Source organism: Streptomyces sp. NPDC003032, from assembly GCF_053591415.1.
On sequence record NZ_JBSFTT010000003.1, the window covers coordinates 238,841 to 294,316 of the forward strand.

A 55,476-nucleotide genomic window follows, 5' to 3' on the forward strand; every position below is an offset into this window, starting at 1 on the left:
GCCGATCTTCTCCACCCGGCCGTGCGCGAGGAGGAACACCTCGTCCGCCTGGCTCCCGAACGAGGTCAGGATCTCGCCCGCGGCGAACTCCCGCTGCTGGCAGCGCCGCGCCAGCTCGCTGAGCACTTCCTGGTCCTCGAAGTCCCGCAGCACCGGCAGCTCGCCTAGCTCCGCCGGGATGACCTGCACCTGGTCGCCCGTCTTCACGAACGTCACCCGGCCGTCACCGACCGAGTAGCTCAGCCTTCGGTTCACCCGGTATGTTCCGCCTTGCACCTGCACCCAGGGCAGCATCCGCAGCAGCCAGCGCGAGCTGATCTCCTGCATCTGCGGTGCCGACTTGGTGGTGGTGGCCAGATTCCGGGCGGCCGATGTGCCGAGGCTCTGCTGCGGCTTCTCCGACTCTGCGCGGACCTCTTCGCCTACCGACATTGCGTGTGCCCCTCCCGAGTACCTGCGGTCATCTGCAGATGCCAGCCTTCCAGCACGGACCGTGGCCGCGCCATTACACGAACGAGCGGGAATGGATCACGCCCAGGCTGGGCAGGGGGCGCATTTCCACCCGTTCGGCCCAACCGATTCACCCGTCCGCAGGAGGCCGGGAACCGCAAGATCGCGGTTTCCGTTGAACTGTTCGTGGGGCATCCACCGCCCGCACCCTTCGCTTCAACGGCAGGAGACAGCAATGGCAGGCTTCCTGGATCGCGCCAAAGAGCAGGCGCAGCGGGGCCTCACTCAGGGCAAGCAGAAGATCGACGAGGTCCAGGAGAAGCGCGCGGGTGACGCCCTCCTGAAAAAGCTCGGCGCCGCGTATTACGCGGAGCGCCGTGGCACCGGTTCCCCGCAGGCCACCCAGCAGGCTCTGGAGGCCCTGGAATCCCACATCGCGGCGCATGGCGACAGCTTCCTGCACGGTAGCTGACCGGATCGGCTCGCACGGTGCCCGAACAGGCCTCGGATCGATTCCGAACAGCTGGTCCGGGCACCGGAGTTCCGGTACAAGCAGGGCGTACGAGGCGGTCCGCGACCGGCGGCCGTCGCGCCCCGCAAAGGAGGCGGTCATGGCCCCACCCATGTCCGCGGGACGCTTCTTGGACGCCCTGCGAGACGAAGGCGTGACCGTGGTCGAAGTCGGCGAATGGGAGCAGCACAACCGCAACCACAAGGGCCCCTGGGGCCCCGTGCACGGCGTGATGATCCACCACACCGTGACGTCGGGCAGCGAGCACACGGTGGAGATCTGCCGCGACGGGCACGCGTCGCTGCCCGGACCGCTCTGTCACGGCGTGATCACCAAGGACGGCCGCGTCCACCTCGTCGGCTACGGCCGTGCGAACCACGCCGGCCTGGGCGACGACGACGTGCTGCGCGCGGTCATCGCCGAGAAGCGCCTGCCGCCGGACAACGAGGCGAACACCGACGGCAACCGCCACTTCTACGGCTTCGAGTGCGAGAACCTCGGTGACGGCGAGGATCCCTGGCCCGACGCCCAGCTGGACGCCATCGAGAGGGTCTCGGCCGCTATCTGCCGCGTCCATGGCTGGACGGAGCGTTCGGTGATCGGCCACCTGGAGTGGCAGCCGGGCAAGGTGGACCCGCGCGGCTTCACCATGGCCCAGATGCGGGAGCGCATCGAGGAGCGCCTCAAGTAGCCCCCGGGGGAGGCCGACGCAAGGCTCCCCCGCCGAACCGCCCCCTGTCGGACAGCGTGCCTCAGGGGACAATGGCGGGGTGCACCACACCCCGCCCACCGGTCTGCGACCCTGGCTCCCGTCGCCGTTGCAGCGCGTAGAGGACGACCGTTTCGGCCGCCACGGCGTGCGGCTGCTGCTCAAGCGGGACGACCTGATCCATCCGGACCTGCCGGGCAACAAGTACCGCAAGCTCGCCTTGAACCTCCGGGCCGCGGCCGATGTGGGCCACGACACGCTGCTCACCTTCGGCGGCGCCTACTCCAACCATCTGCGCGCCACGGCGGCCGCGGGCCGCCTCCTCGGCTTCGCCACGGTCGGCGTCGTGCGCGGCGACGAACTCGCCGGGCGCCCTCTCAATCCGTCTCTGACCCGGTGCACGGCGGACGGCATGCGCCTGCACTTCGTCGACAGATCGACGTACCGCGCGAAGAGCGAGCCCGGGACGCTGGCCGCGATCCTGCGAGAGGCGGGCGCGCGGTCCGCGTACGTGATTCCGGAGGGCGGCAGCAACGCGCTCGCCGTACAGGGCTGTACGGCCCTCGGTGAGGAGCTGCGCGAGCACACGGACGTGGCGGCCGTGGCCTGCGGCACCGGCGGCACGCTCGCGGGGCTGGCCGCCGGACTCGGCCCGGACCGGCGGGCCCTTGGCATACCGGTCCTCAGGGGGGGCTTCCTGGGTGCCGACATACGGGCCCTGCAACGAGAGACGTTCGGCGAGCCGACCGCCAACTGGCACCTGGACGACCGCTTCCACTGCGGCGGCTACGCCCGCACGCCTCCCGAGCTGCTCGCCTTCGCCGAGGACTTCGAGCGCCGCCACGGACAGGAGACCGGCCTCTCCGTAGAGCATCTCTACGTCGCCAAACTGCTCTACGCCCTGACCGCCCTCTCCGAAGAGGGCGCCTTCCGGCCCGGCACCCGCCTCACCGCGGTGATCACCGGCACCGGCGAGAGCCCGGCTCACTCCTCGACCTCCCGGTAGGCGGCCGCCTCCTCCAGGTCCAGCTTCCGCAGCAGCGTCCGCATCATCTCGTCGTCGATGCGCCGCTCGTCCCGCATCTTCACGAACACCTCGCGCTCCGCGGCGATGGCCTCGCGCGCCAGTCGGCGGTAGGTGCCGTCCGCCGACTCCCCCGTCACGGGGTTGGGCTGGCCGAGCCGTTCCCACACGGAGTTGCGGCGCCGCTCCAGGACGGTGCGCAGACGGTCCTGGAGGGGCTGTGGAAGGCAGTTGCGCTCGTCCCGCATGAGTTCCTCCACCCGGGCGTCCGCGGCCTGCGAGGCGGCGTTCTGCGCCTGCGCCTCGGCGAGAGTCTGCGCCTGCGCGTCGCGGCCCGGCAGTTTCAGGACACGGATCAGCCACGGCAGCGAGAGCCCCTGCACGACGAGCGTGCCGATGACCGTGGTGAAGGTCAGAAACAAGACAAGGTTGCGCGCGGGGAAGGGCTCCCCGTCCTCCATGACGAGCGGGATCGAGAAGGCGATGGCCAGCGAGACCACTCCCCGCATCCCGGCCCAGCTGACGATCAGCGGTCTGCGCCAGTCCATGTCGTCCTCGCGTTCCCTGATGCGCGTCGACACGGCACGCGGCAGGTAGGTGGCCGGGTAGGACCACAGGAACCGCACCACGACCACGAAGACGAAGACGCCGATCGCGTACGAGACCGCCTGTCCGACGCTGTACTCGCCGAGCCCCTTGAGCACGATGGGCAGTTGCAGCCCGATGAGCGCGAAGACCGCCGACTCCAGGATGAACGCGACGACCCTCCACACCGCGGCCTCCTGCAGCCGCGTCTCGAAGTCCACCTGCCAGGAGCGGTGCCCCAGGTAGAGGGCGACGACCACCACGGCGAGCACTCCGGAGGCGTGCACCTGCTCCGCGGCGGCGTACGCGACGAAGGGGATGAGCAGCGACAGGGTGTTCTGCAGCATCGCCTCCTTGAGATGCGTGCGCAGCCAGTGGATCGGCACCATCAGGAGCAGCCCGACGCCGACCCCGCCGACCGCGGCCATCAGGAACTCCCGCACGCCGCCCGACCAGCTGGCGCCCTCTCCGACGGCCGCCGCGAGGGCCACCTTGTAGGCGGTGATCGCGGTCGCGTCGTTCACCAGGGACTCGCCCTGGAGGATCGTCGTGATCCGCGAGGGCAGCCCCACCCTGCGCGCGATGGCGGTCGCCGCGACCGCGTCCGGGGGTGCGATCACGGCGCCGAGCACCAGGGCGGCGGTCAGCGGCAGGTCGGGGATCAGCAGATAGGTGAGCCAGCCGACGGCGAGCGTGGCGAACAGGACGTAGCCGACGGAGAGCAGCGCGACGGGTCTGATGTTGGCCCGCAGGTCCAGATAGGAGCTCTCCAGGGCGGCCGTGTGCAGCAGCGGGGGCAGGATGAGCGGCAGCACGATGTGCGGATCGAGGTGGTAGTCCGGCACTCCGGGGACGTACGAGGCGATGAGCCCCACCCCGACGAGGAGCAGCGGCGCCGGTACGGAGGTCCTGCGCGCCGCCCCCGCCACCACGGCGCTCGCCGCGATCAGTGCCACCAGGGGCAGTACGTCCATCGGCAGACCCCTCCGCCTTCCGTGTTCCCGTCGTAACCTGGCAATCATGAACGAGTGCCCGCACGTCGCAGCGCTGCCGCACCCCGAGGTGGCCCCGCTGAGCGACACGTGCCTTGAGTGCCTGGCGGCCGGCAGCCACCCGGTCCAGCTGCGGCTGTGTCTGGAGTGCGGTCATGTGGGCTGCTGCGACTCCTCGCCGTTCCAGCACGCGACGGCGCACTTCAAGGAGACCTCACACGCAGTGATGAGGACCTTCGAGCCGGGAGAGAGCTGGCGCTGGTGCTTCGTGGACGGTTCGATCGTCTGACGCCTGGGTACGTCAACCCGACGCCTGTTCTTTCCAATTGGGCCTGCCGGACCCCTAGCCACTGTGCGTACCCATATGCTTACTATGAGTGACAGCAACGGGGCGGGGTCCACGGGACACAGAGCTGGGGAGCGCGGTAGCGTCACCGCAGAACTACGTGGTGCGTTACCCGTGTGACGCAGTCCGGACCGCCGCTGGACGGCGGCTCCGGAGCCCCGAAAGTGCTTGTACCACCTTGGAGGTGAGGGTGTCCCAGATCGCAGGCGAGCCCGGGAATCAGGACTTCGTGGAGGTCCGCCTTCCGGCTGCGGGTGCCTACCTGTCGGTGCTGCGGACGGCGACGGCCGGCCTCGCGGCGCGTTTGGACTTCACTCTCGACGAGATCGAGGACCTCCGCATCGCGGTCGACGAGGCCTGCGCGATCCTGCTCCAGCAGGCCGTGCCGGGCTCCGTGCTCAGCTGCGTCTTCCGGCTCGTCGACGACTCGTTGGAGGTGACGGTCTCGGCGCCCACGACCGACGGCCGGGCCCCGGAGCGGGACACCTTCGCCTGGACTGTGCTGTCGGCCCTCGCGGGCCAGGTGGACTCCGCCGTCGCCGAGGACAACACCGTCTCGATCAGCCTCTACAAAAAGCGCGGCGCGGGACCCGGGCCGGCGTGAGGAACGGGGACGGGCCGGTGCGGGACGAAGAGCGCGGCACACAGGGTCTGCCCGCCGACGGCAGGGAGGGGGTGCGCCGTATGGCCACCGGGATCCCCGAACAGCAGGCCAAACCTCACCCGGAGGACCCGGGACACCCGGGTCCGCCGACGGTGGCCGATGTGTCGGAGCAGGCAGAGCCGACCGCCAAGGACGAGCTCAAGCAGCTCTCCGGCCGGGGCGGCGGGCGACGGGCGGGAAACATGAGCGAGCACGAGCACAGCCGGCACGATCCACAGAACCGCAGCGGCGCACGCGCGATGTTCATCGAGCTGCGCGGCCTGCCGGACGGCAGTCCGGAGTACGCGGAGCTGCGCAATCAGCTGGTCCGCATGCACCTGCCGCTCGTCGAGCACCTGGCCCGCCGCTTCCGCAACCGCGGCGAGCCCCTGGACGACCTCACCCAGGTCGCCACCATCGGCCTGATCAAGTCGGTGGACCGCTTCGACCCGGAGCGCGGGGTGGAGTTCTCCACGTACGCGACGCCGACGGTCGTCGGTGAGATCAAGCGGCACTTCCGCGACAAGGGGTGGGCGGTCCGCGTCCCGCGCCGCCTCCAGGAGCTGCGTCTCGCACTGACGACGGCCACGGCCGAGCTGTCCCAGCTGCACGGCCGCTCCCCCACGGTGCACGAGCTCGCCGAGAAACTGGCGATCTCCGAAGAGGAGGTCCTTGAGGGCCTGGAGTCGGCCAACGCCTACTCCACGCTGTCCCTGGACGTCCCCGACACGGACGACGAGTCCCCAGCCGTCGCGGACACCCTGGGCGCCGAGGACGAGGCCCTGGAGGGCGTGGAGTACCGCGAGTCCCTCAAGCCGCTCCTGGAGGACCTGCCTCCGCGCGAGAAGCGCATCCTGCTCCTGCGCTTCTTCGGGAACATGACCCAGTCGCAGATCGCGCAGGAGGTCGGCATCTCGCAGATGCACGTGTCGCGCCTGCTCGCCCGCACGCTGGCACAGCTGCGGGAGAAGCTCCTCGTCGAGGAGTAGTCGCTACTTCTGGTCCTGTACGTTGCCGGGGCCCCGGATGCCGAGGGCCTCGGTCGTCGCCGGATTGACCAGGAGCACCAGCGACGCGACCGCCACGATCGCCAGAGCGATACCGGCCGGGATCGCCGCGCTGTCGGCCTGCAGCAGCTGCCAGGCCACCGGCAGCGCCATGACCTGTGTGATGATCGCGGGCCCTCGGCTCCACGGGCGCAGCTTCATCAGCCCGCGCGCGGCGAGCAGCGGCAGCAGCGCGAGGACGATCAGGGTGATGCCGCCGGTCTCGGCCTGCCGGGGGTTGTCGGGCGAGCCCGCGAGGCCCATCACGAGCATGTAGACACCCCCGGCGAGCAGGGCGAGGCCCTCCAGCGCGGACAGGGCAGCGGCGGCGGTCAGCCGGGCGGGACGCCGGCCCGACGCGGGCGGCTCCGGGGCTTCGGGGGTGGTTTTCCGCTCAGTGCTCACTCCAGCAGGGTAGCTCTGCGTACGCGCGCCCAGGCACGTCGGCCCGGGCCGCCCCGGCACCTCGGTCTAGGCCAGGTAAAGGCCGCTAGGTAGTCTGCTGGGCATGCGTGCACTTCTCGTGGTCAACCCGGCGGCAACCACCACCAGTGCGCGTACGCGTGACGTCCTGGTCCACGCGCTGGCGAGCGAGATGAAGCTCGAGGCGGTCACCACGGAGTACCGCGGGCACGCCAGGGATCTGGGCCGGCAGGCCGCGGAGAGCAAGGACATCGAGCTGGTCGTCGCCCTCGGCGGCGACGGCACCGTCAACGAGGTCGTCAACGGCCTGCTGCACCACGGCCCCGATCCGGACCGCCTCCCTCGGCTCGCCGTAGTCCCCGGCGGCTCCACCAACGTCTTCGCGCGCGCCCTGGGGCTGCCGAACGACGCCGTGGAGGCCACGGGCGCCCTGCTCGACGCCCTGCGTGAGGGCAGCGAGCGCACCGTGGGCCTGGGCATCGCGGGAGGCACTCCGGGTTCGGAGGACGAGGCGATCCCCTCGCGGTGGTTCACGTTCTGCGCCGGACTCGGCTTCGACGGCGGCGTGGTCGGCAGGGTCGAACAGCAGCGCGAGCTCGGCAGGCGCTCGACGCACGCCCTTTACGTGCGCCAGGTGCTCCGCCAGTTCCTGGACGAGCCCCACCGGCGGCGCGGAATGATCACGGTGGAGCGGCCCGGCGAGGACCCGGTGACGGACCTGGTGATGTCAATAGTCTGCAACACCTCGCCCTACTCCTACCTGGGCAATCGCCCTCTGTACGCATCCCCGCGGGCCTCCTTCGACACGGGCCTGGACGTGCTCGGTCTGAAGAAGCTCTCGACGGCCGCGGTGGCCCGGTACGGCACACAGCTCCTGACGTCGACACCGGAGCGCGGACCGCACGGTAAGCACGCGGTCACGCTCCACGACCTGACGGACTTCACCTTGCAATCGAAGGTCCCCCTCCCCCTGCAGATGGACGGTGACCACCTGGGACTGCGGACGAGCGTGACGTTCACAGGCGTTCGCCGTGCACTGCGTGTGATTGTGTGAGTGGAAGGGCCCAAAGTCCTTTCACTCGAACGTTTAGGCCAGGGTCCACCCCATGGAAGTACGGCTGTGACCCAGCCGACACTGAGGAATCAAAAAAAACTTTCCTGAAGGGGTTGTATCCGCAGCCGAGGTTTGCGAATCTCTACATGGCGATCGGGACGGCCCGCAACATCGGCCCCACAGAGAGCCAGAACCCCTCCTCCACCACAGGTCCACACCAGGCGACTGGGCGTCGGCCCTTCCCGTGCGGGGGGATTCGTGAAAGCGTTCACATTCACAAGCAACCCGCATGTAATACCAAGGAGAGGTAGCAGCCATGGACTGGCGTCACAACGCCGTTTGCCGCGAGGAAGACCCCGAGCTCTTCTTCCCCATCGGCAACACCGGTCCTGCGCTGCTGCAGATCGAGGAAGCCAAGGCCGTCTGCCGCCGTTGCCCCGTCATGGAGCAGTGCCTGCAGTGGGCGCTCGAGTCCGGCCAGGACTCCGGCGTCTGGGGTGGCCTCAGCGAGGACGAGCGTCGCGCAATGAAGCGCCGCGCCGCTCGCAACCGTGCACGCCAGGCCAGCGCCTGACGCCCACGCCCCCTACGAGCCTGAGCTTGGCGGCGCGTACAGCGAGTACGCATCTCCCGCCCCCGAGCCGCAGCCGCGCAGTACCCCCGATGCGCAACGCAACGTGAGCAGTGAGCCCCGGACCATATCGGTCCGGGGCTCACTGCTGTGCTCCGCGCTTCTGCTTGTCGTCTACTTGTCGCCGCTGACCGGGATGTCGAGGCGCACCTGCGTGCCGCGCTCGGGGGCGGGGACCATGTCGAAGGCGCCGCCCAGCTCCCCCTCGACCAGGGTGCGCACGATCTGCAGCCCGAGGTTGCCGGAGCGGTGCGGGTCGAAGCCGTCGGGCAGGCCGATGCCGTCGTCCTGGACGGTGATCAGCAGCCGCGCGTCCTTGCTCGTACCGCCGCGCACCGCGGAGACCTCGACCGTGCCGGTGTCCCCTTCGCGGAAGCCGTGCTCCAGTGCGTTCTGCAGGATCTCCGTGAGAACCATGGAGAGGGGCGTCGCCACCTCCGCGTCGAGGATGCCGAAGCGTCCGGTGCGCCGGCCGGTGACCTTGCCGGGCGAGATCTCGGCGACCATCGCGAGCACCCGGTCGGCGATCTCGTCGAACTCCACGCGCTCGTCGAGGTTCTGCGAGAGCGTCTCGTGGACGATGGCGATGGAGCCGACGCGGCGCACGGCCTCCTCCAGTGCCTCCCGGCCCGTGGCGGAGTCGATGCGGCGTGCCTGCAGGCGCAGGAGCGCGGCGACCGTCTGGAGGTTGTTCTTCACCCGGTGGTGGATCTCCCGGATGGTCGCGTCCTTGGTGATCAATTCCCGCTCGCGACGACGGAGTTCGGTGACATCACGAAGGAGTACGAGAGAACCGATGCGGGGTCCCTTCGGTTTGAGCGGGATCGCGCGCAACTGGATCACTCCGTCACCGCCCTCGATCTCGAACTCGCGCGGAGCCCAGCCGCTGGCGACCTTGGCCAGGGCCTCGTCCACCGGGCCGCGGGACGGGGCGAGTTCGGCCGTGGCCCTGCCCAGGTGGTGGCCGACCAGGTCGGCGGCGAGGCCGAGACGGTGGTACGCGGAGAGCGCGTTCGGCGACGCGTACTGGACGATGCCATCGGCGTCGAGCCTCAGCAGACCGTCGCCCACGCGCGGGGAGGCGTCCATGTCGACCTGCTGCCCCGGGAAGGGGAAGGAGCCGGCGGCGATCATCTGCGCGAGGTCGGACGCCGACTGGAGATACGTCAGCTCCAGCCGCGAAGGTGTGCGCACTGTCAGCAGGTTGGTGTTGCGGGCGATCACTCCCAGGACGCGCCCTTCCCTGCGTACGGGAATGGACTCGACGCGCACCGGAACCTCCTCGCGCCACTCCGGATCGCCCTCGCGCACGATGCGGCCCTCGTCCAGGGCGGCGTCCAGGAGAGGACGGCGCCCGCGCGGGACGAGGTGGCCGACCATGTCGTCCTGGTAGGAGGTGGGGCCGGTGTTGGGCCGCATCTGTGCCACGGAGACGTATCGGGTCCCGTCGCGCGTGGGGACCCACAGCACGAGGTCGGCGAAGGAGAGGTCGGAGAGCAGCTGCCACTCCGAGACCAGCAGATGCAGCCACTCGAGGTCGGAGTCACCGAGGGCGGTGTGCTGGCGTACGAGGTCGTTCATGGAGGGCACGTGTGCGAGCGTACCTGCCGCGTCCGGCGGCTCCGCTCGGAGATTTCCGGCGGGGCGACGCTCCGGCGCGTATCGATGGGGCCCGGAGGCGAATCCCGACGAGCCGCGGCGCCAGGGCGGGACCCTCAACCCACCCACGGCACCGCAGCCCTTCAGGTGCATCGGCGGTCGGAATGTGCGGTACCGACCGGCCGATCGGGAGGATCCGGCGCGGTCAGGGCAGAGAGCGCCAGGTCCTCGGTCCGCTCTCCTGTGCGGGAAGAGCGGAGGCTTTACCCACGCATTGTGGACTAGACCATTCTCTCATGTCTATGCGTCGGCAGATCTTTGTTACGGCCGGGTCGCCATGGTCCGTCTCTCCGGCCGTCAGGCTCCATTCTGCCCGCCGGCGCCCTGTGGCCACGCCAGCATGGCCAGATCGGCGACCGCTTCCAGGTCCTCCCTGGTGGCTCCGTCCCTGGCCTGCTGGGACATGCCCTGGAAGACCGCCGCCGTGTAGCGGGCCAGGGCCGCGGGGTCGGTGCTCGCGGGCAGCTCCCCCGTCGCGACGGCCGCGCGGATGCGGGACTCGATGCCCGCGATGTTGGTGTTGCGCCGCTCCCGCAGTCCTTCCTCCACCTCCGGCGTCGTGCAGTTGGTGGCCGCACTGATGACCAGGCAGCCCGGAGGATGGGCCGGATCGGTGAACTCGGCCGCGGCTTCGCGGAGCAGCCGCGTGACGGCGCCCCGCGCGGTGGGCTCCTCGTCGAAGGCGCGCCCGCTGAAGGCGCCGTGCGTGACCCCGTACCGCACGACGACCTCGTCGAAGAGCGTCCGCTTGTCGCCGAACGCGGCATAGAGGCTGGGCGCCCCGATCCCCATGACGCGTGTCAGGTCGGAGACGGATGTCCCCTCGTACCCGTGCTCCCAGAAGGTGCGGATCGCCTGCTCCAGCGCCGTCTCGCGGTCGAAGGAGCGGGGGCGTCCACGCTGTTTCGTCGCCATGGGATGAATTGTATAGCGGGCACTAGAAAATCGGTCCGGGGTCGGGTACGGTTTTTTCTGTAGCGACCACTAGAGAAAGAGGGGGCGTCCGGCATGGGTGCATCCGAGAACGGTCCGGGCAGGCTCGCGGGGAAGACGGCTCTGGTCACAGGCGGGAGCCGAGGCATCGGGCGGGGAATCGCCGAGCGGCTCGGGCGGGACGGGGCGCGGGTCGCCGTGCACTACGGCAGCAATGAGACGGCCGCGAAGGAGACGGTGACCGCGATCGAGGCGGCGGGCGGGTCCGCCTTCGCGATAGGCGCGGAGCTGGGCGTGCCCGGTGACGCCGAGGCGCTCTGGGCGGAGTTCGACCGGCACGCGGACGGGCTGGACGTGCTGGTGAACAACGCGGGCATCGGGCTGTACAGCCGGGTGGGAGAAGTGCGGGAGGCGGATTACGACCGAGTGTTCGCCGTCAATGCCAAGGCGCCGTTCTTCATCATCCAGAAGGGGCTCAGCCGGCTGCGCGACGGCGGCCGGATCATCAACATCTCCTCGGGCGTCACCCGGATCGCCTTCCCGATCACCATCGCCTACTCCATGACGAAGGGCGCGGTGAACGTCATGACCCACACGCTGGCCCAGGAGCTGGGCCCGCGCGGGATCACGGTCAACGCGGTGGCGCCGGGAATCATCGAGACGGAGATGATGGACGGCGCGCCCGAGGAACAGCGGGCGGAGATGGCCGGGTACTCCACCTTCAATCGCATAGGACAGCCCGCCGACGTGGCGGACATCGTCTCCTTCGTCGCGTCGGACGACGGGCGGTGGATCACGGGCCAGTACATCGACGCGACGGGAGGCTCGGCGCTGGGCCTCTGACGGTTACCGCTGCCTGATGGACTGGCCGGCTCGCCTCAGCGGGTCTCGGGTCTCGGTCACCTTGGCGAGAGCTCTGGGCGCGTCCGGGGTCCTGGCCGCGGGCGATCGTGACCTCGCGGCGAGGAGCGGATCTCCAGCAGGCGCGGCCCCTAGGTGGGCGGCTGGGGACTGCGGCCCACCGAGCGGGGGAAGCAGGCGTGGGACGTGCCGCTCGGCGGGGGCGGAGCTGCCGCTCCACGGCGCGGGCGGTGCCCAGCAGGCCGGGGCCACAGCTGCGCGGCTGGGGACTGCGGCCCACCGGGCGCCGCCAGCAGACGTGGTGGGTGCCGCTCGGCGGGTGGCGACTGCGGGGCTGTGGGGCCTCGGCTGCAGGACGGTCGGCGCCGGCTTGCAGGACGGTCGGCGCGGGATGCACGACGGTCGGCGCGGGCTTGCAGGACGGTCGGCGCGGGATGCACGACGGGCGGCGCGGGATGCAGGACGTCGGCGGTGGCCGCAGGACGGTCGGGGTCAGTTGTAGCGCGGTGGGCGGGATGGGCGGGGAGGCGGCAGCATGGAGGGTGGAGTAGGGGTGGCTTGGGTGCGGGGCTCTGCTAGATTGGTCTATACCACAGTCTTCTTGAGTTCCCTCTCCAGATCGGCAGGCCCAGCGTGGAAGTTGTCATCGTCCCGGACGCCACGGCAGGCGGCGAGCTCATCGCGGAGGCCATGGCCGCCCTGGTGCGCCGTAAGCCTGACGCCCTGCTCGGTGTCGCCACCGGCTCCACCCCGCTGCCCATCTACGAGGCGCTGGCCGCCAAGGTGGCCGCCGGTGCCGTGGATGCCTCGCGGGCGCGGATCTGCCAGCTCGACGAGTACGTCGGGCTGCCGGTCGGGCACCCGGAGTCGTACCGTTCCGTCGTGCTGCGCGAGGTCGTGGAGCCGCTCGGGTTGAGCGAGGCGTCGTTCATGGGCCCGGACGGCAGCGCCGAGGACGTGCAGGCCGCTTGCGTGGCGTACGACAAGGCGCTTGCCGAGGCGGGCGGGGTCGATCTCCAGTTGCTCGGGATCGGGACCGACGGGCACATCGGGTTCAACGAGCCCTGCTCGTCGCTCGCTTCGCGTACGCGCATCAAGACGCTCACCGAGCAGACACGGGTGGACAACGCGCGCTTCTTCGACGGGGACATCGAGCAGGTCCCCCACCACGTCATCACCCAGGGGATCGGGACGATCCTGGAGGCGCGGCACCTCGTGCTGCTCGCCACCGGTGAGGGCAAGGCGGACGCGGTGGCCGCGACGGTGGAGGGGCCGGTCGCCTCGGTCGTTCCCGCCTCCGCGCTGCAGCTGCACCCGCACGCCACGGTCGTCGTCGACGAGGCCGCCGCGTCCAAGCTGAAGCTCGCCGACTACTTCCGGCACACCTACGCCAACAAGCCCGAATGGCAGGGACTGTAGGAGTAGCGGAGTCGCGGAGTCGCGGAGTCGCGGAGCGACGAGTACGCGGAAGGGGCGCCCCGGCTGGGGCGCCCCTTCGTTGTCGTCCAAGGGATCACGCTCCGGTGATGACCTCCGCCGCCGCTTCGCCGCAGACCCTTGCCGCGCCGCGCGTCGCGATGTGGAGGGCGCCGGTCGGGGGTGACTGGGGGACGCCCATCTCCACCACCACGGTGTCCGGGCGGGAGGCCAGGAGGGTGCGTACGGCCGAGGACATCCACGCGTGGCGGTGGGCGTCGCGGACCACCGCGACGATGCGGCGCTCCCCCGCCGCCGCGAGGGCGTCCGCGCCCGCCGTGTCGCCGGAGAAGCTGCCCGACGCCGTGCCGGGAAGGCGGCGTTCGAGGTCGGCGGTGACGCCCCACGGGGTCTCGTCGCCGACCGCGATGTTCGGGAGCGGGGTGAAGGTGGCGACGTAGGGCGCCTCGGTGACCGGGGCCGCGTACATCTCGCCACGCGTGACCGTCAGCGCGCGGCGGGCCGCGACCAGGCCGATTCCGGTGTCGGGCGCGCCCCCCGAACGCTCGGCCGCGCCCGACACCGAAGTCCAGCCGGCCAGCGCCCGTACGCGGTCGGCCGCGTCGGCAAGGCGCTCCTCGGACAGTTCGCCCGAGCGCACCGCCGAGACGAAGGCGTCCCGGAGACGCAGGACGGTGCCCTCGTCCGAGGGGCCGCCGCCCACGCAGATCGCGTCGGCGCCCGCCGCGATGGCGAGGACGCAGCCGCGCTCGAAGCCGTACCGGCCGGCGATGGCCTGCATGTCCATGCCGTCGGTGACGATCAGGCCGTCGTAGCCGAATTCCCCGCGGAGGAGGTCGGTGAGGATGCGGCGGGAGACCGTCCCCGGGTACTCCGGGTCCAGGGCGGGGGCCAGGATGTGGGCGCTCATCACGGCCCGCGTGCCGGCGGCGATCGCGGCGCGGAACGGCGCGAGGTCGCGGGAGTTCAGCACGTCCCGGTCGACGTCGATGACCGGCACGGAGTGGTGCGAGTCGACCGCGGTGTCCCCGTGCCCCGGGAAGTGCTTGGTGGAGGCGGCGACGCCGGAGGACTGCAGGCCCTCGACGTACGCGGCGGTGTGCCGGGCCACCAGCAGCGGGTCCGCGCCGAAGGAACGTACGCCGATGACGGGGTTGTCGGGATTGGCGTTGACGTCGGCGGACGGCGCCCAGTTGAAGTTGATGCCGCAGGCGGCGAGGCGGCGGCCGAGGTCGGCGGCCACGTCGCGGGTCAGCGCCGTGTCGTCGACGGCGCCCAGCGCGTGGTTGCCCGGGTAGGAGGAGCCGGTACGCACCTCCAGACGGGTGACGTCGCCGCTCTCCTCGTCGATGGCGACCAGGAGGTCCTCGCGCTCGGCCCGCAGCTGGGCGGTGAGGGCGGCGACCTGCTCGGCGGTCCTGACGTTGCGGCCGAAGAGGCCGACGGAGGCGAGGCCCTCGCCGATCCTGCGGCGAAGCCAGTCCGGCGCGGTGGTGCCGTCGAAGCCGGGCTGGAGCACGGCCAGAGCGTTACGGGTGAGCGTGTCACCGGCGGATGTCGCGTCACCGACAGGCGTCCTGCCGCCGGCAGGGGTCGTGCCACCGGCGGGCGTCGCGTCACCGGCGGGCGTCGTGAGTGTCGTCATCAGGCGTTATCCCTTCACTGCGCCGTCGGCCAGGCCGCTGACGGCCCTGCGCTGCAGGAAGACGAAGAGGATCAGGATCGGGAGGGCGAAGAGCGAGGCCGCTGCCATCGTGGCGCCCCAGTCGTCGCCGAAGGCGGTCTGGAAGCTGGAGAGCCATATCGGCAGGGTCTTGGCATCCGCTTCCTTGTTGAGCACGAGGGCCAGCGGGAACTCGTTCCAGGCGGTGATGAAGCCGAAGAGCGAGGTCGACATCAGGCCCGGCGCGAGCAGCGGCAGGATCACCCGGCGGAAGGCCTGCATGCGCGTACAGCCGTCGACCATGGCGGACTCCTCCAGCTCCTTGGGCACGGCGGCGACGAAGCCGCGCAGCGTGAGGAGGGTGAAGGGCAGGATCATCACCATGTAGAAGAGGGTGAGCGGGATCAGGCTGTTCAGCATGTCGGCGTCGCGCACGATGATGTAGATGGCGATGACCATGACTTCCCAGGGCGCCATCTGCGCCAGCATGAAGCCGATGATGAAGCCGCGCCGCCCCTTGAAGCGCATCCGCGCGAGGGCGAACGCCGCGGTCACGCCGATGATGAGCGAGAAGACGACCGCGCAGACCGTGACGGTGATCGAGTTGCCGACCATGGTCCAGAAGTGGTCGACGTCCATGGCCGTCTTGAAGTGTTCCAGCGTGGCGTCGGTCGGGAACCAGACCGGGTCCTCGCTGATGATGTCGCCGGTCGGCTTGAAGGCCGTGGCGAACATCCAGTAGACGGGGAAGACGAAGATGAGGAAGAGAACGACGGCGGTCAGGTTGGGCCAGATCCGGCCCAGCGGCGAGCGCTTCACAGCTCGTCCTCCCCTTGCTTGAGCACGATCCGCAGGTAGTACGAGGTGATGGCCAGCAGGATGACGATGGTGAGCAGCGCGATCGCCGCGCCCATGCCGAAGTGCTGGTTGCCCATGCCCTCGATGTAGGCGTAGACGGGCAGGATCTCGGTGAGCCGGTCCGGGCCGCCCTCGTTGAGGGTGAAGACCTGCACGAACGCCTTGAAGACCCAGATGATCTCCAGGAACGTCGTGGCGTAGAGGAAGGGCCGCAGATACGGCATGGTGACCGAGGTGAACTGCTTCCAGGCGCCGGCGCCGTCCAGGGAGGCTGCCTCGTACAGCTCCTTGGGGATGGTCGTCGTGGCGGCGTAGAGGTTGATCGCCACGAAGGGGATCGACTGCCAGACGATCAGGAGCAGGACCACGAAGAAGGTGGAGTACTGCGTGCTGAGCCAGTCGTGGTCGGCCATCGACTCGAAGCCGAGCTTGGCGAGCACCCAGTTGACGACGCCGAAGCGCTGCGCGAACAGCCACTGGTAGACGGTGGTCGAGGCGACGACGGGCATCGCCCAGGCCAGGACGAGACCGACCATGAGCAGCGTGCGCATCTTCCGGCCGAGCCGCGCGAGCAGCAGGCCGACCAGCAGGCCGAGAATCATGATCAGTACGACGTTGGCGGCGGTGAAGACGACCGAGCGTCCTGTGACCCGCCAGAAGTCCTCGCCGGTGAGGACCTCCTTGTAGTTGTCGAACCCGTTCCACTCCGTGAGGTGCAGAATGAACTGCCTCATGTTGAGGTTCTGGAACGACAGCATCCCGTTGCTGACCAGCGGCCAGCCGAGCAGCAGCAGGGTGGCGACGATCGCGGGGGCGAGGAGCAGATAGGGCGCCAGGCCGGCGAGACGTTTTGGGCCCTTGCGCGGGCCACGTGGTCGTGGTCCGCCGTCCGGTGTCTGCACCTCCGTCGGGCCGGAGGGCGGCCGTTCGGTCTTCTGCACGGTCATGCTCGCCATCTCTTTCGTGGGCATCGCGGTACGCAGAGGCGTGGTCGGCGCGGAACGCAGAGGTGAGCCGGGGGCGGCGAGGGCGTGTCACCCGCCGCCCCCGGCAAGAGGGGCGTCCTTACTGCTTCTGCGACAGGCGCTTGTTCAGTTCGCCCTCGACCTGCTTCGCGGCGTCGGCGGGCGACTTACCGTTGAGCACCGCGGTCATGTAGTTCTTGATCGGGTTCGGCGGGTTCTCGACCGCGCCCCACTCCGGGATCAGCGGGGTGATGCCGCCGCCGGGGGTGGCCGGGGTCATGGCCTTGGCGGCCGGGTTGCCCGCGAGGGCGGACTCGAGAGACTCCTTGTTCGGGATGACGCCGCCTTCCTTGGCGAACTGACCCTCGAACTTGTCGGACAGCGCGATCTTCAGGAACTCCTTGGCGAGCTCCTGCTTCTTGCTGGTCGCGGCGATGGCGAGGTTGGAGCCGCCGAGGAAGACACCCTCGGGCTTGTCCGCCGTGGCGCCCGGGATCGTGAAGTAGCCGATGTCCTTCGCGATCTTCTTGTCCGTCTTGATCGCGAGGTCCGCCTCCCACGGCATGCCGATGAACGTGGCGGTCTTGCCCTTGCCGAAGACCTCGCCCTGCTGCGGCGTGGCCTCGTCCTTGTTCTTGGGGGCCTTGGAGAGCTTCTGGAACTCCTGGTAGGTCTTCATGGCCTTGGTGACCTTGGGGTCGCCGAGGTTGGAGACGTACTTGTCGCCGTCCTTCTTGACCAGCTCGGCGCCCTCGCCGATGGTCAGGCCGACGAAGTGGTACCAGAACTGGCCCGGCATGTAGAGCGGCTCGGCGTCGGTCTTCTCGCCGATCTGCTTGAGGTCCTTGAGGAACTCGGCGCGTGTCTTCGGGGTGTCCTTGAGGCCGGCCTCGGCCCAGATCTTCTTGTTGTAGACCACGACGCGGTTGAGGACGAACCACGGGGCGGCGTACTGCTTGCCGTCGATCACCGAGGCCTTGTTCATCGACTCGGTCCAGTCGGCGCCGAGCGTCTCCTTGAGGTCGCCGAGTTCGGCGAGGCCGCCCGTCTTGGCGTACGCGGCGGTCTGGGTGTTGCCGATCTCGAAGACGTCCGGCGGGTTCTCCTCGGAGAGGGCCGTGGTCAGCTTCTGCTGGATGCCGTTCCACTGCTGGACTTCGAACTTCAGCTTCGCGCCGGTCTTCTTCTCGAAGGCCGCCGTGACGTCCTTCTGCCACGTGTCCGGCGTCGAGCCGTCCATCGCCCAGAGCGTCAGCGTCTCGCCCTTGAAGCCGTCGGCTCCGCCGGACTTCTTGTCCCCGTCGTCACTGCCGCAAGCCGCGACCGAGACCAACATGCCCGCGACACCAATGGCCGCTATGAGCTTGCGCTTCACGTCACCCTCCTCAAGGGATGCCAGTCAACCCCCCACCCGCAGCGACCGAATGGACCGAGATCTGCCCGTGGGACTGGAACCTGGTCTTTAATGGTGTAGACCAGTACCGGGAGCTTGGCCTAGACCTATAGGGGTGTCAAGGGTGTATAAGAAGGGCTGTCGCGTCCGTTATCGGACCGACACCTGAGCGGACAAGGCCTTCCCCCAAGCTCTCGACTTCGCTCGACCAGGGGGCGCCCCCATGCCCCGTACCGTGCCACGATGTGAGCCGCGACAGACGGAGGAGCCGGTGACGGCAGCAGCACAGGAGCCGGGAAGGCTGACTATGGGCACCGAAGCGGGCAGGACCGGGACCGATGCGGGCGCGCCTTCGGAGGGCCCGAGCGTCGGCCGCACCGCGCGCGTGCCCAAGTACTACCGCCTGAAGCGGCACTTGCTCGACATGACGGAGACGCTGCCGCCCGGCACCCCCGTCCCCCCTGAGCGCACGCTCGCCGCCGAGTTCGACACCTCGCGTACGACGGTCCGCCAGGCCCTCCAGGAGCTGGTCGTCGAGGGGCGCCTGGAGCGGATCCAGGGCAAGGGCACCTTCGTCGCCAAGCCGAAGGTGTCGCAGGCCCTCCAACTCACCTCCTACACCGAGGACATGCGGGCCCAGGGCCTCGAACCCACCTCGCAGCTTCTGGACATCGGCTACATCACCGCCGACGACACCCTCGCCGGGCTGCTCGACATCGGCGCGGGCAGCCGGGTCCTGCGCATCGAGCGCCTGCGCCTTGCCAACGGCGAGGCGATGGCCATCGAGACCACGCACCTGTCGGCCAAGCGCTTCCCCGCCCTGCGCCGCTCCCTGGTGAAGTACACCTCGCTCTACACCGCGCTCGCCGAGGTGTACGACGTACATCTCGCCGAGGCCGAGGAGACCATCGAGACCTCGCTGGCCACCCCGCGCGAGGCGGGCCTGCTCGGCACCGACGTCGGCCTGCCGATGCTGCTGCTGTCCCGGCACTCGCTGGACGGCACGGGACGGCCGGTGGAGTGGGTGCGCTCGGTCTACCGGGGCGACCGCTACAAGTTCGTGGCCCGCCTGAAGAGACCCACCGACTGAGCGCGGCACGGACACACCGACCACGCGGTCTGGCGCGGATCACCTCGCTGCTCTACGTTCCTCCCGTCATCGCATGATGAACGGGAGGACGACCCGGTGCGCAGAGCAGATCCCCGATCCATCGCCGTCTGGACCCTCGTCGCGCTGGTCGGCGCCACGGGCTGGACCGTACTGGCGCTCGCGCGCGACGAGGAGGTGTCGGCCGCCTGGATGGTGGCGGCGGCCCTCGGCTCGTACGCCGTCGCGTACCGCTTCTACTCCAAGTTCATCGCGTACAAGGTCCTGAAGGTCGACGCGACCCGGGCGACGCCCGCCGAGCGGCTCGACAACGGCATCGACTTCCACCCGACCGACCGCCGCGTCCTGCTCGGCCACCACTTCGCCGCCATCGCCGGCGCGGGACCGCTGGTGGGGCCGGTCCTCGCCGCGCAGATGGGGTATCTGCCCGGCACGATCTGGATCATCGTCGGCGTGATCTTCGCGGGTGCCGCACAGGACATGGTCGTGCTCTTCTTCTCGACGCGGCGGGACGGCAAGTCGCTCGGGCAGATGGCACGGGACGAGATCGGGCCGTTCGGCGGGGCCGCCGCGCTGCTCGCCGCGTTCGCCATCATGATCATCCTGCTCGGGGTGCTCGCCCTGGTCATCGTCAACGCGCTCGCCGAGTCGCCATGGGGCACCTTCTCCATCGCGATGACCATCCCGATCGCCCTGCTGATGGGCTTCTACCTGCGGGTCCTGCGCCCGGGGCGGGTCAGCGAGGTCTCCCTCATCGGTGTCGCGCTGCTCCTTGTCGCGCTCGTCGCCGGGCGCTGGGTCGCCGAGTCCTCGCTCGCGGACACCTTCACGCTCGCGCCCTCGACGCTGGTCGTCTGGCTGGTCGCGTACGGCTTCATCGCCTCGATCCTGCCGGTGTGGATGCTGCTCGCGCCGCGCGACTACCTGTCGACGTTCATGAAGATCGGGACCATCCTGCTGCTCGCGCTCGGTGTCGTCATCGCCCTGCCGACGCTGAGGATGGACCCGGTGACCGACTTCGCCTCGCGCGGCGACGGGCCGGTCTTCGCGGGCTCGCTCTTCCCCTTCGTCTTCATCACCATCGCGTGCGGTGCCCTGTCCGGCTTCCACGCGCTGATCTCCTCGGGCACGACGCCGAAGATGATCCGGAAGGAGACGCAGGTCCGGATGATCGGGTACGGCTCCATGCTGATGGAGTCGGCCGTCGCCGTCATGGCGCTCGTCGCGGCGTCGATCATCGACCCCGGGCTGTACTTCGCGATGAACGCGCCGGCGGGCGTCGTCGGCGACACCGTGCAGGAGGCGTCGAAGGCCGTCGCGGGCTTCGGGTACTCCATCTCCCCCGCCGACCTGGCGCAGGCCGCCAAGAACGTGGAGGAGTCCTCGCTGCTCTCGCGCACGGGCGGCGCCCCCACGCTCGCGGTCGGCGTCTCCGAGATCTTCTCGAAGGTCACGGGCGGCTCGATGCGGGCCTTCTGGTACCACTTCGCGATCATGTTCGAGGCGCTGTTCATCCTGACCGCGCTCGACGCGGGCACGCGCGTGGGCCGCTTCATGCTCCAGGACATGCTCGGGAACGTCTACAAGCCCTTCAAGAATGTCAGTTGGAAGCCGGGCCTCGTGCTGACCAGCGCGGCCGTCACCGGCCTCTGGGGCTACTTCCTCTGGGTGGGCGTGCACGAGCCGCTCGGCGGCATCAACCAGCTCTTCCCGATCTTCGGCATCGCCAACCAGCTCCTCGCCGCCGTCGCCCTCACCGTCTGCACGACGCTGCTCGTGAAGTCCGGACGCCTCAAGTGGGCCTGGGTGACCGGAATCCCGCTCGCCTGGGACGCCACGGTGACACTGACGGCGAGCTGGCAGAAGGTGTTCTCCGGCGATCCCCGGGTGGGCTTCTTCACCCAGCGCTCGATCTACCAGGACGCCATCGACGACGGCAAGGTCCTGCCGCCCGCCAAGACCATGGACGACATGCACACCGTCGTCACCAACTCCACGGTGGACGGCGTCCTCTCGGCCGCCCTCGCCCTGCTCGTCGTCATCGTGATCCTCGACGCGGCACGGGTGTGCGTGAGACACGTGCGCAACCCCGCCGCCACCGAACTGCGCGAAGCGCCCTACGTGGAATCGAAGTTGACGGTATGACCATGGTGTTGCGCGGGCTGCGCTGGATGCGCTGGTACGTCCGCGAGCTGACCGACGAGTCGGCGTACGAGCGGTATGTGGCGCACGTACGCAAGGACCATCCGGCCGCGCCGGTGCCCAGCCGCCGCGCGTTCGAGCGTATGCGGACGGACCGCCAGGAGTCGGACCCCCGGCAGGGGTTCCGCTGCTGCTGAGCAGGCACATCGGCCGGTCCGTTATTCGGACAGGGGTTCCATACAGCGAGACTGTGGCTTAGATTTCCCGCACGTTAAGCATGAGATAAGTGAGGGAACGGAGCCGCGACATGTCAGATGCGCCTGAAGTGAACAGACCGGTGGTCACACCGGTCCGCGTGGTCATCGCGGCCTGCCTTGTCGCACCCTTCGTGGCAATGCTCTGGGTCAGTTCGTACGCGAAGATCGAACCGACCTTCATAGGCATCCCGTTCTTCTACTGGTACCAGATGCTCTGGGTGCTCGTCTCCACGGTGCTCACGATGATCGCGTACAAGCTGTGGCAGCGTGACCAGCGCGACCAGCGCGCCCGCAAGGAAGGTGCGCGGTCATGAACGACGGAGTCAACGGCGTCGCGCTCGCCGTCTTCATCCTCTTTTTCGTCGCGGTCACCGTCATGGGCTTCCTCGCCGCCCGCTGGCGCAAGGCCGAGAACGACCAGAGCCTGGACGAATGGGGCCTGGGCGGCCGGTCGTTCGGCACCTGGGTCACGTGGTTCCTGCTCGGCGGCGACCTCTACACCGCGTACACCTTCGTGGCCGTCCCGGCGGCGATCTACGCGGCGGGCGCGGCCGGGTTCTTCGCGGTGCCGTACACGATCCTCGTCTATCCGCTGATCTTCACCTTCCTGCCGCGTCTGTGGTCGGTCTCGCACAAGCACGGCTACGTGACGACCTCCGACTTCGTGCGCGGGCGGTTCGGCTCGAAGGGGCTCTCGCTGGCCGTCGCGGTCACCGGCATCCTCGCCACGATGCCCTACATCGCGCTCCAACTGGTCGGCATCCAGGCGGTCCTCGACGTCATGGGCGTCGGCGGCGGCCCGGACACCCACTGGTTCATCAAGGACCTGCCGCTCCTGATCGCCTTCGCGGTGCTCGCCGCGTACACCTACTCGTCGGGGCTGCGCGCGCCCGCGCTGATCGCGTTCGTGAAGGACGGCCTGATCTATCTCGTCATCGTCGTCGCGATCATCTACATACCGATCAAGCTCGGCGGCTTCGACGAGATCTTCGCCAAGGCCGGTGACGCCTTCGCGCAGACCAACCCGGCGACCGACAAGCCGCGCGGCGCCCTCGCGCCCGCCGAGGCCGGGCAGTGGACGTACGCGACGCTCGCGCTCGGCTCGGCGCTCGCGCTCTTCATGTACCCGCACTCGATCACGGCGACCCTCTCCTCCAAGAGCCGCGACGTGATCCGCCGCAACACCACCATCCTGCCGCTGTACTCGCTGATGCTCGGCCTGCTCGCGCTGCTCGGCTTCATGGCGATCGCGGCCGGGATCAAGGTGGACAACGGCCAGTTGGCGATCCCGCAGCTCTTCGAGACCATGTTCCCGGACTGGTTCACGGGCGTGGCCTTCGCGGCCATCGGCATCGGCGCGCTGGTCCCCGCGGCCATCATGTCGATCGCGGCCGCGAACCTCTTCACCCGGAACATCTACAAGGACTTCATCAAGCCCGACGCGACGCCCGCGCAGGAGACCAAGGTCTCCAAGCTGGTCTCGCTCATGGTGAAGGTCGGCGCGCTCGCCTTCGTCCTCACCATGGACAAGACCGTCGCGATCAACTTCCAGCTGCTCGGCGGCATCTGGATCCTCCAGACGATGCCCGCGCTGGTCGGCGGCCTGTTCACGCGCTGGTTCCACCGCTGGGCGCTGCTCGCGGGCTGGGCGGTCGGCATGGTCTACGGCACCCTGGCCGCGTACGGCGTCGCCTCGCCGACGCAGAAGCACTTCGGCGGCTCCTCCGACACGATCCCGGGCATCGGCGAGATCGGCTACATCGGCCTCACCGCGTTCGTCCTGAACGTCGTCGTCACCGTGGTCCTCACCTTCGTCCTGAAGGCGCTGAAGGCCCCGGACGGCATCGACGAGACCTCCCCCGAGGACTACACCGCGGACGCGGGCGACCCCGGAGTCGTCCAGGAACTGCCGAAGGCTACGGCGGGCGCCGGGCACTGAGCCTCTCCCCGTCACGACGAGGGCCGCCGGAAAACCGGCGGCCCTCTGTCGTACCCGTGTTGCACACTGCGCGGCATGGACATCACGATCAGACACGCACACCCCGAGGAGTACGAGGCGCTCGGCGCCCTCACCGCGCAGGCCTATCTCGACGGCGGGCACCTGGACTTCGGGACCGAGGACCCCTATCTCGCGGTACTGCGCGACGTGGCGGCGCGCGCGGCCGACGCCGACATCCTGGTGGCCGTCGATGACGCGAAGACACTCGGCTGCGTCACCTACGTCCCGTCCGGCGGGCCGATGGCGGACATCGCGCGCGAGAACCAGGCCGAGATACGGATGCTGGCCGTCTCCCCCGAGGCGCGCGGCCGGGGCGCCGGCGAGTCGCTCGTACGGGAGTGCGTGCGGCGCGCCAAGGACGCGGGCCGCACCGGGCTCGTCCTGTCCACGCAGACGTCGATGCACGCCGCCCACCGGCTGTACGAGCGCCTCGGCTTCGTACGGACGCCCGAGCGCGACTGGAGGCCGATCGAGACGGTGCCGCTGCTGACGTACGAGCTGAAGCTCTAGGCGCCCCCTCCAGGCCCCTTCCAGGCCCCCTCCAAGCAACGGCCCCTCCTGCACCGCCCCTGCGAGCCGACACAAGATGTGGGCCTGCTTCAGGGACCCGGCACAAGATGTATGCTCGTGCTCGCTGTCGCCGCAGGGGAATCCGGTGCAAGTCCGGAACTGTCCCGCAACGGTGCATGTGTACGCATTCGGCGTACGCGGAGTCCGAGGACCTGCCGACAGCGCACCCGTGCCGTCCGGCCCGGGTGCCGACCGTCCGGGCCTCGTGGAGTGGGCCGGTGGACGCGGTACGCCGCCCTGTCCGGGTGCGCCCGTGTGCCCTCCCCTCCCCTGGCCCAGAGCCGAGCGAGGGAGTGCCCCACGTGACCATCGCGCCTGCCGAACCCGCGTCAGCGCCGTCGACGCCGACGCCGATGCCGACCACCCAGGGTGCCGAGGGAACCGACGGACCAGGGGCCGCGCTGCTGCGCACCCTGACCGACCTCACCGCCGACCTTCCCGACGCCGACCCCGGCCGGGTCGCCGCCGCCGCGCTGCGGGGCCGGTCCGCGAAGGCCGCCTCCGAGATCACCGCGGAGCTGCGGGAACTGGCGACCGAGGCGGCCGCGGGGCTCATCTCCGAGGACCCGGCGTACTCGAAGCTGGCGGCCCGGCTCCTGTCGATCGGCATCCGCGAGGAGGCGGCGACGCAGGGCGTGCGCTCCTTCACCGACTCCATCGCGGTCGGCCACCGCGAGGGCCTGATCGCCGACCGTACGGCGTCCTTCGTGACGGAGCACGCGGCCCGGCTCGACGCGCTGGTGGACGCCGCGCTCGCCGACGGCGCCGACTTCCGCTTCGGCTACTTCGGCCTGCGCACCCTGCACAGCCGCTATCTGCTGCGCCACCCGATCACCCGGCAGGTCATCGAGACCCCGCAGCACTTCATGCTGCGCGTCGCGAGCGGTCTCGCGGAGGACGGCGGCGAGCGCGCCCTGGACGAGGTCGCGGCGCTGTACCGCCTGATGAGCCGCCTGGACTACCTGCCGTCGTCGCCGACGCTCTTCAACTCCGGCACCCGCCACCCGCAGATGTCCTCCTGCTACCTCCTCGACTCCCCGCTGGACGAGCTGGACTCGATCTACGACCGCTACCACCAGGTCGCGCGGCTCTCCAAGCACGCGGGCGGCATCGGACTCTCGTACTCCCGCATCCGTTCCCGTGGCTCGCTGATCCGTGGCACGAACGGGCACTCCAACGGCATCGTGCCGTTCCTGAAGACCCTGGACGCCTCGGTCGCCGCCGTGAACCAGGGCGGCCGGCGCAAGGGCGCGGCCGCGGTCTACCTGGAGACCTGGCACTCCGACATCGAGGAGTTCCTGGAGCTGCGCGACAACACCGGTGAGGACGCGCGCCGCACGCACAACCTCAACCTCGCGCACTGGATCCCGGACGAGTTCATGCGCCGGGTCGCCGCCGACCAGGACTGGTCGCTGTTCTCCCCGGCCGACGTGCCCGACCTCGTCGACCTGTGGGGCAAGGAGTTCGACGCCGCCTACCGCGGGGCGGAGGCCGCCGGGCTCGCGAAGAAGACCATCCCGGCCCGGGAGCTGTACGGCCGCATGATGCGCACCCTCGCGCAGACCGGCAACGGCTGGATGACGTTCAAGGACGCCGCCAACCGCACCGCCAACCAGACGGCGGAACCCGGCCACACCGTGCACTCCTCCAACCTCTGCACGGAGATCCTGGAGGTCACGGACGACGGCGAGACGGCCGTCTGCAACCTCGGCTCGGTCAACCTCGGCGCGTTCGTGGACGCCGCCGCCGGTGACATCGACTGGGAGCGGCTCGACGAGACCGTCCGTACCGCCGTCACCTTCCTCGACCGCGTCGTCGACATCAACTTCTACCCGACCGAGCAGGCCGGGCGCTCCAACGCCAAGTGGCGCCCGGTGGGCCTCGGCGCGATGGGCCTCCAGGACGTCTTCTTCCAGCTGAGGCTGCCCTTCGACTCCCCCGAGGCGCGCGCCCTGTCCACCCGTATCGCCGAGCGGATCATGCTCGCCGCGTACGAGGCCTCCGCGGACCTCGCCGAGCGGAACGGGCCGCTCCCGGCCTGGGAGAAGACCCGCACCGCGCGCGGCGTCCTGCACCCGGACCACTACGGTGCCGTGCTGACCTGGCCGGAGCGGTGGGCGGCCCTGCGGGCGCGCATCGCCACCACCGGCATGCGCAACTCCCTCCTGCTCGCCATCGCGCCGACCGCCACCATCGCGTCCATCGCGGGCGTCTACGAGTGCATCGAGCCGCAGGTCTCCAACCTCTTCAAGCGTGAGACGCTCAGCGGCGAGTTCCTCCAGGTCAACGCCTACCTGGTGGAGGAGCTGAAGCGGCTCGGCGTCTGGGACGCGCAGACCCGCGAGGCGCTGCGCGAGGCCAGTGGCTCGGTGCAGGGCTTCAGCTGGATCCCCGAGGACGTCCGCGCGCTGTACCGCACGGCGTGGGAGATCCCGCAGCGCGGTCTGATCGACATGGCCGCCGCGCGCACGCCGTTCCTCGACCAGGCGCAGTCCCTGAACCTGTTCCTGGAGACGCCGACCATCGGCAAGCTCTCCTCGATGTACGCCTACGCCTGGCAGCAGGGCCTGAAGACGACGTACTACCTGCGCTCGCGCCCCGCCACCCGCATCGCCCGCGCGGCCGGCTCCGGCGCGACCGCCGCCACCGCCCCCGTACCCGCGCAGGTCACGGCCGAAGACGCCGTCGCCTGCTCCCTGGAAAACCCCGAGTCCTGCGAGGCCTGCCAGTAATGAGCTCCACGACCAACAGTACGAAGAACCTCCTCGACCCGGGCTTCGAGCTGACCCTGCGCCCCATGCGCTACCCGGACTTCTACGAGCGCTACCGGGACGCGATCAAGAACACGTGGACGGTGGAGGAGGTCGACCTCCACTCGGACGTCACCGACCTCGCCAAGCTCACGCCTGGCGAGCAGCACATGATCGGCCGCCTGGTCGCGTTCTTCGCGACCGGTGACTCGATCGTCTCCAACAACCTGGTGCTGACGCTCTACAAGCACATCAACTCCCCCGAGGCGCGGCTGTACCTGAGTCGTCAGCTCTTCGAGGAGGCCGTGCACGTCCAGTTCTATCTGACGCTGCTCGACACGTATCTGCCCGACCCGGAGGACCGCGCGGCGGCCTTCGACGCGGTCGAGGAGATCCCCTCCATCCGCGAGAAGGCGCAGTTCTGCTTCAAGTGGATGGACTCGGTCGAGAAGCTGGAGCGCCTGGAGACCCAGGCCGACCGCCGCCGCTTCCTGCTCAACCTGATCTGCTTCGCCGCGTGCATCGAGGGCCTCTTCTTCTACGGTGCCTTCGCGTACGTCTACTGGTTCCGCAGCCGCGGTCTGCTGCACGGCCTGGCGACCGGCACCAACTGGGTGTTCCGCGACGAGACGATGCACATGAGCTTCGCCTTCGACGTGGTCGACACGGTCCGCAAGGAGGAGCCCGAGCTGTTCGACGACGCGCTTCGGACGCAGGTCACGGACATGCTGAAGGAGGCCGTCGAGGCCGAGCTGCAGTTCGCCCGCGACCTGTGCGGCGACGGTCTGCCGGGCATGAACACCGACTCGATGCGCGAGTACCTCCAGTGCGTCGCCGACCAGCGCCTCCAGCGCCTTGGCTTCGCGCCGGTCTACGGCTCGGCCAACCCGTTCTCGTTCATGGAGCTTCAGGGGGTCCAGGAGCTGACCAACTTCTTCGAGCGGCGCCCTTCGGCGTACCAGGTCGCGGTCGAGGGGTCGGTCTCCTTCGACGACGAGTTCTAGGGACGCCTGCTCCCGGTAGCCGCGCGGGGCGTCCCCCGCCGCGCGCGGCTGCCGGTCGATCCGGCGTGCTGCCGGCGCAGGAGTTGCTGGAGGGCTCGGAGGGGATGACGGACCCCGAACGCCTACCGCCGCACCTTCCGCGGACCGGCCGTCAGCGCCGCTCGGCGCGCAGGACCAGGCGCTTGGGGTGCAGTGTGATGCCCACGCGCGTGCCGGTGTCGGTCTCCGCGACCGGCTCCAGGCGCCACTTGGGCACCACGGTCCCCAGGATCAGGGCCAGTTCGGCCAGACTGAAGTGGTCTCCCGGACACTTCCGATTGCCGACACTGAACGGCATCATCGCGAACTCCGGTACGTCACCGACGCGTTCGGGGCTCCAGCGGTCCGGGTCGAACTCCAGGTGCCGCTCGAAGGAACGCGGGTCGCGCTGCATCGCGTACACGCTGTATACGATGTCCGCGTCCGCCGGAATGCGATAGCCGCCCAGCTCGGTCTCGGCCACGGACCGGCGCGTGAATATCCAGGCGGCCGGCCGTATGCGCATGGCCTCGGTGATGACATTGCGGAGGTGCGGCAGGCTCCCCAGATCGGCGAATGTGATCGCGCGATCCCTGGCCACGGAATTTACTTCTTCAACCAACCGCCTTTCCTGGTCCGGGTGTTCGGTGAGCAGATGGAACGCCCACGCCAGCGTCGACGCGACATTCTCCGCTCCGGCGACGACGAGCGAAACCACGTGGTCGTGGATCTCCTGGTCGGCTATGGGCTCCCCGGATTCGTCCGTGGCCCGCAGCAATTCCGCGAGCAGGTCGTCCGGGCCGCCGGGCCCTGCCGCGCGGCGCTCCGCGACGATCTCGTCGACGAGTGCGTGCAGATCGGCGAGCGCCCTCTCGAAGCGCCGGTTGGCGGGGGTCGGCACGCGGTGGAGCGGCCCGAAGGAGAGCACCATCCGGCGGTAGAGCCCCTGGAACACGGTGTGCAGCGAGTCGGCGATGCGGTCCGCCTTCTCGCCGATCGAGCCGACCTCCAGCAGGGAGCGCGAGACGACGCGCACGGCCGTGCGGAACATCTCCGCGCTCACGTCGACCGTGGCGCCCGGCCGCCAGCGGGCCGCCGTGGCGCGCGCCTCCTCCTCCATCACCTTGGCGTAGTCGGCGATCCGCTCGGGCCTGAACGCGGGCTGCATCATCCGGCGCTGGCGCCGGTGCAGCTTGCCGTTGCTGGTCGCCACGCCCTTGCCGAGGAGCACCTCCAGGGTGTCCCAGAGCGGTCCGCCGACGATGTACTCGGGGCGTTTCAGCAGGGCGCCGACCAGCTCCGGGTCGCAGACCACGTACGCCGTCCTGGGCCCCAGCCTGATCCGTACGAGATCTCCGTGGTCACGCAGAGCGGCGAGGAAGCCGAGCGGGTCGCGCACCAGGTTCCAGGCGTGGCCGAGCAGGGGCGCGCCACCGCCGACGAGCGGCGGGGCGCTCATTCCTCACCCACCAGTTCGTTTTCCGCCAGGACATCCTCCGTCACATACGGGGGCATGGACCGGTCGTCCCAGCTGTCCACCCGATAGCGTCCGGATTCATGGTGGAACCAGTAAACGGAAGAGAACCAGTTCCGCATGTTGAAGACGCAGGATTCCACCGCGTTCGCCAGTTCTTTTCCTTCGACCGTTCCGTCGGACAATTGCGCCGCGAGCGACAGCACTTCCACCTCGGCTGCGAGGAAATCCGTGACGCATTGACTGACCCGCCGGTGTACTTCTCGTACGGCTTCTTCGAGCGTCAGTCCCTCGTGCTGGATGAGGCTGATCCCGAGATTGTGCACTTCGTCTCCCGCGAGTTCTTTGGGGAGCGAGCACAGGTCGTTGTACCAGGCCGAGAAGTCCTGGGTCGCGAGGGCCGCCCGGAGGTACGCGGGGTGCTTCCTTATGGCGCGCGGCAGTTCGCGGCGCGCGGTCGGTTCGAGGAGGTCGATCCAGGCCCAGTGCGCGAACGTGAGGCGGCGCAGCTCCACGTACGCCTCGACCGTGGGGACGGTGCCGCTGCGCCGGTTCCTGAACTCCTGGTCGTATGCCTCTATCACGGGGTGGAAGTGGCGGGCGAACCGGGCGTTCCAGCTGGGGCCGAGGAAGGAGTACAGGCGGCGTACGCAGTCCGCGAACCCCGCGACCAGCGGGTCGCGGTGGTGGCGGTACCGCCGGGGGTCTTCGAGGGCGCCGTGCAGGCCGCGGCAGAGCCACCGCCACTGGGTCGCCCTGCCGTGCACCGAGTCACGGTCGTGCCGGTCGTCCCAGGCGAAGAACCAGCTGCTGAGGTCCGCTATCGCCCTCAGCAACTCGTCGGGCGCGCCAATGTAGTAGCCCGCCACCAGGTCGGTGTAGCAGAGGCCGTCCGCGTACCGCTCGACCTTGTCGGGCGGCATGAGCCGCATTTCGCGTAGCCAGGTCCTGGACTTCTCCTGAAGCTTTGGCCAATACGGGTGCAGACGGCGAGGAAACGCTGCCTCGATCACCGGAACGGCCAGCGCCGGTGGGACCGATACCGCCTGCGCGTGTGGCTGTGTCTGTGAAGTGCTTCCGGAATATGCAGGCACGGACAAACCCCTTTCAGCCGCCTGAACGGCACACACCCCTCCCGCCGTGCCGGGCGCGCGCCGTTGTGTATCTCCCCGCGCTTTCCATTCAGCACCACAACTGACCGTTCAGGGAACAGTTTTGCGCCATTCACTACCCCCCAGTGCCGAGAACACCCCCGTACGTGACTGATTATGGATCTTCGGCAGCCGGTTCTGCTCGCACAGGTGAGCGGCTCATGCCGACGGCCCCTGGCCGGGAGGGTTCCCGGCCAGGGGCCGCTGGTGTCACGCGGTTACCGCGCCGCTCAGACGTCGCGCACGCCGCGCACGTCAGTCATTGGGCACCACGGGGTAGCGCGGGGTGCCCTCTGCCATCTGGCGCAGGGCGTCCTTGCGCTCCCTCTTGGAGAGGCGGTCGATGTACAGGTAGCCGTACAGGTGGTCCGTCTCGTGCTGGAGGCAGCGGGCGAAGTAGCCGCCGCCCCGCACCTTGATGGGGTTGCCCTTCTCGTCCTGCCCGGTCACCTCGGCGTAGTCCGGGCGGGCCAGCGGGGCGTACGCGGTGGGCACGGACAGGCAGCCCTCGCCCGAGTCGTCGAGGCGGCGCTGCTCGGCGGGCAGCTCCCGCAGCACCGGGTTGCAGACGACGCCGACGTGGCGCACGCCCTCGTCGTCCATGCAGTCGTAGACGAAGACCTTCAGGTCGACGCCGACCTGGTTGGCGGCCACGCCCACGCCCTGCGCGACGCGCTGGGTCGCGAACATGTCGTCGACCAGCTTCGCGAGCTCGTCGTCGAAGGACGTGACGTCCTTGCACTCCTTGTGCAGGACCGGGTTGCCGACGACCGTGATCGGCCGCGACGTGCCGCGCTCGCGGTAGGCCGTCTCGCGCTCCTCGCAGTCCTCCGTGTCGATGACGAAGCCCTCGTCGTCGACGGGGAGCACCCCGCCGGAGGCCTGCTGCTCAGTGTCCTGCGCCATGTCCGCCGTAAGCCTTCCGTGAAACCCTCAGAGTTTGTGCCGGTACAGCCTACGGCGAAGTACCGGCACGCCTCCTCGGGTCAGCAGACCTCTTCGAGGTCCCGCCAGTCCCGCGAGTCCGGGCTGTCCGCGACCCAGCTGTCGAGGAGCCCGCGCACCAGGGCGGCCGGCGCCGCGATGCCGCACTCCCGCTCCGGCACCCAGATCGCGCCGGGGCTGCGGTGGCCGAGGGGGCCCGGGTGGCCCGGCTCGCTGTGGTCGTGCGGGTCCAGGTGCTCGCCGTCGCCCTCGTCGCTCGGCATCCGGGACTCCGAGCACATGCGGCACAGCAGCCGCACGGACGACGACCAGTCCTCGGCGGCGAAGCCCGCGTCGGCCGCGAGCTGCTCCAGGGCGTCCCGGTCGTCCTCGGTGGCGGCCTCCAGGAGGACGACCCAGGTCGGCACGGGTGAGGGCGCCCAGAGCTCGATCTCGTCGAACACGGGGTACGAGTGTCCGGCCGCCGTCGTCCGCTCGCCGTGCGGGACGCCGTCGTGCAGCACGACCTCGCCCCAGCGGCGCCCGGAGGAGGGCAGCGGGATGGAGAGCACCTCGATGCGCGCGGGGTCCAGCCTGCGGCCCCACACCACCTCGGCCTCGCCCTCCGGGGAGAGCCGCACGGCCGCGCTGCCCAGCTCCATGCCCGAGGGCTCGCCGGACGCGGCCACACCGCCGGGCACCTTCAGGCCGTACGCCTGCCAGGCGCGGCGGGCCAGCGGCCAGTCCTGGAGCGCGGTCGCCGCGATGCCGACGTTCCACCAGTCCGGGGCGCCGGCCGAGCGATCCAGGAGTGCGACGGCGCGCAGCCCGGCGGCCCGCGCCTGCTCCCAGTCGTGCCGGAACTTGTGGAGCAGCGCGAGGTTGAACCAGGACTCGGACAGCCAGGGTTCCAGATCCGCCGCGCGCGTGAGCAGCGCTCCCGCGTCCTCGTACCGGCCGTCGCCGATCAGCGTGAACGCGCGGTCGGTCGCCTGCCGCCATGAGGCGGAGGGCCGATGCCGTCCCTTGCCGAAGATCCTCACGATTCCCGCCTGATTCCCGCCTGTCACGATTTCCGGAAGTCCCATCCTGCGAAGGCGCGGCGTCGGGTCCATGCCCCCGTGCACCCTCTTCTTCGCATCCAACCACGTACGGTCGGACGGCCGCTCATTACCCATGGGTTACCCAGCCGGGGACGAGCTAAGGCCGCCCCTCGACACCACCCTCGCCAGCGACTCCACGACCTCGGGCTGGTAGTCGCGGCCGGTGGCGAGCCTCAGCTTCTCCAAGGCGTCGAGCGGCCCGCCGAGCGCCCCCGAGGCTCCTTCTCCCCGCGCCATCTCGTCGTACGCGTTCGCGGTGCGCACAATACGGGCGGTGAGCGGCTGACGGCGGTAGGGGTCGGCCTGGCGCTCGACGACGACGGCGACCTCGGAGTCCACCCCCGTCTGCCGTACGACGGCGCCGCCGAGCAGGGCTATTCGGCGCTGCTGCGCCTCGGGCAGCGCGGCGGTGGCGCCCTCGGGGACGGGGTCGACGAGGGACAGCTGGCCGATGTCGTGCATCAGCGCCGCGTACTCCAGGACCGTGAGGTCCGGCCCGGTGAGGCCGAGGTCCCGCCCGACGGCCCGGCTGAGCCCGGCGACGCGGTGGGCGTGGCCCTGCGGGGTGTACCCGGCGATCTCGGTGGCGCGGGCCAGCGACGCGATGGTCTGCCGGTAGGTGGCCCGCACCGCCGCGTACCGCCGGAAGGACAGCTGGGTGAGCAGCAGGGGGAGGCTGAACACGGGCAGCGCCCAGAGCCCCGCCACGGCCACCGCGAGCGCCATCACGGCCCCTGTCGCGCAGACGGCGGAGCCGATGCCCAGCATGGCCCGCAGCTCGTCGCGGAGCAGCGGCCCGAACGGCCAGCGGGTCCGGGCGTGCGCCATCGCGGCGGCGAGGACGGCGTCGCAGAGCGCGGTGAGGGCGAGCAGGGCGACGATGACGAGCGCGAACCAGGGGCCGTGGCCGACCCAGTCCTTCAACCTGCCCGCGTTGTAGAGGGGTTGGAAGCAGACGGCGGCGAACGCGACGGTCAGCACGCGCCGCGCCATGTGGTCGGGCGTGGGCCCCAGGCCGCGCGCCACGTGCGGCACGGCCCCCGCGAGGGCCGCCGCGACGACCACGGCGATCACCTGGAGCACTCCGTGGTGCGTGGCCTGCCCGGCGTTCTGCCCGAGCAGCGCGTACGCCAGCGCCCCCGCGGCCCCGAGCGGCGCGGGCTCGCGGTCGCTCGCGCCTCCCCACCGGGCCAGCTCACCGAGGGTGATCAACACCCCGAAGGCGAGCGCGACCGGCCCTTCGACGACGCCGTGCCACAGGGTCCAGCCGAGAGAGGCGAGGGCGAGCAGCCCGGCGAGCCCGTGGGCCACCGTCGTGGGCAGGCGTTCCGCACGCCGGGACAGACGGGCACTCCCGGCGCCGGGGGCCGGGACGGAGGCGCTCACCGCGGTGCCGAACCGCGGACCGCGGGTGCGGGCAGAGCCCGTGCGGGCGGTACGTTTCCTCCGCCTTCGGGGACGTCCGAAGTGACCCCGGGATGCCATCCGTCCCGGCCGAGGGCCCGCGTCAACGCCGCGACCATCACCGGGTCGAACTGCGCCCCCGCGCACCGGGCCAGCTCCTCCAGCGCCGCCGGCACCGGCCGGGCCCGCTGGTAGGACCGCGTGGACGTCATCGCGTCGAAGGCGTCGGCCACGGCGACCACCCGTGCGCTCTCGGGGATCTGCCGCCCGGCGAGCCCGTAGGGGTAGCCGCTGCCGTCGATCCGCTCGTGGTGGTGCAGGATCGCCGCCCGCGCCTCGCCGAGGAAGCCGATGCCGCGCACCATCTCGTGTCCGTACTCGGGATGCAGTTCGATGACGCGCCGCTCCTCCGGAGTGAGGGGTCCGTCCTTGCGCAACAGCCGTGTGGGTACGCCGAGTTTCCCGACGTCGTGCAGGATCCCGGCGAACCGCAGGACCTCGACCCGCTCGTCGTCCATGCCCAGCTCGCGCGCGATCATCACCGAGGCGCGGCCGACCCGCTCGCTGTGGCCGCGCGTGTACTTGTCCTTGAGGTCGACGGCCTGGACGAGCGCCCGGATGGTGGCCTGGTGGGCGGCCCGCTCGCGGTGGTACTGCGCGAAGACCCAGCAGGAGACGCCCATCGGGAGCAGCACGAGCAGCGCGGCGGCGGGGCCGTACGGGCTGGTCCAGAGCACCGCCATCATCAGACCGGCGAGCCCGTGCACGGCGACGGGCGCGAGCGAGCGCGGGAAGAGACCCCGCCAGGCGGCCCGCGCGGGAACGCGCTCGGCGGTCAGGAGAACGCCGCCGTCCAGGGCGGCGAGCACGGCGGAGAAGGCGAGCACGGCGGCTCCCGCGGGCCCGAGGACGTACGGGAAGTCCGGCGCCGCGCAGGCCGCTGGGCCGCCCAGCGCGGCGTACGCCCGCGCCGCCGCCCAGGTGGCCAGGGCGAGTTGGGCGGCGCGCCAGAGGCGGCGCACCCAGCGGGGGCGCCGGTCGACGCGGGCGAGCAGCGCGCCGGGCACGGCGACGAGCGCGGCGGCCGACGGCGGCAGCAGGAACGCCCCGGCGAGCAGCACGGGGAAGAAGGTGCCGAGGCCGCGCGTGCGGCTTCGGGGGAGGGTGATCCGCTCGCACCCGGCGCAGAGCGCCGCGAGGAGCGCGACGGCGGGCCAGGGGGTGCGCCCGCTCAGCAGCGCCGGGGCGGCACAGGCGGCGCCGACCAGAGCGACGCACAGGGTGTACACGCGGGCCCACGCCGGCACCGACCGCATGGAGTTCTCCTCCCCGTTCCGGGTCGCAAGACCCAGGTCCGGAGACTAGAACGGCTGCTCGGCGGCCAGCACCCGACGGCGGCGAATTAGCACATTCGAGTGACGGGAGGGGAGAACGGGGCCTTGGGGTGGTACCGGAGTGTTCACGCCTCCGAGGGGGCCGCGTCCTGGGTGACGTCCTGGTCGGGCACGGTCTGCCCGGAGCGGATGAGGTCGATGCGGCCCATCACCTTGGCCCGCAGGTCGACGGGTACGTCGTCCTGGCCGCAGCAGCGCTTCACCAGCTTCTTCACGGCCTGCTCCAGGCCGTACTTCTCCAGGCACGGCGAGCACTCCTCGAAGTGCGTCTCGAACTTGGTGCAGTCACTGTCCGGCATCTCGTGGTCCAGGAACTCATAGAGGTGGTCCAGGACTTCACTGCAGTCAGTCTCGTGCGGCTCTCCGCAGCTCATGAGCCCGAGCCTTTCGTTCCGTTCGACTCCCCGGCACCCGCCGGGACGAGCCCGCGGTCACGGGCGTAGTCCTCCAGCATGCCGCGCAGTTGGCGTCGGCCCCGGTGCAGCCGGGACATCACCGTACCGATGGGTGTCCCCATAATGTCCGCGATCTCCTTGTAGGCAAAGCCCTCTACATCGGCCAGATAGACGGCGATGCGGAATTCCTCGGGGATCGCCTGCAGCGCCTGCTTCACGTCCGAGTCGGGCAGGTGGTCGAGCGCCTGCGACTCGGCGGAGCGCAGACCGGTGGACATGTGCGACTCGGCGCGCGCGAGCTGCCAGTCCTCGATCTCCTCGGCGGCGCTGCGCTGGGGCTCGCGCTGCTTCTTGCGGTACGAGTTGATGAACGTGTTCGTGAGGATGCGGTACAGCCACGCCTTGAGGTTGGTGCCCTCGCGGAACTGGTGGAACGACGCGTACGCCTTCGCGTAGGTCTCCTGCACCAGGTCCTCGGCGTCCGCCGGATTGCGCGTCATGCGCAGCGCCGCCGAGTACATCTGGTCGAGGAAAGTCAGTGCGTCCCGCTCGAATCGGGCCGTGCGCTCCGCGGCCGTCTCAGAACCCTCATCGGGGCGCTCCGCCTGGCCGTGCTCGGTCCCTGCGTCGGTCCCAGTGACCGGACCCACCTCCTCCAACGACGTGGCGAGGCCGAAAGCAGCCCCACTCGAATCGGAGGATAGACGACGATCCACTCCGCGCGCCGCCCGAATAGTTGCGCTTTTGGGTGCGCTCAAGACCGTCCACTCCAGGTCAGAGGCGCTGGAGCGGTTCGGGCAGATGGTCGAACCCATGCGGCGGACTCCCTCTCGTACGAACACGTCGACGACGGTGTGCACCGTCTGTTCGCGACAACAGAGGTCACGCGCCCAACATTCCCACCCACCGTGTGACGCCGTCCGTGATGACCGCCACGGCCTCGTCCTGGGTCGGGTCCGCCCTCTTCGGCACCGCGAAACCGTGATCGCCGAAGGGCACTTCCACCAACTCGTACGCCCCGTCGGGGAACTCGGCGGGCTTCCCGAACGGGTCGTTGCCGCCCTGCACGACGAGGGTCGGCACGCCGGCGCCGAGCAGCTCGTCGGCGCGGGACTTCTCGGGCCTGCCCGGGGGGTGCAGGGGGAAGCTGAGGGCGAGCACGGCGGCCGCGCCCAGCTCCGTGGCCGTGCGGCAGGCGACGCGCGCGCCCGCGCTGCGGCCGCCGGAGATCACCGGGAGCCCCTTCTTCTCCAGGGCGGGCCAGATCCCCCGCCACCCCACGTCCAGTGTCTTGGGGGCGGGCGCCAGCTTCTTGCCCGCGACCCGCCAGGGCTGCTCGACGAGGGCGACGCTCACGCCGTGGGCGGGCAGGGTGGCGGCGAGCGCCCGCAGGTCGCGGGCCTCGATGCCGCCGCCGGCGCCGTGGCTGACGGCGAGCAGGAACCGGGCCTTCTTCTTCGCCGGGTGCCAGGTGATCCGCGCCTCACCGGCGTCGGTCTCGACAAGCTCAGTGGGTTCAGTGGTCTCAGCGGGCTCGCTCTGCGTCACGTGCCTCGTCATGTGCGTCACATCAGAACAGTGTGCCCTCTTCGGGCCCCTCCAGCTCCTTCAGCAGCTCCGGGCCGTTGTTGCGTACGTTGCTGACCGCCGTCGACACGGGGTAGGCCCGCATCAGCCCGGCCGGGGGCGGCTCCAGGAGCGCGCGCAGCTCCTCGACGTCCGTGCGGGACGGGTCGAGCCAGGCGTCCCAGCGGTCGGGCGTCAGCATGAGCGGCATGCGCGGGTGGATGTCGGCGAGCGAGCGCGGGCCCTCCTCGGGGGCGACCGCGAGGGGCGTGGTCTCGGCCTCCGTGGTGATCACCGTGCAGGTCACCCACCAGGCGAGGGGGTGCTCGTCGGGCAGGGTCTTGTCCCGCCAGAACTCGTAGAGCCCCGCCATGGCGAAGACGGAGCCGTCGGCGGGGGTCACGAAGTACGGCTGCTTGCGGGGCCGCTTCTTCTTGCCCTCGACCTCCAGCTGCCGCTCCTCGGGCGCGGTCACCCACTCGTAATAGCCGTCGGCGGGCAGGACGCAGCGGCGGGAGGCGAAGGCGCGGCGGTAGGAGGGCTTCTCGTGCACGGTCTCCGCGCGGGCGTTGATCATCCGGGCGCCGCCCTCGGGCGTCTTGGACCAGGACGGCACGAGCCCCCACTTGAGGGTGCGCAGCTGGCGAACCGGAGCCGGGTCTCCGGCGTCTTTCAATGGACGGTCGAGAACCGCGTAGACCTCTTTGGTGGGGGCCACGTTGAAATCGGGGGCCAGCTGTTCCTCCGGCTCATACTTCTCGATCTCGAAGATGCCCGCGAGGTCTTCGGGCCCACGACTCGATGCATACCGTCCGCACATACGTGCCAGACTGCCAGACCCCGTGCGACCAGAGGAGCGGCCAAAGAATGGAAAGCACCGCCAACGCCGGCCTGGCCGACCTCTGGGACCGCGTGTTCGGCACCCAGTCGGCGCCCGAGCAGTGGCTGGTGATCGCGGCCGGCGCCGTGGCCCTCGCCGTGGTCGCCCCGCACGGCATATGGCGCCTGGCCCGCAACGCCATCACCATCGCGCACGAGGGCGGCCACGGCCTGATCGCCCTGCTCACCGGGCGCCGCCTCGACGGCATCCGGCTGCACTCCGACACCTCGGGCCTGACCGTCTCGCGCGGGAAGCCCACCGGGCTCGGCATGATCCTGACCGCGGCGGCGGGGTACACCGCTCCCCCGCTGCTGGGCCTCGGCGGCGCGGCGCTGCTCTCCTCGGGGCGCATCACGGCGCTGCTGTGGATCGCCACCGCGCTGCTCGTCGCGCTGCTGGTGATGATCCGCAACGCGTACGGCGCCCTGACGGTGATCGTGACCGGCGGCGCGTTCCTGCTCGTCTCCTGGCTGGCGGACACGGACGTGCAGGCGGCGTTCGCGTACGCGGTGGTGTGGTTCCTGCTCCTGGGAGGCGTCCGTCCCGCCTTCGAGCTCCAGGCCAAGCGCAGGCACGGGGGCGCGGGCGACTCGGACGCGGACCAGCTCTCGCGGCTGACGCATGTCCCCGCGGGCCTGTGGCTCTTCCTCTTCCACGCCGTCTCCCTCTGCTCACTGATGGGCGGGGGGCGCTGGCTCCTCGACGTCTGAGAGAGGCGGGACGCGCTGGCCGCCGACCGTCTGAGCGGGGTCACCGGCAGCCACTAAAGTGAGGGCATGACCGAAACCCCGGCGCACACCGCCCTCTGGCCCGCCCCGCACGCAAGCGGAGCCGTCACCGCGACGGTCCACGTCCCCGGTTCGAAATCGGTCACCAACCGCGCGCTCGTCCTGGCCTCGCTCGCCGCCGAGCCCGGCTGGCTGCGCCGCCCGCTGCGCTCCCGCGACACCCTGCTGATGGCGGGCGCCCTGCGCGCGATGGGCGTCGGCATCGAGGAGACGGTGTCCTCCAGCTCCTCCGTCACGGGCGCCTCCGGTGAGGCCTGGCGCGTGATCCCCTCGGGTCTGCACGGCCCGGCCACGGTCGACGTCGGCAACGCCGGCACGGTCATGCGCTTCCTCCCCCCGGTCGCCGCGCTCGCCGACGGCCCGATCCGCTTCGACGGTGACCCCCGTTCGTACGAGCGGCCGCTGACCGGCGTGATCAACGCCCTGCGGGTGCTCGGTGCCCGCATCGACGACGACGGGCGCGGCGCGCTGCCGCTGACCGTGCACGGCGGCGGGGCCCTTGACGGCGGCCCGGTCGAGATCGACGCCTCGTCGTCCTCCCAGTTCGTGAGCGCCCTGCTCCTTTCGGGCCCGCGCTTCAACCAGGGCGTGGAGGTCCGTCACGTGGGCGGCCCCCTGCCCTCGATGCCGCACATCCGGATGACGGTCGACATGCTCCGCTCGGCCGGCGCGCAGGTGGACACCCCGGAGGCGGGCGGCGAGCCGAACGTGTGGCGGGTCACCCCGGGCGCGCTGCTCGGCCGCGACGTGACCGTCGAGCCGGACCTCTCCAACGCCCAGCCGTTCCTCGCCGCGGCGCTGGTCACCGGCGGCACTGTCACCATCCCCGACTGGCCCTCGCACACCACGCAGCCCGGCGACGCGCTGCGCCGGATCTTCACGGAGATGGGCGGCTCCTGCGAGCTGACCGAGCAGGGCCTGGTCTTCACCGGCTCCGGGTCGGTCCACGGCCTCGACGTGGACCTCAGCGAGGTCGGCGAACTGACCCCGGGCATCGCGGCGGTCGCGGCCCTCGCCGACTCCCCCTCCACGCTGCGCGGCGTCGCCCATCTGCGCCTGCACGAGACGGACCGCCTGGCCGCGCTCACCAAGGAGATCAACGAACTCGGCGGTGACGTCACCGAGACCGCCGACGGCCTGCACATCCGCCCGCGCCGGCTGCACGGCGGTGTCTTCCACACCTACGACGACCACCGCATGGCGACCGCGGGCGCGGTCATCGGCCTCGCGGTGGACGGCGTACAGATCGAGAACGTCGCGACGACGGCGAAGACGCTCCCGGACTTCCCCGACCTGTGGACCACCATGCTCGGGAACGGCTGACGGGCGGAACGACAATGCGCCGTTACGGAAAGAACCCCGACGAGGACGACATCCGCGTCCGCCCCAACCGCAAGGGCAACCGCCCCCGCACCCACATCAGGCCCAAGCACGAGGACGCGGCGGAGGGCATGGTCCTCACCGTGGACCGGGGGCGCCTCACCGTGCTGGTCGACGACCGGATCGTGATGGCCATGAAGGCCCGCGAGCTGGGCCGCAAGGCCGCCGTGGTGGGCGACAGGGTGGCGGTCGTCGGGGACCTGTCCGGGAAGAAGGACACCCTCGCGCGGATCGTCCGGATCACGGAGCGCACGTCCGTCCTGCGGCGCACCGCCGACGACGACGACCCCTACGAGCGGGTGGTCGTCGCCAACGCCGACCAGCTCGCCATCGTCACCGCCCTCGCCGACCCCGAGCCGCGCCCGCGGCTGATCGACCGGTGCGTCGTGGCGGCGTACGACGGCGGCCTCGAACCGATCCTCGTGCTGACCAAGTCGGACCTGGCGTCGGCCGACAAGCTCCTGGAGACGTACGCGACTCTCGACATCCCCTATGTGGTCACCAGCCGCGAGGAGTTCACGGACGGCGCGGAGCTCGCGCGGGTCCACGAGCTGCTCGACGGCAAGGTCACGGCCTTCGTCGGGCACTCCGGGGTGGGCAAGACGACGCTGGTCAACGCGCTGGTCCCCGAGGAGCGGCGGCGGACGACCGGGCACGTCAACGCGGTCACGGGCCGCGGCAGGCACACCACGACCTCCGCGCTCGCGCTTCCGCTGGCGGATGTGGGCGGCTGGGTGATCGACACCCCGGGCGTGCGGTCCTTCGGGCTCAACCACGTCGACCCGTCCCGCGTCATCCTCGCCTTCCCCGACCTGGAGCCGGGCACGGCCGGCTGTCCTCGTGGCTGCAGCCACGACGAGAAGGACTGCGCGCTGGACGCCTGGGTCGCCGACGGGCACGCGGACCCGCAGCGCCTGTACTCCCTGCGCCGGCTGCTGGCCACGCGGGAGCGGCGCGAGGACGACTGACCTCCCCGTTGTTTGCGCCCCCCGTGGCGCAGGTAAATGCATAATCGCACCGAGCCGGATTCAGCCGGGTGAAGCAGTCACGGAACGTGGACGAGTGCGGGAGGCAGGGACATGGCGTGGCTGCTGGTCATCGTGGCGGGGATTCTGGAGACCGGCTTCGCGGTCTGTCTGAAGCTGTCGCACGGGTTCACCAGGCTCTGGCCGACGATCGCGTTCGCCTGCTTCGCGCTCGGCAGTTTCGGTCTGCTCACGCTGGCGCTGAAGAAGCTGGACGTGGGGCCCGCGTACGCGGTGTGGACGGGCATCGGCGCAGCGGGCACCGCGATCTACGGAATGATCTTCCTCGGCGACCTGGTCTCCACGCTGAAGATCGTCTCGATCTCCTTCGTCATCATCGGCGTGGTCGGCCTCCAGCTGTCCGGCTCGGCGCACTGAGCCCGACGACCGCTCCGGCGCGCGCTAGTTTGCGCCCACCCAGCGCCCGATGGCCCCGCGGACCAGCTCCGCGGGGTCGTCGTCGTTCCGGGCGGGCGCGACGACGTACGACAGGGCGAGGCGGACGGCGCTCTCGCAGGCGAGGGCCAGCTCGGGGTCCTTGGGCCTGCCCCGGCCGCCGAGCGCGGCCACCGCCCGGTCCCGCACCAGCGCGAGCAGCTCCGCGGACGAGGGCACCCCCGCGTCCGCGCGGCGCTGCGCGGGCACCGACGACGTGGAGCCGACGGCCCTGCTCGGCGCGGGCAGCCGCTCGCCCCAGCAGCCGGTGAGCGCGGCCCGCACGAGCGCGTTGCCGCGCGCGGCGCCCACCGTCCAGGCAGCGACGGCGGCGAGCCGGTCGGCCGGCTCGCGCTCCTCGGCGAGCGCGCGTTCGACGCCGTGCAGATAGCCGTCGGTCTCCCGCCGCAGCAGGGCGCGGGCGAGGCCGTCCTTGCTGCCGAACTCGTTGTACAGGGTCTGCCGGGACACCCCGGCGACGGCCGCGACATCGACCATGCGCACACCCGGCCACGGCCGCCGGGTGAGGGCCGTGTAGGCCGCGTCCAGTAAGGATTCCCGTGCTGCGGGCATCGTCGCCTCCCCGGGCCGAACCGGCTCCGGCTGCCAGAGTTGACGCGCTGGGAGGCACTGTCAATAGCTCCGGCGCGAGCCCGCGCACACCGGGCCCGGTCGGGCGTTGTGGCTCGCGCCGATCGAGATCGATACTGTTCACCCATGCCCGACTACCACGATGATCTGCGTCTCGCCCACGTCCTCGCGGACGCCGCCGACGCCCAGACCATGGACCGGTTCAAGGCTCTCGACCTCAAGGTCGAGACCAAGCCGGACATGACGCCGGTGAGCGAGGCCGACAAGGCGGCCGAGGAGCTGATCCGCTCCCAGCTGCAGCGCGCCAGGCCGCGCGACGCGATCCTCGGCGAGGAGTACGGCATCGAGGGCACGGGCCCGCGCCGCTGGGTGATCGACCCGATCGACGGCACGAAGAACTACGTACGCGGTGTCCCGGTCTGGGCCACGCTGATCTCCCTGATGGAGGCGGGCGAGGGCGGCTACCAGCCGGTGGTCGGCGTCGTCTCCGCGCCCGCGCTCGGCCGCCGCTGGTGGGCGGCGAAGGGCGGCGGCGCCTACACGGGGCGCAGCCTCACCTCGGCGAGCCGGCTGCGCGTCTCGGAGGTCTCGCGGCTCTCGGACGCCTCCCTCGCGTACTCCTCGCTCACCGGCTGGGAGGAGCAGGGCCGCCTCGACGGGTTCATGGACCTCACCCGGGCGGTGTGGCGCACGCGCGGCTACGGCGACTTCTGGCCGTACATGATGGTGGCCGAGGGCGCGGTCGACATCTGCGCGGAGCCCGAGCTGTCGCTCTGGGACATGGCGGCGAACGCGATCGTGGTCACGGAGGCGGGCGGCAGCTTCACCGGCCTCGACGGCAGGCCGGGCCCGCACAGCGGCAACGCGGCGGCCTCGAACGGCCTGCTCCACGACGAGCTGCTGGGGTACCTGAATCAGCGGTACTGACCCGGAGCCCCGCTGATCCGAACGTCGTGGACACGTCCACCGGTGGCGCGAACGTTCGTATCGCATGCCCTGAACTGACGACGTACGCCCTCTTGTTGACCCCCGGTCCGGCTGCGACTCTGGGAGTCCCCCCACTTGTGAACTTGTGAATCCATTCTCCAAGCAGGTAGCGGAGGCAATCCTTCGCCCACCGGGAGACCTCGGATCCACCAAGGAGGTGGCTCACGCCCATGCTCGTCCGCGACGCCATGAGCACGGTGGTCCTGACCATCGGCCCCACCCACACCCTGCGCCAGGCGGCCAGGCTGATGTCCGAGCGCCGTGTCGGCGCCGCCGTCGTCCTGGACCCCGACACCTGCGGGCTCGGGATCCTGACCGAACGTGACGTCCTCAACTCCGTGGCCCTCGGCCAGAGTCCGGACACAGAGATCGCCGGTACGCACACCACGACCGACGTCGTCTTCGCCACCCCGGCGTGGACCCTGGACGAAGCGGCGGACGCCATGGCGCACGGCGGCTTCCGGCATCTGATCGTCATGGACGCGAACGAGCCCACCGGCATCGTCTCGGTCCGCGACATCGTCCGCTGCTGGGCGCCCGCCCGGCGCGCGGCGCCCCAGCTGGCCGTCTGAGAGAACGGCGGCGGGCCGGACCCCCGAGGGAGTCCGGCCCGCCGTCACTCTTCGACAAGAGGTACTGGTCAGCCGCGCAGGGCCTGGACCGCGGCCTCCAGCCGCTTGCCGAAGTCGCCGTCCGCCTGGCGGAAGTTGTTGATCGCGCGCTCGGCGATGTCGTCGCGCGAGACCTTCGCGATGAAGCCCGACAGGTTCTCGATCAGGCGGTCCTTCTCGTCCTCGGACATCAGGCGGTAGAGGTTGCCCGCCTGCACGAAGTCGGTGTCCTCGGCGTGCCGGACCGCCTCGTGGTTGCCCGTGCCGCCCGTGACGGGGACGGACTGCCACAGTGGCCGGTCCGTCTGGAACGGGCCGCCGAAGCTGTTCGGCTCGTAGTTCTTCGCGCCCTTGTGGCGGCCGTCGTACAGGAAGCCGTCACGGGAGTGGGTGCGCGCCTCGGTGGCGTGCGGGCGGTTCACCGGCAGGTGGTCGGCGTTGATGCCGACGCGGTAGCGGTGCGCGTCGCCGTACGCGAAGAGACGGCCCTGGAGCATCTTGTCCGGGGAGGGACCGATGCCCGGCACGAAGTGGGCGGGGCTGAAGATGGCCTGCTCGACCTCGGCGAAGACGTTCTCCGGGTTGCGGTTGAGCTCCAGCTTGCCGATCTCGATCGGCGGGTAGTCCGCGTGCGGCCACACCTTGGTGAGGTCGAACGGGTTGAAGCGGTAGTTCGCCGCCTCGTCCGCCGGCATGATCTGCACCTGCACGGACCAGGTCGGGAAGTCACCGCGCTCGATGGCCTCGCGCAGGTCGCGCTGGTGGGAGTCGGGGTCCTCACCGGCGAGCTTGTTGGCCTCGGCCTGGGTGAGGTTCTTGATGCCCTGGTCGGTCTTGAAGTGGTACTTGACCCAGAAGACCTCGCCGGCCTCGTTGTTCCACTGGAACGTGTGCGAGCCGAAGCCGTCCATGTGGCGGTACGAGGCGGGGATGCCGCGGTCACCGAAGAGCCAGGTCACCTGGTGGGTGCTCTCGGGGCTGAGCCCCCAGAAGTCCCAGACGTTGTCCGCCTCCTGCGAGCCCGTGTAGGGGTCCCGCTTCTGGGTGTGGATGAAGTCGGGGAACTTGATGGCGTCCCTGATGAAGAAGACCGGGGTGTTGTTGCCGACGAGGTCGTAGTTGCCCTCTTCGGTGTAGAACTTCAGCGCCCAGCCGCGCGGGTCGCGCACCGCGTCGGCCGCGCCGAGGTTGCCGGCCACGGTGGAGAAGCGGAGGAACGTCTCCGTCTCCTTGCCGACCTCGGAGAGGAACTTCGCCCGCGTCCACCGCGAGACGTCGCGGGTCAGCGTGAAGGTGCCGTACGCACCCGCGCCGCGGGCGTGCACGATGCGCTCCGGGATCCGCTCGCGGTTGAAGTGGGCGAGCTTCTCCAGCAGCAGCTGGTCCTGCACCAGGACGGGTCCGCCGGCGCCCGCGGTCTCACTGTTCTGGTTGTCGGCGACCGGCGCGCCGGCCTCCGTGGTGAGCGGTCCCTGCGTCACGTGCGCCTCCTGCGTAATCAAGCCTGCGGGTCCTGTCCCTCGGCCAATGTCGTAACTGATCCTACGATAGACTTTGTCTAAGTCAAGTGAACATCCAAAGTCACACCCGTTCGGGACTTGGTCCCCCGCCTGTTAGGCTGGTTCTCATGAGTGACCTGTTGGAACGACTGCGCGGACGCGGCTGGCGCATGACAGCGCAGCGGCGCGTCGTGGCCGAGGTGCTCGACGGGGAACACGTCCACCTCACGGCCGACGAGGTGCACGCCCGCGCCACCGACAAGCTGCCGGAGATCTCCCGGGCGACGGTCTACAACACCCTGGGCGAGCTGGTGACCCTCGGCGAGGTCCTTGAGGTCTCGACGGACCGCCGCGCGAAGCGGTACGACCCGAACGCCCACCGCCCCCACCACCACCTGGTCTGCGCCCGCTGCGGCGCCATCCGGGACGTCCACCCCACGGGCAACCCCCTGACCAGCCTCCCCGACTCGGAGCGCTTCGGCTTCACGGTCGAGGGCGTGGAGGTCACGTACCGAGGGGTCTGCCCCGACTGCGCGACGGCGTGAGGCCTCTCCGTACGCGTTCCTGACTTTCGTACGTTCCCGAAGGGCCCGGCACCAAGAGGTGCCGGGCCCTTCGGCGCGCCACGGCCTCTTCCGGAAACTGACGGTGCGTCATATTCTCGGCGGCGCCCGAGAAACCGCCCGCCCTCCGCGAGGAGACACCCGTGGGAGACCCGCACCCCAAACTGGAAGCCCACGCCGTCACGAGAACCTTCGGCCGAGCCGCCAAGGCGGTGCACGCCCTCGGCCCGGTGGACCTGACGATCGCCCCCGGCGAGTTCACCTGCGTGGTCGGCCCCTCCGGCTGCGGAAAATCGACCCTCCTGCGCATAGCCGCAGGCATCCTCCGCCCCAGCGGCGGCGAGCTGACGATCCGCACCAGGAGCCGGCACCCCGCGGCGATGATCTTCCAGGACTACGGCATCCACGACTGGAAGACCGTCCAGGCCAACGTCAGATTCGGCCTGGACATCCAACGCGTCCCGCGCAAAGAGGCCGACGCCAGCGCCACGCACTGGCTGACCCGCATGGGCCTCGCCGACTTCGCGGGCGCCTATCCGGCCACTCTCTCCGGTGGTATGCGCCAGCGCGTGGCCATCGCGCGCGCCCTCGCCGTGGAGCCCGAGATCCTCCTGATGGACGAGCCGTTCGCGGCGCTCGACGCCCAGCTCCGCACGGTCCTTCAGGACGAGCTCCTCGCCCTCACCCAGACCACCCGCACGACCACCCTCTTCATCACGCACAGCCTCGAAGAGGCGATCGTCCTCGGCGACCGCGTCCTGGTGATGTCGGCCCGGCCCGGCCGCGTCATCGCCGAACGCCGACCGCCGTTCCCGCGCCCCCGCACCGGCGAGGTCCGCGCGGCCCCCGAGTTCACCGCGCTGAAGAGCGAGCTGTGGGACCTGCTGCGGAACGAGGTCGGCACAGGGGCCGGACCGGCGGCCGGCACGGAGGCGGCGGCATGAGCGCCGTCGCGAGCGAGACACCGCCCGATGAAGACGTCCTGGTCAGAAAGCCGGGGCCGCACGAACTGCACCCCGTGCGCACACACCGCAGACGCCGCGCCCTGGAACTCTGCCTCGCCGCGGGCGTACCGCTCGCACTGGTCCTGCTCTGGCAGCTCGCGGCCGTGAGCGGCTGGATCGACGACCGCGTCTACCCGGCCCCGCAGACGATCATCGAGGACGGCTGGCAGCGCGCCGCCGACGGCGACCTGTGGCCGGACGTCCGGGCGACCCTCAAGCGCGTCCTCGCCGGCTATGCGATCGGCACGGTCGCCGGGTACGCGCTCGGCCTCCTGATGGGCTCGCTCTCCGTCGTACGCGCCGCGCTCGAACCCACGCTCGACGCGCTGTACGTCGTACCGAAACTGGCTCTCCTCCCCGTCTTCCTGAACATGTTCGGGCTCGGCGAGGGCCCGCAGATCGCGCTGGTGGCGGCCACCGTCTTCTTCTTCGTCTGGATCTCCACCATGGCGGCGGTCCTCGCCGTCCCGTCCGGCCACCGCGACGCGGGCCAGGTCTTCGGCGCCTCACCGTGGCAGATGTTCCGCCACATCCTGCTGCCCGCCTCGCTCCCCGCGGTCCTGGTCGGCGCCCGTATCGCCGCCGGGGTCGCGGTCCTGGTGATCGTCGCCTCGGAGCAGATCGCGGCGGCGGACGGCCTCGGCCACCTCATCTTCGACTCGCGCGCGCTCTTCCAGAACGACGTGATGTTCGTCGGCATCGTCTGCGTCGCCGTGCTCGGCGTCGCCTTCTCCGAACTGGTCCGTGTCGTCGGCCGGTGGCTCACCCCGTGGGCGCCGCGGGACCGGGGCCGCAGCCAGTCATGACCGTGACCATGACCATTCGTACGCAGACGAGTGCTCGGAGGAACCATGCGCACCCGCACCACCGCACTCACGCTGCTCGTGGCGGGCTCGCTGCTCGCCGCTTCGGGCTGCGCGAAGGAGGACGACGAAGCCCCCTCCGCCCCCTCGAAGCCCCGCACCGTCACCCCGGTGTCCGGCTGCGGCAAGGGCAGCTGGACCGACCCCGCCGACCTCACCCCCGACCGCGAGCCCGCCCGCTGCTCACCGAACACACCCGCTCCCGAGCCCCTCCCCGAGGAGCGCGACCTGACGATCGCGACCGGCACCCTGAGCGCCGAGTACGTCGCACCCCTCCAGATGGCTGTGGAAAAGGGCGAGTTCAAGAAGGAGGGTCTGAACGTCCGCCTGAAGGTCCTGCCCACCCCCGACGCCCTCCCCCTTCTCGCCGAGGGCGACATCGACGCCCAGTGGGCGGCCCCCGAGGCCGCCGTGATGAACGGCATCACCAGCGGCTTCGACATCAAGTGGACGGCCGGCAACTTCTCCCCCGACCCGAAGTCCAAGAGCGGTCTGTGGGTGAGGCTGAAGGAGGACGAGACCGCGGCCCACGTCCCCATGGCGGGCCGCAAGCTCGGCACGATGATCGGCAAGGGGTCCGTCATCGCGTACCCCATGGACGAGGCCCTGAAGAAGCACGGCGGTGGACTGGACGAGATCCGGTTCCAGCAGCTGGGCTCGGCGGACGTCCTCACCGCGCTCCAGAACGGCGGCACCGACTCCGCCTGGCTGCTCGACCCGGTCTGGCGCAAGGTCGACGGCGACAAGCGGTACGCGTTCCTGGGCGGGCAGCCCCAGGGCGAACCGCTCGGTGGCCTCCTCTTCGGCCCGAACCTCCTCAAGGAGGACCCGGACGCGGGCGTCGCCCTGCTGCGCGCGTACATCAGAACGGTGAACACGTACTTCGCGGGCGACTACAAGGCCGACCGGGCCTTCACGAAGGAGCTCGCCAAGCTGCTCAAGACGGACGAGAAGATCCTGCTCTCCACGCCGTCGCTGCGCATGGACTGGGAGATCCGCGCGGGCACGACGGACCGCCTGCAGGACGCGTACCGCGCGGCGGGCGTCTCCGAGGGCGGGAAGGTCCCGGAGGGGAAGGCGGTCGACCGCGGGCTGTACGGGGAGGCGGTGGGCCACAAGTAGGCACGGCAGGCGCACGGCACACGCACGCAAGCAAGCAAGCCGAAGGCCCGGAATCCATTCGGATTCCGGGCCTTCGGTTTCAGTAGCGGGGACAGGATTTGAACCTGCGACCTCTGGGTTATGAGCCCAGCGAGCTACCGAGCTGCTCCACCCCGCGTCGGTAAACTCAACAGTACGTCAGGGCTACGACCAGCGCAAATTCGTTCCCCGGCAGGTGCTCGGGCGGGCGCTCCGGCAGGTGCTCGGGCGGGCGCTCCGGTCGGCGCTCGGGCAGAGGCTTGGGCGGGCACTCCGGTCGGCGCTCGGGCGGGCGCTCCGGTCGGGGCGATCATGCCGGGGCACCTACGCGGACAGCTCCTGCCGCAGCGCCTCGCGCAGCCGGCCGGCCCGCTCCGCGACCTCCGCGGGGCCGAGCTCGACCGCCCGCGAAGCCCACCGCTGTCCCTGCGCCAGCTGCCCGCGCCGGGCGTAGAGCAGGGCGAGCCGGAGCGCCGCCCGGCCGTGCCCCGCGTCGGCGGCCCGCGTCCACCAGAGCGCGGCCTCGGGCTCGCTCCCCTCGCGGGCGAGCAGCAGCCCGAGGTTGAACGCGCCGTTGCGGCTGCCCGCCTCCGCGGCCTTGCGGTACCACCGCGCGGCCTCGACGACGTCGCCCCGCCCCGCGGCCAGCATGCCGACCCGGACCTGGGCCCGCCGGTGGCCCTGCTCGGCGGCGCGCTCGTACCACTCCTCGCACTCTGTCTTCTCCGCCGCGGGCTCGCCGAGGGCGGGCGGCGCCGCGGCGGGGCGGCGCGCGTCGAGCAACGTCCCGAGCCGGTACGCGGCCTCCGCGCTGCCGCCTCCGGCCGCGCACCGCAGATGCCGCTCGGCCTCCTGCTCGTCGCCCTCGCGCAGCCGCGCGGTGCCGACCTGGAGGGCCGCGTCGGTGTGCCCGGCGGCCGCCGCGCGCTCGTACCAGCGCAGGGCGGAGGCCTCGTCGCCGCGGCTCGCGAAGAGAATCCCCAGGTTGAACGCGGCGTCGACGCTGCCCGCCTCGGCCGCCTTGGAGAACCACGGCTCGGCACCGGCCGCGTCCCCGCCCTGGAGCAGCAGCACGGCCAGCGCGTTGGCGGCCTCGCGGTGCCCGGCGTACGCGGCGCGGCGGTACCACTGGTCGGCCTGCGCGGTCCTGCCCTGCTCGGCGCAGAGCAGCCCGAGGTTGTACGCGCCGTTCACATCGCCCGCGTCCATCGCGGCGCGGTACCAGCGCTCGGCGGTCTGGGTCTCGCCGCGCTCGGCGTGCAGCGCGCCCAGCGCGTTCGCGGCGTTGCCGTCGCCGTCCTGCGCGGCCTTGAGCCACCACACGGCGGCGCTCTCCTCGTCGCCCGCGTCCCGCAGCAGGAAGCCGAGCGCGCAGGCCGCCCTGGACTCGCCGTCCTTGGCGGAGTTGAGGTACCAGCGCCCGGCCTCCTTCAGGTCCCCGCGGTGCTCCAGGATCGCGCCGAGGTGCAGCGCGGCCCTGCGGTGACCGCGCGCGGCGGCCTGGCGGTACCACTGCTCGGCCTCGCCCGCGGGACTCCGTACGCCCGCACCGTCGCCGCGCCCGGCGCGCACGGGGCCCTGCCCGCGTTCGGCACGCTCGGAACCCTGCCCGCGCTCGGCGCGCACGGGGCCCTGCCCGCGCTCGGCGGGTTCGCCGCGCTCCGCCGCGGCCCGCCGGTCGAGCGCGCGGGCCAGGCGGTAGGCGGCCTCGCGGTGGCCGCGCTCGGCGGCGACCCGCATCCAGCGCTCGGAGCCGACGTCCCCGCGGTGCTCAAGGAGGTCCGCGAGCGCGTACGCCCCGAGGGTGTGGCCCTGCTCGGCGGACTGCCGCAGCCAGTACTCGGCGGCGGGCTCGTCGCCCCGCTCGCGGTGGTGGCGGCCGAGCGCGTGCGCGGCCGCGGCGGAACCGGCGACGGCGGCGACCCGCCACCAGCCGGCCGCCTCGTCGGCGTATCCGCGCTGGTGGAGGAGGACGCCGAGGTTGTTCGCGGCAGCGCGGTCGCCCTCGGCGGTCGCCGCGCGCAGCATGGATTCGGCCCCGTCCAGATCACCGCGGCGCAGCAGAAGGCTTCCCAGGACGCTCATCGCGTCGACGTCTCCGGCCTCGGCGGCCAGCCGATGGCGCAATTCCTCGGCGGCCGCCCCGGGATCCTCCCGGTCGGCCGGATGCACAAACCGCCCCGTTTCCAACAGAGTTGCCTTGTCCCCCATAACGTCCATCGTCGCACCACCTGCAACCTGGGTACACCTGGTATACCGCAGCCAGTGAGGTCACTTCAGCGTTTTGTCGACATGCCCACAGAGAGATAAGTGAAACACAGATCCCCCAACTCTCCCCCGGCGGCGCACCGTTCGCATGTCTTGGCATAGGACACCCGCACACGACAGGCGTCACGGCACACGACGAAGGCCCGGATCCGTAAGGATCCGGGCCTTCACCTTGCAGTAGCGGGGACAGGATTTGAACCTGCGACCTCTGGGTTATGAGCCCAGCGAGCTACCGAGCTGCTCCACCCCGCGCCGTTGTGTTCAAACCGTACCACGGCGCGGGGTGGCTCCTTGACCAGCTGGTCAGCCGCCGCTGCCCGCTGCCTGATCGCCGCCCTTGTCGGCGCCGTCATCAGCGTTCTTGTCGGTGCCCTTGTCGGCGTTCTTGTCCGCGCCCTTGTCGGCGCCGCTGTCCGCGTCCTTGTCGGTGCTCTTGTCGGCGCTCTTGTCCGCGCCCTTGTCGGCGTTCTTGTCCGCCGCCTTGGCCGACGCCTCCTCGGCGCGCTCCAGCGCCTCCTGGAGGCGGTCCTGCGCCTCGCCGTACTTCTTCCAGTCGCCTTCCTTCATGGCCCTCTCGCCGTCCTCGAACGCCTTCTGGGCGTCGTCGAGCGCGGCCTGGACCGTCGGGTCGTTCGACTTGGGCGGCTTGGTCGGCTCGTCCCCGTCCTGGTCCTGATCGTCGGCCGGTGGCTTGGTGGCCCCGCCGGCGCCGAAGACCTGGTTGAGGCCCTCGCTCAGGGTGTCCGCGAAGACGGTCTCCGTGCCGTACGACACGGCCACCTTCTTCAGCAGCGGATACGCCGACTTGCGGCCCTGTACGTAGACGGGCTCGACGTAGAGGAAGCCGTCGTCCAGCGGCACGGTCAGCAGATTGCCGTAGAGGACGTCGGAGTCGGCGCCCTTCATGTCGCGGACGAAGGTGCCGACCTCCTTCATGGAGTTCAGCTTGTTCTGCACCTGTTCAGGGCCGTCGACGTCGCCCGTCACTCTGAGCAGGCTCATCTTGCCGTAGTTCTTGCTTCTGGCATCGGCGTCGACCGTCATGAAGGCCCGTAGGTTGGGCCGCTCACTCGGGGTGAACGTCGTCGTCAGCGCGAACTGCTGCTGGTCCTGGCCCGGCGCCTTCATGGACAGGTAGTACGGCGGGACCGCGCTGTCGTCCTTCTTCGTCGGGTCGTTCGGCACCTGCCAGGCGTCACTCGCGTTGTAGAACTGGCCCGGGTCCGTGACGTGGTAGAGCGTGAGGAGTTCGCGCTGCACCTTGAACATGTCCTGCGGGTAGCGCAGGTGGTCCGTCAGCGCCGGCGGGATCTCGCTCTTGTCCTTGACGGTGCCCGGGAACGCCTTCTTCCAGGTCTTCAGGACCGGGTCCTTCTCGTCCCACGTGTAGAGCTTGACGTCTCCGGTGTACGCGTCGACGGTCGCCTTCACCGAGTTGCGGATGTAGTTGACCTGGTTCTGCTGCGCGATCACCGTGCGCTGGCTGTCCGCCTCCGACAAGGAGTCGGCCGTGGTGTCACCGAGCGTGGTGCGTGAGGCGTACGGATAGCCGTTCGTGGTCGTGTAGGCGTCGACCACCCACTGGATGCGGCCCTCGACCACCGTCGGATAGACGTCACCGTCGATGGTCAGCCAGGGGGCCACCGCCTCGACGCGCTCCTTGGGCGTGCGGTTGTAGAGAATCCGCGAGCCCTTGCCGATCGCGCCCGAGTACAGGATCTGCGGCTCTCCGAAGGACACCGCGTACGCGGCGCGGTTGATCGGGTTGGAGAGGTTGACCCCGCTGTTGCCCTTGTAGCTGTAGGTCTTCTGACCGCCGCCGTCCTCTTCGTAGTCGAGCTCCTTCTGGGGCCCGCCCACGATCGAGTACTGCGACGTCTTCTCGCCGTAGTAGATCCGCTGCTCGTACTCCTTCATGTCACCCGTGGTGGGCAGACCGGACTCGGTGAACGCCGGGGCGCCCTTGGAGCCCTTCTCGGTCTCCGTGCCCTTGGCGGCGACGACGCCGTAGCCGTGGGTGTACGCGAAGTGGTCGTTGATCCAGTTCCGCTTGTCGAGCTTGTTCACGTTGAGCTCGCGCAGGCCGACGATGGTGTCCTGGCCGTTGTAGCGGTCCACGTCCAGCGTCTTCGGGAACTGGTAGTAGCTGCGCTCCTGCTCCAGCTGCTGGAACGTGGGCGAGACGATGTTCGGGTCGTTCAGCCGGTAGTTGGCCGCCGTGTCCGCGTCCTCGCGCTTCTTCTGGCGGTCCTCGTCGACCTTGCCCGCGCCCTTGTAGTCCTTCGGCTTCACACCGCTGATGCCGTACGCGTGCCGGGTGGCCTCGATGTTCTTCTCGATGTACGGCGCTTCCTTGGCCTGCTCGTTCGGCTGGACCTGGAACTTCTGGACGATCGCGGGGTAGAGCCCGCCGATGAGGATCGCCGAGAGCACCATCAGGCCGAAGCCGATGACGGGCAGCTGCCAGGTGCGCCGCCACAGCGTCGCGAAGAAGAGCACGGCACAGATGACGGCGATGCAGAACAGGATCGTCTTCGCCGGCAGGTACGCGTTCGCGTCGACGTACCTCAAACCCGTCCAGTTGCCCGTCGCCTTGAAGTCACTGGACTTCACCGCGAGGCCGTACCGGTCGAGCCAGTACGCGATGGCCTTGAGCGAGACGAAGACGCCGAGCAGCACCGACAGGTGGCCGGTCGCCGCCGCGGTCGCGCGCGCGCCCGGGCTGGTGATCCGCAGCCCGCCGTACAGGTAGTGCGTCAGGGCGGCGGCCACCAGGGAGAGCACCGCGGCCGCGAAGCCGAAGCCCAGCAGGAAGCGGTACCAGGGCAGGTCGAACGCGAAGAACGCCACGTCCATGTGGAACTGCGGGTCCTTCTGGCCGAAGGGCACGCCGTTGACCCACAGGAGCCACGTGCGCCACTGCCCCGCCGCGGACGCGCCCGCGATCAGACCCACCAGGGCGGTGATCCCGATCAGCAGCCACTTCTTGTACGGGGCGATGCCCATGCGGTAGCGGTCGAGGCTCTGCTGCTCCATCGACATGGCGCTCAGCGGCGGGCGCAGCCGGTGCGCCAGCCAGATGTTCACCCCGACCGCGGCCGCCATGAGGAGGCCGAAGACGAAGAACAGGCCGATCTTGGTCCACAGGGTCGTCGTGAAGACCGATGAGTAGTTGACCGAGCGGTACCACAGCCAGTCCGTCCAGAACCCGGAGAACATGACGAAGGCCATGGCCAGCACGGCCAGCACGCCCAAGGTCATGAGCAGGGTCCGGACGCGACGGGAGGGTCGGCCCACTCTGATCCGTGGCCCCGTCGGGCCTCCGCCGCGGTCCGGCATCTGGAAAGCCAAGGTGCGCACCTCGAAGTTCGCTGTTGATTCGGTGTTGGTCCGTCAGGCCCCCGAGATCGCGGACCCACACCTATGCAACTTACTCACGCTTTACTCGGTTCCCGATTCTCGGGACTAACGAGGCAGGATTGTGACCATGTCCAACACTCCCATGGCAGCGAGCCCCCTCACCCGGGCCGTGCTCGAAATCGACGAGTACGTATCCGGCCTCGGCTGGGACCGTCCCGCACGCCTCTTCGCACTCGTCGACACGGCGCGGCTGCGCACCCAAGAACCCGGCCTGGCCTCTCAGCTCGGCCTCGACGACGGCGTGGAGCACGCCGGTTTCACCCCCATCGAGCAGGAGGAGATCCCCGCCGACAAGCCGCTGGACGAGTTCCTCGGCACCATCGCCTGGCCGGACGCGGTGATCGGCTGCGCTCTCACGGTGGAGCGCCTGATGCTGCCGCCGTCCGCCGAGACGTCCGTCCCCGAGGGTCTCAGCGAGGCCCAGCTGGCGAAGTGGGTGGAGAAGCACCCCGACCGCCAGGAGGTCCGCATGACCGTCGCGGTGCTCCGTGACGGCGCCCGCGAGTCGGCGCTGCGGCTGCGCGAGAAGGACTCGCCGACCGAGGTCCTCACCGGCTCCGACCTGGTGCCGGGCCTGGCG

52 protein-coding genes, 2 tRNA genes and 1 riboswitch (2 of these 55 only partly in view) are annotated in these 55,476 nt (G+C 70.3%); of the genes, 29 read left to right on the top strand and 25 right to left on the bottom strand.

Annotation, left to right across the window (positions count from 1 at the left end; translation table 11 throughout):
- A protein-coding gene (locus ACWDZ7_RS05650; protein WP_451795096.1) for a family 2B encapsulin nanocompartment shell protein crosses the window boundary here: on the bottom strand, positions 1–432 show its 5' portion. Its footprint begins 975 nt before the window's first position; 432 of the gene's 1,407 nt are visible here — the first part of the coding sequence; its start codon is at positions 430–432; its stop codon lies off the left edge, out of view.
- A gap of 253 nt (positions 433–685) precedes the next feature.
- Here ACWDZ7_RS05650 and ACWDZ7_RS05655 point away from each other — a divergent pair, with 253 nt between their 5' ends.
- From ACWDZ7_RS05655 to ACWDZ7_RS05665, 3 genes are all read left to right on the top strand, one after another.
- Positions 686–922: a hypothetical protein gene (locus ACWDZ7_RS05655; RefSeq protein ID WP_451795097.1), complete on the top strand. Its 237-nt coding sequence runs from the start codon at positions 686–688 to the stop codon at positions 920–922.
- Between the two features lie 139 nt (positions 923–1,061).
- Positions 1,062–1,652 (top strand): N-acetylmuramoyl-L-alanine amidase, encoded by a 591-nt coding sequence (locus tag ACWDZ7_RS05660; RefSeq protein WP_451795099.1) that lies wholly within the window; start codon positions 1,062–1,064, stop codon positions 1,650–1,652.
- 79 nt (positions 1,653–1,731) lie between these two features.
- Entirely contained in the window at positions 1,732–2,676 is a 945-nt protein-coding gene (locus ACWDZ7_RS05665; RefSeq protein WP_451795101.1) for a 1-aminocyclopropane-1-carboxylate deaminase/D-cysteine desulfhydrase, read from the top strand.
- On the opposite strand, the gene ACWDZ7_RS05670 is transcribed toward ACWDZ7_RS05665, so the two are convergent.
- A complete protein-coding gene (locus tag ACWDZ7_RS05670; protein WP_451795103.1) occupies positions 2,655–4,253 on the bottom strand; it encodes a Na+/H+ antiporter in 1,599 nt (532 codons plus the stop codon). The two genes, ACWDZ7_RS05665 and ACWDZ7_RS05670, sit on opposite strands and share 22 nt — an antisense overlap.
- Before the next feature lie 46 nt (positions 4,254–4,299).
- Between ACWDZ7_RS05670 and ACWDZ7_RS05675 the strand changes: the two genes are divergently transcribed.
- From ACWDZ7_RS05675 to ACWDZ7_RS05685, 3 genes are all read left to right on the top strand, one after another.
- Positions 4,300–4,560, top strand: a complete 261-nt coding sequence (locus ACWDZ7_RS05675) for a UBP-type zinc finger domain-containing protein (protein WP_125515041.1) — start codon at positions 4,300–4,302, stop codon at positions 4,558–4,560.
- 247 nt (positions 4,561–4,807) lie between these two features.
- Entirely contained in the window at positions 4,808–5,221 is a 414-nt protein-coding gene (locus tag ACWDZ7_RS05680) for an ATP-binding protein (protein ID WP_062782207.1), read from the top strand.
- Positions 5,218–6,249, top strand: a complete 1,032-nt coding sequence (locus ACWDZ7_RS05685; RefSeq protein WP_451795105.1) for an RNA polymerase sigma factor SigF — start codon at positions 5,218–5,220, stop codon at positions 6,247–6,249. Before ACWDZ7_RS05680 ends, ACWDZ7_RS05685 begins: the two co-directional genes overlap by 4 nt.
- Before the next feature lie 3 nt (positions 6,250–6,252).
- Here ACWDZ7_RS05685 and ACWDZ7_RS05690 read toward each other — a convergent pair whose 3' ends face one another.
- Positions 6,253–6,711 (bottom strand): hypothetical protein, encoded by a 459-nt coding sequence (locus ACWDZ7_RS05690; RefSeq protein WP_451795106.1) that lies wholly within the window; start codon positions 6,709–6,711, stop codon positions 6,253–6,255.
- A 103-nt stretch (positions 6,712–6,814) separates the two neighbouring features.
- Between ACWDZ7_RS05690 and ACWDZ7_RS05695 the strand changes: the two genes are divergently transcribed.
- Both ACWDZ7_RS05695 and ACWDZ7_RS05700 read left to right on the top strand, forming a co-directional pair.
- Positions 6,815–7,783, top strand: coding sequence for a diacylglycerol/lipid kinase family protein (locus tag ACWDZ7_RS05695; protein ID WP_451795108.1), 969 nt, complete (start codon positions 6,815–6,817; stop codon positions 7,781–7,783).
- A 316-nt stretch (positions 7,784–8,099) separates the two neighbouring features.
- Positions 8,100–8,357, top strand: a complete 258-nt coding sequence (locus ACWDZ7_RS05700; RefSeq protein ID WP_016639615.1) for a WhiB family transcriptional regulator — start codon at positions 8,100–8,102, stop codon at positions 8,355–8,357.
- Positions 8,358–8,528: 171 nt separating this feature from the next.
- Here ACWDZ7_RS05700 and ACWDZ7_RS05705 read toward each other — a convergent pair whose 3' ends face one another.
- Both ACWDZ7_RS05705 and ACWDZ7_RS05710 read right to left on the bottom strand, forming a co-directional pair.
- On the bottom strand, positions 8,529–9,995 hold the full coding sequence (locus tag ACWDZ7_RS05705; protein WP_451795371.1) for a sensor histidine kinase: 1,467 nt from the start codon (positions 9,993–9,995) through the stop codon (positions 8,529–8,531).
- A gap of 375 nt (positions 9,996–10,370) precedes the next feature.
- Complete coding sequence (locus ACWDZ7_RS05710; protein ID WP_451795110.1) at positions 10,371–10,988, bottom strand: TetR/AcrR family transcriptional regulator; 618 nt, start codon at positions 10,986–10,988, stop codon at positions 10,371–10,373.
- A 93-nt stretch (positions 10,989–11,081) separates the two neighbouring features.
- Here ACWDZ7_RS05710 and ACWDZ7_RS05715 point away from each other — a divergent pair, with 93 nt between their 5' ends.
- Entirely contained in the window at positions 11,082–11,849 is a 768-nt protein-coding gene (locus ACWDZ7_RS05715; RefSeq protein WP_451795112.1) for an SDR family oxidoreductase, read from the top strand.
- A 651-nt stretch (positions 11,850–12,500) separates the two neighbouring features.
- Positions 12,501–13,286 carry a glucosamine-6-phosphate deaminase gene (gene nagB / locus ACWDZ7_RS05720; protein ID WP_451795114.1) on the top strand — a complete coding sequence of 262 codons (786 nt, stop codon included), beginning with the start codon at positions 12,501–12,503 and terminating at the stop codon, positions 13,284–13,286.
- Between the two features lie 94 nt (positions 13,287–13,380).
- Here the strand turns inward: nagB and ACWDZ7_RS05725 are convergent, their stop codons facing one another.
- From ACWDZ7_RS05725 to ACWDZ7_RS05740, 4 genes are all read right to left on the bottom strand, one after another.
- The gene (locus ACWDZ7_RS05725) at positions 13,381–14,949 is read right to left on the bottom strand and encodes a glycoside hydrolase family 3 protein (RefSeq protein ID WP_451795116.1); all 1,569 of its coding nucleotides are present in this window, start codon (positions 14,947–14,949) and stop codon (positions 13,381–13,383) included.
- A 6-nt stretch (positions 14,950–14,955) separates the two neighbouring features.
- Positions 14,956–15,786: a carbohydrate ABC transporter permease gene (locus ACWDZ7_RS05730; protein WP_451795118.1), complete on the bottom strand. Its 831-nt coding sequence runs from the start codon at positions 15,784–15,786 to the stop codon at positions 14,956–14,958.
- On the bottom strand, positions 15,783–16,772 hold the full coding sequence (locus ACWDZ7_RS05735; protein WP_451795120.1) for a carbohydrate ABC transporter permease: 990 nt from the start codon (positions 16,770–16,772) through the stop codon (positions 15,783–15,785). The genes ACWDZ7_RS05730 and ACWDZ7_RS05735 overlap by 4 nt, the downstream gene beginning before the upstream one ends.
- Before the next feature lie 118 nt (positions 16,773–16,890).
- Entirely contained in the window at positions 16,891–18,165 is a 1,275-nt protein-coding gene (locus ACWDZ7_RS05740) for an extracellular solute-binding protein (RefSeq protein ID WP_451795122.1), read from the bottom strand.
- Positions 18,166–18,490: 325 nt separating this feature from the next.
- Here ACWDZ7_RS05740 and ACWDZ7_RS05745 point away from each other — a divergent pair, with 325 nt between their 5' ends.
- The 8 genes from ACWDZ7_RS05745 to ACWDZ7_RS05780 all read left to right on the top strand — a co-directional run bounded on the left by ACWDZ7_RS05745 (position 18,491) and on the right by ACWDZ7_RS05780 (position 28,013).
- A complete protein-coding gene (locus tag ACWDZ7_RS05745; RefSeq protein ID WP_451512910.1) occupies positions 18,491–19,273 on the top strand; it encodes a GntR family transcriptional regulator in 783 nt (260 codons plus the stop codon).
- A 96-nt stretch (positions 19,274–19,369) separates the two neighbouring features.
- The gene (locus tag ACWDZ7_RS05750) at positions 19,370–21,436 is read left to right on the top strand and encodes a carbon starvation CstA family protein (RefSeq protein ID WP_451795125.1); all 2,067 of its coding nucleotides are present in this window, start codon (positions 19,370–19,372) and stop codon (positions 21,434–21,436) included.
- Positions 21,433–21,630 carry a YbdD/YjiX family protein gene (locus tag ACWDZ7_RS05755; RefSeq protein WP_451795126.1) on the top strand — a complete coding sequence of 66 codons (198 nt, stop codon included), beginning with the start codon at positions 21,433–21,435 and terminating at the stop codon, positions 21,628–21,630. The genes ACWDZ7_RS05750 and ACWDZ7_RS05755 overlap by 4 nt, the downstream gene beginning before the upstream one ends.
- Positions 21,631–21,740: 110 nt before the next feature.
- The gene (locus ACWDZ7_RS05760) at positions 21,741–22,004 is read left to right on the top strand and encodes a DUF3311 domain-containing protein (RefSeq protein ID WP_451795128.1); all 264 of its coding nucleotides are present in this window, start codon (positions 21,741–21,743) and stop codon (positions 22,002–22,004) included.
- On the top strand, positions 22,001–23,629 hold the full coding sequence (gene mctP / locus ACWDZ7_RS05765; RefSeq protein ID WP_451795129.1) for a monocarboxylate uptake permease MctP: 1,629 nt from the start codon (positions 22,001–22,003) through the stop codon (positions 23,627–23,629). Before ACWDZ7_RS05760 ends, mctP begins: the two co-directional genes overlap by 4 nt.
- A gap of 75 nt (positions 23,630–23,704) precedes the next feature.
- Positions 23,705–24,199: a GNAT family N-acetyltransferase gene (locus ACWDZ7_RS05770; RefSeq protein ID WP_451795130.1), complete on the top strand. Its 495-nt coding sequence runs from the start codon at positions 23,705–23,707 to the stop codon at positions 24,197–24,199.
- Positions 24,200–24,310: 111 nt separating this feature from the next.
- Positions 24,311–24,433: riboswitch (cobalamin riboswitch) on the top strand.
- Positions 24,434–24,561: 128 nt separating this feature from the next.
- Positions 24,562–26,991: a ribonucleoside-diphosphate reductase subunit alpha gene (locus tag ACWDZ7_RS05775; RefSeq protein ID WP_451795132.1), complete on the top strand. Its 2,430-nt coding sequence runs from the start codon at positions 24,562–24,564 to the stop codon at positions 26,989–26,991.
- Positions 26,991–28,013, top strand: a complete 1,023-nt coding sequence (locus tag ACWDZ7_RS05780) for a ribonucleotide-diphosphate reductase subunit beta (protein ID WP_451795133.1) — start codon at positions 26,991–26,993, stop codon at positions 28,011–28,013. The genes ACWDZ7_RS05775 and ACWDZ7_RS05780 overlap by 1 nt, the downstream gene beginning before the upstream one ends.
- 151 nt (positions 28,014–28,164) lie before the next feature.
- On the opposite strand, the gene ACWDZ7_RS05785 is transcribed toward ACWDZ7_RS05780, so the two are convergent.
- From ACWDZ7_RS05785 to ACWDZ7_RS05830, 10 genes are all read right to left on the bottom strand, one after another.
- Positions 28,165–29,490: a bifunctional albaflavenone monooxygenase/terpene synthase gene (locus ACWDZ7_RS05785; RefSeq protein ID WP_451795134.1), complete on the bottom strand. Its 1,326-nt coding sequence runs from the start codon at positions 29,488–29,490 to the stop codon at positions 28,165–28,167.
- Positions 29,487–30,599 carry an epi-isozizaene synthase gene (gene cyc1, locus ACWDZ7_RS05790; protein ID WP_451795135.1) on the bottom strand — a complete coding sequence of 371 codons (1,113 nt, stop codon included), beginning with the start codon at positions 30,597–30,599 and terminating at the stop codon, positions 29,487–29,489. Before cyc1 ends, ACWDZ7_RS05785 begins: the two co-directional genes overlap by 4 nt.
- A gap of 312 nt (positions 30,600–30,911) precedes the next feature.
- Entirely contained in the window at positions 30,912–31,562 is a 651-nt protein-coding gene (gene def / locus ACWDZ7_RS05795; RefSeq protein WP_451795137.1) for a peptide deformylase, read from the bottom strand.
- A gap of 80 nt (positions 31,563–31,642) precedes the next feature.
- Positions 31,643–32,623 (bottom strand): tetratricopeptide repeat protein, encoded by a 981-nt coding sequence (locus ACWDZ7_RS05800; protein ID WP_030780912.1) that lies wholly within the window; start codon positions 32,621–32,623, stop codon positions 31,643–31,645.
- A gap of 138 nt (positions 32,624–32,761) precedes the next feature.
- Entirely contained in the window at positions 32,762–34,168 is a 1,407-nt protein-coding gene (locus ACWDZ7_RS05805; RefSeq protein WP_451795138.1) for an HD-GYP domain-containing protein, read from the bottom strand.
- Positions 34,066–35,403, bottom strand: coding sequence for an HD-GYP domain-containing protein (locus tag ACWDZ7_RS05810; RefSeq protein WP_451795139.1), 1,338 nt, complete (start codon positions 35,401–35,403; stop codon positions 34,066–34,068). Before ACWDZ7_RS05810 ends, ACWDZ7_RS05805 begins: the two co-directional genes overlap by 103 nt.
- A 143-nt stretch (positions 35,404–35,546) precedes the next feature.
- Positions 35,547–35,855, bottom strand: a complete 309-nt coding sequence (gene rsrA / locus ACWDZ7_RS05815; protein WP_451512697.1) for a mycothiol system anti-sigma-R factor — start codon at positions 35,853–35,855, stop codon at positions 35,547–35,549.
- Entirely contained in the window at positions 35,852–36,526 is a 675-nt protein-coding gene (sigR, locus tag ACWDZ7_RS05820; RefSeq protein ID WP_451795141.1) for an RNA polymerase sigma factor SigR, read from the bottom strand. Before sigR ends, rsrA begins: the two co-directional genes overlap by 4 nt.
- 232 nt (positions 36,527–36,758) lie before the next feature.
- A complete protein-coding gene (locus ACWDZ7_RS05825; protein ID WP_451795142.1) occupies positions 36,759–37,436 on the bottom strand; it encodes an alpha/beta hydrolase family protein in 678 nt (225 codons plus the stop codon).
- Positions 37,437–37,446: 10 nt separating this feature from the next.
- Positions 37,447–38,262 (bottom strand): SOS response-associated peptidase, encoded by an 816-nt coding sequence (locus ACWDZ7_RS05830; RefSeq protein WP_451795144.1) that lies wholly within the window; start codon positions 38,260–38,262, stop codon positions 37,447–37,449.
- 47 nt (positions 38,263–38,309) lie between these two features.
- On the opposite strand from ACWDZ7_RS05830, the gene ACWDZ7_RS05835 reads away from it, so the two are divergent.
- The 4 genes from ACWDZ7_RS05835 to ACWDZ7_RS05850 all read left to right on the top strand — a co-directional run bounded on the left by ACWDZ7_RS05835 (position 38,310) and on the right by ACWDZ7_RS05850 (position 41,893).
- The gene (locus tag ACWDZ7_RS05835) at positions 38,310–39,032 is read left to right on the top strand and encodes a M50 family metallopeptidase (protein ID WP_451795146.1); all 723 of its coding nucleotides are present in this window, start codon (positions 38,310–38,312) and stop codon (positions 39,030–39,032) included.
- 66 nt (positions 39,033–39,098) lie between these two features.
- Positions 39,099–40,433 carry a 3-phosphoshikimate 1-carboxyvinyltransferase gene (aroA, locus tag ACWDZ7_RS05840; protein WP_451795148.1) on the top strand — a complete coding sequence of 445 codons (1,335 nt, stop codon included), beginning with the start codon at positions 39,099–39,101 and terminating at the stop codon, positions 40,431–40,433.
- A gap of 14 nt (positions 40,434–40,447) precedes the next feature.
- On the top strand, positions 40,448–41,458 hold the full coding sequence (rsgA, locus tag ACWDZ7_RS05845; protein ID WP_451795150.1) for a ribosome small subunit-dependent GTPase A: 1,011 nt from the start codon (positions 40,448–40,450) through the stop codon (positions 41,456–41,458).
- A 111-nt stretch (positions 41,459–41,569) separates the two neighbouring features.
- Entirely contained in the window at positions 41,570–41,893 is a 324-nt protein-coding gene (locus ACWDZ7_RS05850; RefSeq protein WP_127911081.1) for a DMT family transporter, read from the top strand.
- A 24-nt stretch (positions 41,894–41,917) separates the two neighbouring features.
- On the opposite strand, the gene ACWDZ7_RS05855 is transcribed toward ACWDZ7_RS05850, so the two are convergent.
- Positions 41,918–42,523, bottom strand: coding sequence for a TetR/AcrR family transcriptional regulator (locus ACWDZ7_RS05855; RefSeq protein WP_451795151.1), 606 nt, complete (start codon positions 42,521–42,523; stop codon positions 41,918–41,920).
- Between the two features lie 144 nt (positions 42,524–42,667).
- Between ACWDZ7_RS05855 and hisN the strand changes: the two genes are divergently transcribed.
- Together hisN and ACWDZ7_RS05865 are read left to right on the top strand one after the other, a co-directional pair.
- Positions 42,668–43,468, top strand: a complete 801-nt coding sequence (hisN, locus tag ACWDZ7_RS05860) for a histidinol-phosphatase (protein WP_451795153.1) — start codon at positions 42,668–42,670, stop codon at positions 43,466–43,468.
- A gap of 230 nt (positions 43,469–43,698) precedes the next feature.
- Entirely contained in the window at positions 43,699–44,100 is a 402-nt protein-coding gene (locus tag ACWDZ7_RS05865; RefSeq protein WP_451795155.1) for a CBS domain-containing protein, read from the top strand.
- A 68-nt stretch (positions 44,101–44,168) separates the two neighbouring features.
- On the opposite strand, the gene ACWDZ7_RS05870 is transcribed toward ACWDZ7_RS05865, so the two are convergent.
- Positions 44,169–45,638, bottom strand: coding sequence for a catalase (locus ACWDZ7_RS05870; RefSeq protein WP_451795373.1), 1,470 nt, complete (start codon positions 45,636–45,638; stop codon positions 44,169–44,171).
- A gap of 128 nt (positions 45,639–45,766) precedes the next feature.
- Between ACWDZ7_RS05870 and ACWDZ7_RS05875 the strand changes: the two genes are divergently transcribed.
- The 4 genes from ACWDZ7_RS05875 to ACWDZ7_RS05890 all read left to right on the top strand — a co-directional run bounded on the left by ACWDZ7_RS05875 (position 45,767) and on the right by ACWDZ7_RS05890 (position 49,190).
- Positions 45,767–46,183, top strand: coding sequence for a Fur family transcriptional regulator (locus ACWDZ7_RS05875; RefSeq protein ID WP_451512689.1), 417 nt, complete (start codon positions 45,767–45,769; stop codon positions 46,181–46,183).
- A gap of 161 nt (positions 46,184–46,344) precedes the next feature.
- On the top strand, positions 46,345–47,145 hold the full coding sequence (locus ACWDZ7_RS05880) for an ABC transporter ATP-binding protein (protein WP_451795156.1): 801 nt from the start codon (positions 46,345–46,347) through the stop codon (positions 47,143–47,145).
- Positions 47,142–48,011, top strand: a complete 870-nt coding sequence (locus ACWDZ7_RS05885) for an ABC transporter permease (RefSeq protein WP_451795158.1) — start codon at positions 47,142–47,144, stop codon at positions 48,009–48,011. The genes ACWDZ7_RS05880 and ACWDZ7_RS05885 overlap by 4 nt, the downstream gene beginning before the upstream one ends.
- 45 nt (positions 48,012–48,056) lie before the next feature.
- Positions 48,057–49,190: an ABC transporter substrate-binding protein gene (locus ACWDZ7_RS05890; RefSeq protein ID WP_451795159.1), complete on the top strand. Its 1,134-nt coding sequence runs from the start codon at positions 48,057–48,059 to the stop codon at positions 49,188–49,190.
- Positions 49,191–49,273: 83 nt separating this feature from the next.
- Here the strand turns inward: ACWDZ7_RS05890 and ACWDZ7_RS05895 are convergent.
- From ACWDZ7_RS05895 to ACWDZ7_RS05910, 4 genes are all read right to left on the bottom strand, one after another.
- Positions 49,274–49,347: transfer RNA gene (locus ACWDZ7_RS05895), tRNA-Met, on the bottom strand.
- 185 nt (positions 49,348–49,532) lie between these two features.
- On the bottom strand, positions 49,533–51,428 hold the full coding sequence (locus ACWDZ7_RS05900; RefSeq protein WP_451795161.1) for a sel1 repeat family protein: 1,896 nt from the start codon (positions 51,426–51,428) through the stop codon (positions 49,533–49,535).
- A 226-nt stretch (positions 51,429–51,654) separates the two neighbouring features.
- Positions 51,655–51,728 (bottom strand) — tRNA-Met (locus ACWDZ7_RS05905).
- A 51-nt stretch (positions 51,729–51,779) separates the two neighbouring features.
- The gene (locus ACWDZ7_RS05910) at positions 51,780–54,815 is read right to left on the bottom strand and encodes a UPF0182 family protein (protein WP_451795375.1); all 3,036 of its coding nucleotides are present in this window, start codon (positions 54,813–54,815) and stop codon (positions 51,780–51,782) included.
- Between the two features lie 148 nt (positions 54,816–54,963).
- On the opposite strand from ACWDZ7_RS05910, the gene ACWDZ7_RS05915 reads away from it, so the two are divergent.
- Positions 54,964–55,476, top strand: partial view of a PPA1309 family protein gene (locus tag ACWDZ7_RS05915; RefSeq protein WP_451512687.1) — the 5' portion only. The gene runs 27 nt beyond the window's last position; the window shows 513 of its 540 coding nt (coding positions 1–513); it begins with the start codon at positions 54,964–54,966; the stop codon falls past the right edge of the window.

Excerpts from the sequence above, each read along its gene's own strand:
- ACWDZ7_RS05770 (WP_451795130.1), top strand. The coding sequence starts at position 23,705 with ATGGACATCACGATCAGACACGCACACCCCGAGGAGTACGAGGCGCTC.
- ACWDZ7_RS05710 (WP_451795110.1), bottom strand. The coding sequence starts at position 10,988 with ATGGCGACGAAACAGCGTGGACGCCCCCGCTCCTTCGACCGCGAGACG.
- ACWDZ7_RS05850 (WP_127911081.1), top strand. The coding sequence starts at position 41,570 with ATGGCGTGGCTGCTGGTCATCGTGGCGGGGATTCTGGAGACCGGCTTC.
- ACWDZ7_RS05780 (WP_451795133.1), top strand. The coding sequence starts at position 26,991 with ATGAGCTCCACGACCAACAGTACGAAGAACCTCCTCGACCCGGGCTTC.
- rsrA (WP_451512697.1), bottom strand. The coding sequence starts at position 35,855 with ATGAGCTGCGGAGAGCCGCACGAGACTGACTGCAGTGAAGTCCTGGAC.
- ACWDZ7_RS05660 (WP_451795099.1), top strand. The coding sequence starts at position 1,062 with ATGGCCCCACCCATGTCCGCGGGACGCTTCTTGGACGCCCTGCGAGAC.
- ACWDZ7_RS05695 (WP_451795108.1), top strand. The coding sequence starts at position 6,815 with ATGCGTGCACTTCTCGTGGTCAACCCGGCGGCAACCACCACCAGTGCG.
- ACWDZ7_RS05825 (WP_451795142.1), bottom strand. The coding sequence starts at position 37,436 with ATGACGAGGCACGTGACGCAGAGCGAGCCCGCTGAGACCACTGAACCC.
- ACWDZ7_RS05735 (WP_451795120.1), bottom strand. The coding sequence starts at position 16,772 with ATGACCGTGCAGAAGACCGAACGGCCGCCCTCCGGCCCGACGGAGGTG.
- ACWDZ7_RS05745 (WP_451512910.1), top strand. The coding sequence starts at position 18,491 with ATGGGCACCGAAGCGGGCAGGACCGGGACCGATGCGGGCGCGCCTTCG.
- aroA (WP_451795148.1), top strand. The coding sequence starts at position 39,099 with ATGACCGAAACCCCGGCGCACACCGCCCTCTGGCCCGCCCCGCACGCA.
- ACWDZ7_RS05890 (WP_451795159.1), top strand. The coding sequence starts at position 48,057 with ATGCGCACCCGCACCACCGCACTCACGCTGCTCGTGGCGGGCTCGCTG.
- ACWDZ7_RS05670 (WP_451795103.1), bottom strand. The coding sequence starts at position 4,253 with ATGGACGTACTGCCCCTGGTGGCACTGATCGCGGCGAGCGCCGTGGTG.
- ACWDZ7_RS05810 (WP_451795139.1), bottom strand. The coding sequence starts at position 35,403 with ATGCGGTCGGTGCCGGCGTGGGCCCGCGTGTACACCCTGTGCGTCGCT.
- ACWDZ7_RS05835 (WP_451795146.1), top strand. The coding sequence starts at position 38,310 with ATGGAAAGCACCGCCAACGCCGGCCTGGCCGACCTCTGGGACCGCGTG.
- rsgA (WP_451795150.1), top strand. The coding sequence starts at position 40,448 with ATGCGCCGTTACGGAAAGAACCCCGACGAGGACGACATCCGCGTCCGC.
- ACWDZ7_RS05910 (WP_451795375.1), bottom strand. The coding sequence starts at position 54,815 with ATGCCGGACCGCGGCGGAGGCCCGACGGGGCCACGGATCAGAGTGGGC.
- ACWDZ7_RS05865 (WP_451795155.1), top strand. The coding sequence starts at position 43,699 with ATGCTCGTCCGCGACGCCATGAGCACGGTGGTCCTGACCATCGGCCCC.
- ACWDZ7_RS05875 (WP_451512689.1), top strand. The coding sequence starts at position 45,767 with ATGAGTGACCTGTTGGAACGACTGCGCGGACGCGGCTGGCGCATGACA.
- hisN (WP_451795153.1), top strand. The coding sequence starts at position 42,668 with ATGCCCGACTACCACGATGATCTGCGTCTCGCCCACGTCCTCGCGGAC.
- ACWDZ7_RS05855 (WP_451795151.1), bottom strand. The coding sequence starts at position 42,523 with ATGCCCGCAGCACGGGAATCCTTACTGGACGCGGCCTACACGGCCCTC.
- ACWDZ7_RS05900 (WP_451795161.1), bottom strand. The coding sequence starts at position 51,428 with ATGGACGTTATGGGGGACAAGGCAACTCTGTTGGAAACGGGGCGGTTT.
- ACWDZ7_RS05885 (WP_451795158.1), top strand. The coding sequence starts at position 47,142 with ATGAGCGCCGTCGCGAGCGAGACACCGCCCGATGAAGACGTCCTGGTC.
- ACWDZ7_RS05805 (WP_451795138.1), bottom strand. The coding sequence starts at position 34,168 with ATGGCATCCCGGGGTCACTTCGGACGTCCCCGAAGGCGGAGGAAACGT.
- def (WP_451795137.1), bottom strand. The coding sequence starts at position 31,562 with ATGGCGCAGGACACTGAGCAGCAGGCCTCCGGCGGGGTGCTCCCCGTC.
- ACWDZ7_RS05675 (WP_125515041.1), top strand. The coding sequence starts at position 4,300 with ATGAACGAGTGCCCGCACGTCGCAGCGCTGCCGCACCCCGAGGTGGCC.
- ACWDZ7_RS05700 (WP_016639615.1), top strand. The coding sequence starts at position 8,100 with ATGGACTGGCGTCACAACGCCGTTTGCCGCGAGGAAGACCCCGAGCTC.
- mctP (WP_451795129.1), top strand. The coding sequence starts at position 22,001 with ATGAACGACGGAGTCAACGGCGTCGCGCTCGCCGTCTTCATCCTCTTT.
- ACWDZ7_RS05655 (WP_451795097.1), top strand. The coding sequence starts at position 686 with ATGGCAGGCTTCCTGGATCGCGCCAAAGAGCAGGCGCAGCGGGGCCTC.
- ACWDZ7_RS05725 (WP_451795116.1), bottom strand. The coding sequence starts at position 14,949 with ATGACGACACTCACGACGCCCGCCGGTGACGCGACGCCCGCCGGTGGC.
- ACWDZ7_RS05755 (WP_451795126.1), top strand. The coding sequence starts at position 21,433 with ATGACCATGGTGTTGCGCGGGCTGCGCTGGATGCGCTGGTACGTCCGC.
- ACWDZ7_RS05785 (WP_451795134.1), bottom strand. The coding sequence starts at position 29,490 with ATGAGCGCCCCGCCGCTCGTCGGCGGTGGCGCGCCCCTGCTCGGCCAC.
- ACWDZ7_RS05715 (WP_451795112.1), top strand. The coding sequence starts at position 11,082 with ATGGGTGCATCCGAGAACGGTCCGGGCAGGCTCGCGGGGAAGACGGCT.
- ACWDZ7_RS05760 (WP_451795128.1), top strand. The coding sequence starts at position 21,741 with ATGTCAGATGCGCCTGAAGTGAACAGACCGGTGGTCACACCGGTCCGC.
- ACWDZ7_RS05705 (WP_451795371.1), bottom strand. The coding sequence starts at position 9,995 with ATGAACGACCTCGTACGCCAGCACACCGCCCTCGGTGACTCCGACCTC.
- ACWDZ7_RS05830 (WP_451795144.1), bottom strand. The coding sequence starts at position 38,262 with ATGTGCGGACGGTATGCATCGAGTCGTGGGCCCGAAGACCTCGCGGGC.